Genomic DNA, 57,671 nt, shown 5'->3' with positions numbered 1-57,671 from the left:
CCACTGGCGCAATAGCAGGCTTGCTAAAGCAGAAAACAGCAACGTACCGATAATCGTTCCCAACGGAATCAACAGCATTTTAGGATGCAAATGTGAAACAATCGCTTTCAGGTTCTTATTAGAACCGATACTGATTCCCACTTGCAGCATTAACGCATAAAGTATATACATTGAAACTGTGTGCGTATCAAACTGGAACTTGTTGAAAGCTCCCATGACACAACCTACACAAAAGAATAATATAACGATCAAACTTCCTTTCATTGTTCACCTCCTTCTTGAATAAACGCGTCTTTTTTCCTCTTAAAAGAAATCAGACTCCTTTTTTTATTATTCGCCTCCTTTTCTAAAAAACAATTGCAGTACCAAACGGGCAGCGATCAGGCTTCCCAATACACCGGACACGGCAAGAACAATTGCCTGCCATCCGAATTTACCGAGATTGTTTACAATCAGGCTATTAGAACCGATAGACACACCGAGAATGAAGAGCAACAAGAATATTGTAAGAGAAATTGTCTTTTCTGTCTTTTGCAAGATACTCCAGTTACGCAATACATAACCGATGCCGATTCCTAAAAACATAGTAGATATAATAGAGAACATAATGTATATATTTTTGGTTAGGTTAAACTGATTATTGACAACGCACAAGAGAATTTTCAAAGAAGATGATACATCTGCTTGAAAATCGGAAAGGAATACTGCTGTGAATAGTGAAACAAGTCAGCAGATAGTTCCTGTTAAGAAATAATAGGGTAATTTAGATGAATCCACTGAACCAATGTACATGCACGCAGCAAGACTTACAGAAAGTCGGTATTCCTGCAAGAAAAAGATTAGCGTTATGTAGTTGTAATGTTTGATTCATCATTGGTCTTTTTTGATTTTGGTGCAAAGATAATAACTTATTGCATATTTTCAAAATAAATATGCAATAAATGAAGCGAAAGAATTATTCGGAATGAAATAGATTGTTGTAAAAAGTAGTATTGTTTCCAATTCTACCACTGTCTTCAATTTGGGCACTATCCCGTATTTTGTGTAAATAGCCACTGTTCATCATTTGGGGACTCTCTTATTATATAAATAGAAACCACAGAATTCCTCTTGTAGTTTTCTGCTTACGTAAAATGATGGATAATCCTTGAATAATTGATAATCTGTCCTCTTCCTTATAAATGTTCCCAGTTCGCAAGAGCTTCTTTAAGCTTCTGTGGCTCGTATCCAAGCATTGTTCGTGCTTTATCGATACTCATTCCACTAAAACGGGGACGGGGAGTGGTTTCATTCATTTCCTCTGTCGTGACAGGATGGATAAGAGAGTGATCCAGTCCCATATAATCTGCTACCTGATAAGCAATCTCCGCAATGCTCATGCACTCAACGCCACAAATGTGAAAGATACCGTTCGTTGGATGTGCTATCAAACGCTGTACACCATCCGATACGTCTCCAACATAAGTCGGTGTCCGCCATTGATCGGATACGACACGGATTTCTTGTCCGGCTTTCAAACGGTTCATTACCAACTGGACGATATTACCGTGTTGTCCCGGCAGCGCTCTGCCATAAACGATTGCTACACGGACAATAGCATAACTGCTGCAAGTTTCTGCCACTTTCTCTTCTCCTTTCCACTTGGTATATCCGTAATAGTTGACGGGAGCGGGGATGTCTTCTTCTGTGTACAACGGTCCGGCATCTTCATTTATCTTTTCATCGAAAACAAACATCTTTCCATCGAAAACAAAGTCCGTCGATAGATGAATGAACCGGCTTTTATATTCTTCGCAAAAAACAGCCAGTTGGCTCACTGCGGTCACATTGGTAAGATAAGCCTCTTCATGATGCGTCTCGCAATAATCCGGCACGGACAGGGCGGAACAATTAATGACCACATCAGGCTGAACCTCCTCAAAAAGACACTTAATGTCCGCTTCATTCCGTATATCTGTTTCAATGAAACGATATTTCCCTACATCATTCGGAGAAATATCCGGATGCAGAGAGCACCCCGTTACCTTATATTGTGCATGAACAGACAAATCATTCAATATTTGGCGTCCGGTGAATCCATTGGCGCCGATAATCAATATCTTCTTCATTAGGTTCTATTTATATATAGTGTTATAGATATCAAGGCGCCATATCCGGACTTTTTGATGATACAATCATTGCGGAGACACGACTTTTTTGCACATATTTCTACAAAAATAGAAAATAATATCCATTGCGCAAATAGATTTCGTACTTCCCATCTTACTTTGCTCCCGATAACGAGATTTATATGAATGGATAAAAGAAAAGAAGTATGGAAAAAGTAATTATGGGAACACGTTTGCCCGCTAAGCTTTGGTTGAATGAAGTAGAAGACTCTTGTATGTCGCAGATTATGGATTTAACTTCACTTCCTTTTGCGTTTAAACATATCGCCATCATGCCTGATGCCCATGCGGGAAAAGGAATGCCAATTGGCGGTGTGTTGGCTACGAAGGGTGTGATTGTTCCCAATGCTGTGGGAGTGGATATCGGTTGTGGAATGTGTGCGATTAAGACCAATCGAAAAGCGGATGATTTTAGTTATACGGATTTGACTTCCATCATGTCGAAGATTCGTGCGGCCATTCCCTTGGGATTCGATCATCATACTAAAAAGCAAGATCAGGAGTTACTTCCACAAGGATTCGACCTTGAGGAGATGCCTATATTGAAGAATCAGTACGAGGCTTGTTTGAAGCAGATAGGAACCTTGGGAGGAGGAAACCACTTTATTGAGATTCAGAAAGATACCGAAACGTCTGATGTGTGGGTGATGATTCACTCCGGAAGCCGTAACATTGGTTTGAAGGTTGCCAATCACTATAATAAGATTGCGCAATATTGGAATGAGAAATGGTATTCTGAAATGGTATCGGGACTGGCTTACCTGCCAATGGAGACGCAGATGGCAAAGGATTATTTCCGTGAAATGAACTACTGTGTGGCCTTTGCCTTTGCTAACCGTCAGTTGATGATGACCCGTATTTGTGAAGCCATCCAGGCTGTGAAACCTGAAACGGACTTTGAGCCTATGATTAATATTGCCCACAACTATGCAGCCTGGGAGAACCATTTCGATCAGGATGTGATTGTGCACCGAAAAGGAGCTACGCGTGCCTATGAAGGTGAGATTGGTATTATCCCCGGATCTATGGGTACTAAATCCTATATCGTTGAAGGACTGGGTAATCCGGAGAGCTTCAAAAGCTGTTCGCATGGTGCCGGCCGATTGATGGGACGAAAGGATGCCTGTCGCCGTTTGTCACTGGATGAAGAGAAAGAGCGAATGAACCAGCAAGGAATCATTCACGGACTCCGTTCGCAGGATGAACTGGATGAAGCGCCGGGAGCTTATAAAGATATTGCGCAAGTGATAGCGAATGAGCGGGATTTGGTGAAGCCGTTGGTGGAACTTGCTCCAATGGCAGTTATTAAAGGGTGATTGACAGATGTACCAAGAAGAGGAAAGCAAAGGCAATTTGGAGTATAGGTATAAAAAAAGGAGCAACGCCTTGCTCCAACCTTTGTTAACCTTAAATCTAATACTATGAAAAACACATTGCAAAGATACGGACTATTGCGAAACTAGCAAATAATCCAAGAAAAAAAGTATGTTTTATAACATTGATTAAGAATTTGTATTCTCGAATCTATTTTTATTAAGAGATTTGACTGATCACAGACAAGAGTAAAGCCTCCATTATCGTACTATTTCTTTTAGTAGCCTTAATGAGTGGCAACATACCACGCTGTTTCGTTCTTTTTCAAAGCAGCTGCACTAGTGCTTGGATCAGAAATAGTGATACCGGAGAAAGTATTGATTTTTTTTCGTTCTCCATAATAGGAGGATATTGCTGTAAAATAATACTCCGTATTCCTTTTATATGGAACTGTGCGTTTCAGTTGTTCGTTGAATTGCTCCAATAAATCAGGATCGGAGCATAGCTTTGCAACATAATCACCACAATCAAAGAATATGGAAGGTTTATATCCGTCTAAACTCTGCAAAGAAGAAATTAATTCTTCGTTAAACGTATAACGTTGATTTATTTCTTTCATAATGGCCGCCAGATTATCTATTTCCGAGCAATCTGTGACACTGATTGTTCCGCAGGGAGTGACATAATTTGAATAAAAAGAATAGAAACCATCACAAATCTTTTCATAATCTATGTTTCCGATTAAGTACTGGCCAATCTTGTCGTATGGCATGCCATAAGCCATAATTTCACTAGTGGATGCTATCAGGTGACTTGTTACGTTTTTAAGGTCATAAGCAACCTCTACTGTCGACATATAGCAGTCGTCGAAAAGGATATACTCCATCTTCAATCCTGCGCTCGATATTCCTTCGGCAAGTGTAGTAATATCCGTCTGATACTTGGATTCTCTGCCTCCGAAGAGACGTGTCATAGGTGTATTCCCATATTCCCAATGTTTTTTGACTGTTTGCAGGCTACTGCGTGATTGCGTTCTTGATACGGGGATCCATCCCATCCCGTGGCATCCGATAATCATTGCATATCGTTTGGCGGGAGAGTAGGTCTGTACATCATTCAGGATAGAAGTGATACCCTCGGCCGTTGTATAGCTGGGAGTCGGATAATTATAGCTTTTTAAAGCCTTCTGCACAGCTGCGCCTTTTTCGTAAGAAAGCTCATAGAGAGTGGCTTTTGTAGCCGTTGTGCACATAAATACGAGAACCCGTTCGTTTTTCAATATGTTCTGTCCGATAATACTTTTCAGATCAGCAATATTTTGATAGAAAAAGGAAGTCAGGTCAGTCGACCAGGGCAGATACATAAATACAGTTTGTTCGTTATCCGAACGAACCACCGGGTCGGTAGGATCAGGATCTGTCGGATCAGTGTTATCCGTCTGCCTTGTGTTGGGAGATGTAGAAACCGGATCTTCTTTCTCACACGAAATCATGCCGAAAGAAAGAAATAATACGAAGAGGATTGATTTCATCAGACGATAATATTGTTGCATTGTTTCCATTATTCTACTAAGGATTAAATTTTCTTTTTATATATAACGTAAAAAGAGAACTTTTTGATTTGCTTTACCGGGACATAATTGATACATCTCTCTTTGCAAAGTTACTGAAAAATAGCGTAATTCCAATACCGTCATTCATAAGAAAGAACAGCTGTTCGGGAAATGGTAACTTAGGAAGTTAAAGAGGAGAGTTGACGTATGGACATAAAAAAAGGAGCAACGCCTTGCTCCAACCTTTGTTAACCTTAAATCTAATACTATGAAAAACACATTGCAAAGATACGGACTCTTGGGAAATTAGCAAATAATCCAAGCAAAAAAGTATGTTTCATAACATAGATTAAGAATTGGATATTTCAATTCAAATTTTATTAAGACTTTTTTGTCGCTTTGTCGTCCTCCAATCCTTTTAGATTTCATTTCTAGTTAGGTACTCTGAAGTCATTCGGAGAGCAACCGGTAACTTTCTTGAATAGCCGGCTGAAATACTGCGGATTCTGGAAACCCAGTTCTTGTGTTATCTGATTAACTGTTTTATCAGTATTCAGCAACCAGTCTTTGGCAATCTCGAAACGTTTGAACTCGATGTATTCTTTAAAAGATTTCCCCGTTTCGTGCTTCAGCAAGTCGTTGAAATATTCAGGAGATAAATGAAGCACGTTAGCGCAATACTCATTTGAAAGCACATCGACAGCTGGTGCCGGCTTCGTTTCGAAATGGTTATTTATGATTTTATCAAATTGCTTGATAATCTTTTTATTCACTTCGTTACGTGTAATGAATTGGCGTTCGTAGAAACGTACACAGTAATCCAGCAATAGCTCTATATATTTGGAAACTATTTTTTTGCTGTGGCGATCAATACAACGTTCGAGTTCTTGGTTGATTCTGTCCATAAATTCCAGAATGATCTGTTTCTCGCGCAATGATATATGCAGTGCCTCTTCAGGCTGATAAGAGAAGAAAGTATAGTTATCTATATTAAGTCCGAGCGGAGTGCCACAAATCAGATCGGGATGAAAAGCCAATATCCATCCTTTGGAGGGAAATCTTTTATTCTTTTCTTTCATACTGATAGACTCTCCGGGAGCCAGGCAGATCAAAGTACCGTCCGAGAAATCATAATACTGGTGACCATACACATAGGCCTCACATTTACACTCACTCAATAGAATCGTATAAAAGTCGAACTTGATGTCCGTATGAGGCGACAAATCAGCCTTTGAGAGATCAATGACACTCACCAGCGGATGTAGTGTTTTGCTTCCCAGACAACAATTGCATTGATGCACGGTTCCTATTTTGAGTACTTTATCTCCCATGATGTTGAGACTCCTGTAGCTAAAAAATGCTTAGTTTCTTTGTTTATATTCGTTCGGGGTGCAACCGACATGCTTTTTAAACAATCGGCTGAAGTGCTGTGGATATTGAAATCCCAGTTCATAAGCCACTTGGCTGACAGTTTGAACACTTTCCAGTATTCTTTCTTTTGCCAGTTCGATAATCCGGCACTGGATATATTCCTGTGCAGTTTTTCCTGTTTCCTTCTTTATCAGGTCTCCGAAATAATTAGGAGAGAGACATGCCTTGTCTGCAAAATATTTCACGGATGGCAGTCCTTCGGTTATTGCCACCTGATTCTGGAAGTATTCGTCCAGCAATTGCTCGAATTTTACGATAATATCTTTGTTCGCCTGATTACGTGTAATAAACTGCCGTTCGTAGAAACGCATACAGTAATCCAGCAGCAGTTCGATGTTTCGCACGATGAGTTGCTTGCTGTGTTTGTCAATAGGATGTTCCAGCTCGATCCTGATTTTATGTATGCAATCAGTTACGATTTCTCTTTCCTGGTCTGAAAGATGCAATGCTTCATTTACCTCGTAAGAGAAAAAAGTATAGTTTTTGATATGCTGTCCTAATGAAGTTCCGCGGATTAAATCGGGATGAAACAAAACGCCGATTGACTTGGTGCGGGGAGCAGGCCTGTTGCGGTTGTCTATTCCGCTCACTTGTCCCGGTGCCATACAAACAACCGTTCCTTCCTGATAATCGTAATTCTTACGTCCATAAGTGAGGTCGCCACATTTTGCATCCTTCAGGAACAAGCAGTAGAATCCGATATTCATACGGATATATTCAACTGACCTGGTGGCTTTTGAGAAGTCGATTACATTCACCAAAGGGTGCAATGTTTCCAGTCCAAACAATTGGTCATACTGATCGACGGTTTCAATTTTTGTTATTTCATCCATATGCTTCTGTTATTAATCTGATACAAAGATAAAACATTTGAAGGTATCTTTTTAATTTCATTCAGCAAATCAGTAATATGGGTATAAGAATCAGTAATCTGTATACTACATAAACTTTCGGGCAGAAAAATAAATGGCAATGATTGCTGGAAGTAAATGATGGAATTGATATATTTGTTCCGGAGAATATAAAAAACAGGTTTTATGAAAGCATTATTTATTGGAGGTACAGGTACGATCAGTACAGATGTAGTGGCATTGGCGCAACAAAAAGGGTGGGAGATTACTCTCCTAAATCGTGGTTCGAAAAAGATGCCGGAGGGAATTCACAGTATCATTGCGGATATTAATGATGAAGAAGCTGTGGCAAAAGCCATCGTGTCCGAACATTACGATGTGGTTGCACAGTTCATCGGCTATACGGCAGAAGACGTGAAGCGTGATATCCGCCTGTTCCAGAATAAAACGCGGCAATATATCTTTATCAGCAGTGCCTCTGCCTACCAAAAGCCATTGGCCGATTACCGCATAACCGAAAGCACCCCTTTGGTCAATCCCTATTGGCAGTATTCCCGTAACAAGATAGAAGCGGAAGAAGTGCTGATGGCAGCCTATCGCACAAACGGTTTCCCCGTTACAATCGTCCGTCCCAGCCATACCTACAACGGAACAAAACCTCCCGTATCTGTACATGGAGATAAGGGAAACTGGCAGATCCTAAAACGAATCCTTGAAGGTAAACCTGTTATTATCCCCGGCGACGGTTCTTCTTTGTGGACATTGACTCACTCTAAAGATTTTGCCAAAGGTTATGTAGGACTGATGGCGAACCCTCATGCCATTGGGAACGCTTTTCATATCACTACCGATGAAAGCATGACCTGGAATCAGATTTATCAAACCATTGCCGACGCGTTGGGTAAACCTCTGAATGCATTACACGTAGCCTCCGATTTCCTTGCCAAGCATAGCGATCATTATGATTTCAGAGGTGAACTGTTAGGAGATAAAGCAGCTACGGTAGTCTTTGATAACTCGAAGATAAAGCGGTTGGTTCCTGATTTTATATGCAATACTTCCATGGCAGACGGATTACGACAAGCCGTACACTATATGCTTTCCCATCCGGAATCACAAATACCCGATCCGGAATTTGATTCATGGTGTGATCGTATTGCCAACGCAATAAGTGCGGCAGATAAGGCCTTCGAGCTTTCCTAATTCTGTGCCGAACTTACTTGATTTAATTCCGGACTGTCTGATCTAATCTATAGGACTACTTGGTTTTATTTCAGACTTCCGGGGTTTTATATTGAAGTACCTTATTTAATAAGGCGCGTTTCGTCCTTGTTGCACTTCGATTCGTATTCCGAAATTACCATTTGCTGATTTCAGTTCGAATGCTCCCCGGAAATTATTTCTTTCCCAAGGCATAGCGCTGCGGTTAGGCACTCGCCAGCCATCCTTATCATAATCTCCGTAGGTATTGATTCTCATTCCGTTTTTCAGTTTGAAAGACCCCATCTGCATAAACTGTGGAGAAGAAGACAGTCCCCAACCATATCCGTAGCCAAAGCCAGAAAAGCCGGAGAAAGAAGACGAAGAAAAAGAATCAGTGAATCCTTGCGAATAAGTAACATCTGTATTTAAACGAAAGAGCTGATTATAATCTTTCGTCATATTAGGCATCTCTAAATTAAACTTGGGAAGTTCGGGAGTTGCTACATTCATTAGCCCCATATCCAGCAGAAAGCCACCAAACTCTTTAATATTGGTGGATGGAGCATGACGAATACTATCGGAAGGAATTTCCGACTGTGCGGATGCAAAACCGACCGATAATATCAGCGAAAGAAATAGAATCAGTTTTTTCATCTTCGTAAAGGTTGATTTACCACAAAGATAGAGATTTTCAACCTGACTATTTGCTTCCGTTATGTTTTCTTAGAAAAAAACTATCTTTTCAGTTATTTACGATTAGGCGATTTACAATGTACGATTGAGGTTACTATCCTCAATCATACGATCGTAAATCGTCTAATCAGTTCATTCTTTTGATGCTTTCCATGTTTGGGCATATTCTTCCAACACACACTTGATACTTTGTCCGATTTTCACATAATCGGCCTCATTCAAATTAGCCAGTGACACACGCACACTCCATTTCGGTCCGGCAAAGCCACCGCCATTCAACAGCACGAGTGAAGTTTCGTTTGCCAGACGGAAAACCACATCCAGCGGATTGTATGTCTTTTGCAGATAAGCAACGAAGTCATCTCCGTAGAATTTCTTCGCCCATACCAGCATATCAATCTCCGAATAATATCCGGCACGCAGCGGATCCTCTACCAGTGTGAACCCCGTGTTATCCCACAACGCATGCAGGCGTCGATGAATAATTTCCTGCATCTTGGTTTTATAACTGTCTTCTTTATCCAGAAGCGAGAAGATGGCAAACAAACTCATCTGCATTTGTTGAGGCAGAGAAAGCCCTGCGGTATGATTCAGCGCAATCTGCCGGCTGTCAGCCACCATGCGGTCGATAAATTTCATTTTTTCCGGTTGCAGGCTAAGACTGGAATAACGTTTGTTCAATATTGATTTCTGCTCCTCCGACAGGCGGGCAATCATTTTGTCGTAGATGTTGTCTTCGTGTAAAGCAATCACTGCGGTTCTCCATCCCGTAGCTCCGAAATATTTGGAGAACGAATAAACGCAAAGCGTATTGTGTGGCAATTCTGCCATCAATGAACGGAAATGAGGGATAAACGTTCCATACACATCATCCGTAATAATCATCAGGTTCGGATTGTCATTCTTCACAATGTTGATGATACGTTCGGTAGTCTCCCTGCTAAGTGCGTAACTGGGCGGATTACTTGGATTGGTGATAAATAATGCTTTGATCCGCGGATCTTTCAACTTGTCTATATCTTCATCCTTATACTGCCAGGTGTGCAATCCGTCAGGAGTCATCTGGTCGGCGGAAATTTCGGTAACGTCAAACTGATAGCGTCGCAATTCCGGGATTTCTATATAAGGAGTGAACACGGGAATCATCAAAGCAATGGCATCTCCCTGATTCAACAGGAAATTCTCTTGCAAAGAATCGAACAGATAACACATGGCTGCCGTACCTCCTTCGGTGGCGAAAAGGTCAAAAGTCCCTTTCGGCGGACGGCGGTCACACATCTCTTGTGCCAAGTAATCCTGCACGATTAACTCTGTAAAATGTAAAATACGGTCGGGCACAGGATACTGGTCGCCGATGACCGATTCCGCCCATTCGTGAATCAGCGTATCCGGATCGGCAGCATGCTCCATCAACATATAATTGTAGCCCTCTTTCAGCAGATTAGCCCCCGGAGCTTTTTCATTCTCTTTCAGGAAAGCCTCGAAACGGGCAGCTATTCCAGCCTTTTGCGGAATACCTGCTATTCCTTCTTCCAGTGAAAACGCATGGCGACATTCGCAAAGTCCGAATTGTCCCAACAGAAAAAATGCTTCGCGTGGTTCGGTAGCAATCCAGTTCGGATTACCTCTTCCCGCATTCAGCATGGTATGTGCTATTTTCTTAATGCTTTCGTCTGCCATATCGATCAGTTTGTTTTTCAGCTCGAACGGGCTGATCGTTTCCATTTTCTTGGCATAACTTTTCGTAATGGCAGGGCTATTTGTTTTCTTTTCCATAATGATATTTATTTATATAGTTTTACATAAGCAACACGATGACGACTCCCCAGATAATCAGTAGCGTATTGCCGACTGCATACGTCACTGTATACCCTAATGCGGGTGTATCACTTTCCACTGCATCCTGAATAGCTCCCAGTGCCGCTGTTGTGGTACGTGCTCCTGCCGTGCATCCCAATGAAAGGGCAGGGTGGAATTTGAACAGGTATCTCGCCATCAGCAATCCTGCGAGAAGAGGGATGGCAGTTGCCAGTGCACCGACAATAAACAGACTGACTCCGACTTCCTTGAATCCGGCTATAAAACTGGGGCCTGCAGCAATGCCGACCACTGCGATAAACATATTCAGCCCTACATTATTCAATACCCATAAAGAGGGTTCGGGGATACCTCCGAAAGTAGGATGCTTGCTGCGTAACCAACCGAACAGAAGTCCGGCAATCAATGCGCCGCCACTGGTAGAAAGACTGATAGGAACACCTCCCAGATGGATAGCCAGTGCGCCGAAAAGACCACCGAGCAAAATGCCCAGCCCGACGAAAATCATATCCGTCTGATTGGTCGGACGGTCAATGTAACCCATTTGTTTGGCAGCGTCTTCCACTTCATGTTTAAGACCGGTGAGCTCGAGAATATCTCCCGAATCCACAACTGTTTTGGATAATACCGGAACATTGATTCCGGCACGCTTGATGTTACGGATACTGACTCCGTGCATAAATTTCTGTGCCCGGATTTTGGCTACCGTTTCGCCGGCAAACGTCCGGTGAGTCACCATTACGGGAAGAGTTTCCGCCGGAAAATCCAATAATTGTGCGTCGATCACTTCCGGACCGATCCAGTCTTCTTCTCCGATTACAAACTCACGGCGTCCGCTTAGTACCACTTCGTCATTTTTGCGAAGAATCAGGTTCGGATCAACATCTTTCACCACTCCTCTTTGACGAATCCGTTCTACAAACAGCCGTTTATCATTCTTACATAAATATGTTTCGAGTTCACTGACTTTCTTTCCTTTGCCGAACCATTCATTGGTGATTTTATAGGCACGGAATACCACCGGACGAAGAGCCGGGGAAAATCCGGGTTCATCAGCTTCCGATGTTCCCATTTGAGCCTCCAGTTCTTTGCAGTCGGCTTTCACCTTATCCAGTCCGCCCAGCATTTTAGGGCCGAGAGAAGCCAGAATCCATGCAGAACCGGCTGTACCGAAGATATAAGTTACAGCGTAAGCTACCGGAATCGCATTGATGAATGTTGCTTTTTGTGCATCGCTGATTCCCAATTGGTTGATTGTATCGCTTGCCACGCCGATCACGGCGGATATGGTCTGTGAGCCTGCCAAAAGTCCGGCAGCTTCCCCTACATGGTATCCCATGATTTTGGCGAGTATCCACGGTGCCACCAGGCTGACAATACACATCAGTACAGCGAATCCCACCTGTGGCAGCCCATCCTTTTTCAATCCGCGGAAAAACTGTGGACCTACCTTATAGCCGACGGCAAACAGGAAAAGCAGAAAGAACACAGCTTTCATCGGGCCATCCACAGTGATATTCAGTTGCCCGACCAACACGCCGACCAGCAGAACACTGGTGACTGTCCCTAATGAGAATTTCCCTATTTTGAGTCTGCCCAGCCAGAATCCGGCAAAGAGCGTCAGGAAAATAGCAAGTTCAGGGTGTACCCTTAGTTGATTAATAATCCATTCCATAATTAAGTTGTTGTTTTAGGTTATGTCATTTACAACAGTTATTGCGTGAAAAGAGTTTATAGTGTTTATGATAAATAGATATATAAATATCCGATGAACTTTAAATTTCTCTATTTCGCTTTTTTGTTATACTTTTGTTCTTTCAAAAATAAAACTAATCATATTCTGTATGAAATCAGACATAGAAATTGCTCGCAGCATTGAGCTGAAGAAGATTAAGCAAGTTGCCGAAGGTGTCGGAATTCCTCGTGAGGAAGTGGAGAATTATGGCCGCTACATCGCAAAGATCCCTGAACAACTGATTGATGAAGAGAAAGTGAAGAAAAGCAATCTCATCCTGGTCACTGCTATCACGGCAACCAAAGCGGGCATTGGCAAAACTACCGTATCTATCGGTCTTGCTTTGGGACTGAATAAAATTGGAAAGAATGCGATTGTCGCTCTTCGTGAACCGTCTCTCGGTCCTTGTTTCGGAATGAAGGGAGGAGCGGCCGGTGGAGGATATGCACAAGTGCTTCCGATGGATAAGATTAACCTTCATTTCACAGGGGATTTTCACGCCATCACCTCTGCTCATAACATGATTTCGGCTTTGCTCGACAATTATCTCTATCAGAACCAGGCAAAAGGTTTCGGATTGAAAGAAATCCTTTGGCGGAGAGTGCTTGATGTGAACGACCGTTCGTTGCGCAGCATCGTTGTCGGTCTTGGACCTAAATCTAACGGGATTACCCAAGAGTCCGGTTTCGATATTACTCCTGCTTCGGAAATTATGGCGATTCTTTGTCTTTCCAAAGATGTGAGTGATTTGCGTCGTCGTATCGAAAACATCCTGTTGGGCTTCACTTATGATGACCAGCCTTTTACCGTAAAAGATCTGGGAGTGGCAGGAGCTATCACTGTGTTGCTGAAAGATGCCATCCATCCTAATCTGGTGCAGACTACGGAAGGAACCGCTGCTTTTGTACACGGCGGTCCGTTCGCTAATATTGCGCATGGTTGTAACTCTATTCTGGCCACTAAATTGGCAATGTCTTTCGGCGATTATGTAATCACAGAAGCCGGATTCGGTGCTGATCTTGGTGCAGAGAAGTTCTACAATATCAAGTGCCGCAAGAGTGGACTCCAACCGCGTCTCACGGTGATTGTCGCTACGGCACAAGGATTGAAGATGCACGGAGGTGTCAGTCTCGACCGTATCAAAGAACCGAATATGGAAGGACTGAAAGAAGGATTGCGTAATCTGGACAAACATGTTCGTAATCTTCGTTCATTCGGTCAGACGGTTATTGTAGCTTTCAATAAGTTTGCGTCCGACACCGATGAAGAAATGGAATTGCTGCGTGAGCATTGCGAACAGTTGGGAGTCGGTTTTGCTATCAACAATGCGTTCAGTGAAGGAGGAGAGGGGGCAGTAGACATGGCCCGCCTGGTGGTAGATACAATCGAAAATAATCCGTCCGAACCTTTGCGTTATACATATAAGGAAGAAGATAATATACAGCAGAAGATTGAAAAGGTGGCTACTAATATTTACGGAGCCAGCGTTATTACTTACAGCAGTATTGCACGCAACCGTATCAAACTGATCGAGAAAATGGGCATCACTCATTACCCGGTTTGTATTGCTAAAACACAGTATTCATTCTCTGCCGATCCTAAGATTTATGGCGCGGTGAACAATTTCGAGTTCCATATTAAAGATATTGTAATCAATAACGGAGCTGAAATGATTGTAGCCATTGCCGGAGAAATTCTTCGTATGCCGGGATTGCCTAAAGAACCGCAAGCATTGCATATCGATATTGTGGATGGAGAAATAGAAGGATTGAGCTGATATACACTTAAAGAACACTTGTTCTGGCGCTATGCCGATAAAAATAAATCCCCGTCTTTCCCTATAAAATGAATGTGGAAAGACGGGGATGACTGTATATAGAGTCCAGTGCGCTTCTCTTTTCTCTTCATGTACACTGTACGGTTGAATTCGTACTTGTTGTGGGTGATATATGACATCATATATTTCTTTTATAGTAACAAAAACGAAATTCCGGAAAGATGGTTCGAACGGGACCGTTAATAAATAAAAAAAGGCCTGCTCCTTTCGTAAAGAGCAGACCTTAAATGGGAATTAAGCTAATAACAGTTTACAATTACTAGCTTTAAAATTGTGTTTTAGTAAGCGAAAAGAGGATATTTTTTCATTGTCTCATTGACGCGTGCACGTACTTGTGCAATAACTTCCTCATTTTCTACGTTAGACAATACAGTCTCGATCATTTCTGCAATTTCGAGCATCAAGTCTTCTTTTGCACCACGAGTTGTGATAGCAGGAGTACCCAAACGGATACCGGAAGTCTGGAAAGCCGAACGGCTGTCGAACGGAACCATGTTCTTGTTAACGGTAATATCAGCAGAAACCAATGCTTTTTCTGCCACTTTACCTGTCAGATCAGGATATTTGCTACGCAGGTCGACCAACATAGAGTGATTGTCTGTACCACCGGAAACGATGGTAAAGCCACGGTCGATCAAAGCCTGTGCAAGTACGGCAGCATTTTTCTGTACTTGTTTAGCATATTCCTTAAATTCAGGTTGCAGGATTTCGCCGAAAGCAACTGCTTTAGCAGCAATTACATGTTCCAACGGTCCGCCTTGGATACCCGGGAAAACGGCAGAATCCAGTAATTGAGACATCATTTTGATCTCACCTTTCGGAGTTTTCTTACCCCATGGATTGGGGAAATCCTTACCCATCATGATGACACCACCACGAGGTCCGCGAAGTGTTTTATGTGTAGTAGAAGTGACGATATGTGCATATTTAACCGGATTTTCGAGCACTCCGGCAGCGATCAGACCGGCAGGATGAGCCATGTCGATCATCAGGATAGCGCCTACTTTGTCAGCGATTTCACGCATACGTTTGTAATCCCATTCACGAGAGTATGCAGAACCACCACCGATAATCATTTTTGGTTTTTCACGAAGAGCGACTTCTTCCATCTGGTCGTAATCAACGCGTCCTGTTTCCTGATTCAGGTTATATTCGCAAGGAGTATAGATGATACCGGAAGTGTTCACTAATGAACCGTGAGACAGGTGTCCGCCGTGTGCCAGATTTAATCCCATGAATTTGTCGCCCGGATTCAGAACAGCAAGGAAAACAGCAGCATTAGCTTGTGCTCCCGAGTGTGGCTGTACGTTTGCCCATTCAGCGCCGAAAATTTCTTTCAGGCGGTCGATAGCGATTTGTTCGCTTTGGTCTACTACTTCGCAACCTCCGTAGTAACGTTTGCCGGGATAACCTTCTGCGTACTTGTTAGTCAGGCAAGAACCCATTGCCTGCATTACTTGGTCACTCACAAAGTTTTCTGATGCAATCAGCTCGATTCCTTTCAACTGACGTTGATGCTCTTTTTCGATGATGTCGAAAATGATGTCGTCTCTTTTCATTCTTTTATAAGTAAGATTAAATTTCTAATTCGAGATACCTATTTTAAGCGCACAAAGTTAATGAAAATAAATAAAGAATGAAGGAACAGTAAGAAAAATGTTAGTAAAAAGCGGGATTTAATGATATTTTATTCTTAAAGAATGAATCCCAGTGAAAAACTTAACGCGCTGTCACGGCGACGGAAAATAATGTTGCTCACACCCGTACTGCCGTCGGAGTTGATATTGTCATAAATGATAGACTTGGAGATGTTTCCTATACCTTGTTCGTAGCGGAAATCGAAGAAGATACGTGAGATGTTGACACCTACGCCAATCACTGCGCTGACATTGAACGGATACAACTTTTCGTGAATACCCTTTTGGTCGAAATTCTTAAAAGTGATTTCATTGTGCTTTCCCCATAGGTAGCGAAGCTTGGGACCTGCGAAGATAGACATTCCGTAAGGTCCTTTTTTCACCACATTATAGCCATATAGAACGGGAAAATCGACACTGTGCAACACCGATTGTACCGATGCGTAATCAGGCTCGATGGCAGGATGCTGGGAACCGAGTTTGTCGAACGTAATCTCACCTTTGCTTACATTGTACGACACTTCAGGCTGGATAAAATGTTTTTTCATATTGATGCGCATGAAGAGAGCACCGAAATAACCTATCTTATAGTTATTCTGTACCTCATTGATAGTCACATCCTTAATTTTTAGTTCAGACACCATGAACATGGAAGAGTTGAAGCCCGCTTTGATACCGATATTTATTTTTTTTGTATTGGGACGGTCTACTCTGTCTGCGTTATAATTCTGTCCGACAACCGGGCTGCCGGCTGCAACTAATAAACCTAAAAAAATGAATTTACGCAGCATATCCATGACAGTATCGTTCCTTTTATGATTTTTTCTTTTCTACACTCCAACCGAACTTTCCGATTTTCTCTCCCAAATTGTAATATCCTCCGTGCACATATACCAGCGGATTAGCTTCCGCCAGTTCCAGCTTTCCGGTTTCGGGGTTCAGGTTCCGTTCATCGGCACGCACATTTACCACGTCGGCAATAAACATATCATGTGAACCAAGAGAGATGATTTCTTTTACACGACATTCAATGCAAAGGGGTGATTCTTCAATCAGCGGGGCACTGACTACCGTACACTGTCCGGGTGTCAGTTTCATCTCTTCGAATTTATGATAATCACGTCCCGAACGAACTCCGCACCAGTCGGTGGCAAAAGCCATGTCTTTGGTTGTCAGGTTGATGACAAACTCCATATTTTTTTTGATAATATCGTATGAATGGCGTTCCGGACGTACGGATATGTAACACATGGGCGGGTTCGTGCAAATCGTACCCGTCCATGCTACTGTGAACATATTATATTCGCTTTCCTCTTTTCCGCAACTGACTAGTACAGCCGGCAGCGGATAAATCATCGTTCCTGGTTTCCAGTCCTGTTTCATAGTTGTCATTTTTTACCACAGATTACACAGATTAACACAGATATAGATATTATTATTCCATAAAATAAAAATCTGTGTGAATCCGTGTAATCTGTGGTGAGCTGAAGTTAGAGGATTGTTATCTCTTCTCGTTTCTGTTCTTTTTCGCAATAATGGCATTTCACGATGCAATTATCCTTATCTATCACATGAAAGATGGTGCTCATCGGTTCATTGTTGGTAATACATTTCGGATTGGCACATTTCACGATGCCACGAAGCTCATCCGGCATTTTTACCTCTTTCTTTTCCACTACCTCGTAATCGCGGATAATGTTCAGTTTGACGTGCGGTGCTACTACCGAAATACGGTTGATCTCTTCGTCACAAAAGAATTTATCTGCAATTTTGATGATCCCTTTTTTGCCTAGTTTCTTACTGTCGAGGTTGAATCCGATCGTGATATTGCTTGTCATTTGTTCCACACCGAGCAGTTGCACTACGGTGAAGAGCTTTTCAGATGGGATATGGTCAATCACTGTTCCGTTTTTCAGGGCAGCTACTTGCAATGCTTGTTTATTTTCGCTCATAATAAAATATCGTTTTTAACGTCCTCTAATGTGATACCTAATACATCGCAAAGGATTGCTTCGCGGGCATACAGACCGTTTTGTGCCTGTTGGAAATAATATGCTTTCGGGTTGTCATCCACATCGTAAGCAATTTCGTTGACACGGGGAAGCGGGTGCAGGATACGCAGGTTCGGACGTGTGTTTTCCAACATTTTGTTACGGAGAATATATACATTCTTCACCCGTTCATATTCCATCAAGTCGGTGAAACGTTCGCGTTGCACACGGGTCATATACAGAATATCGGCGTCGGCGATAATCTCTTCGGAAAAGTCTGTATGTTCAACGTATTTTATTTGGTGCGTTTTGCAGTAAAGTTTGTATTCTTCCGGCATTTTCAATTCTTCGGGAGCGATAAAATGGAAAGTCGGATTAAAGTGTCGCATCGCCATCAGCAAAGAATGTACGGTGCGGCCGTATTTCAAGTCACCCACTAGGAAAATATTCAGATTTTCCAGCGTTCCTTGCGTCTTGTAGATAGAGTAAAGATCGAGCATCGTCTGCGACGGGTGCTGGTTAGCTCCGTCACCTGCATTGACAATGGGCACCGGGGCTACTTCGCTGGCATATCGTGCAGCTCCTTCGAGATAGTGTCGCATGACGATAATATCTGCGTAGTTACTCACCATCATGATCGTGTCTTTAAGTGTTTCCCCTTTGGAAGAGCTGGTGGCCTTGGGGTCAGAGAATCCGATTACTCGTGCACCGAGACGGTTGGCAGCTGTTTCAAAACTCAAGCGGGTACGGGTGGAAGGTTCGAAGAACAGGGTTGCTACTACCTTTCCTTGTAATAACCGGCGATTGGGGTTCATTTCAAACTGCTTCGCCATTTCGAGCATGTAGAGGATTTTTTCTTTAGAATGTTCGGCAATGGTTACTAAACTTCTGTTTTCCATTTTGTTATCTTTTATGTGGATAGAACTTGTTTTACCGGAGCGTAAAGGTACGAAGAATTTGTGAAAAGCACAGATTTTTCGTACCTTTTTTATCAGCTTTTAATCAGTCGGTTTATTTCCGTCCGCTGGCTAGTGCTGCAATGATATATTTCCCCGGTGCTCCGATTTTGCTCCAGGCCGTATTGGAGAGTAGTTTCCATACTTGGGTGCCTTTCCTGCCATAGTCTGATAACCGGAGAATTGTCTGCCTCTCCTTCAAATTAGTTACTTTGTGGCGTTCCAGACTGTCTATCAGTCCGTTCATGTTGTGTGTGGCCTGATTGTATGCATACCCCGGAATTTCAAACGAAGCATCGCTTATTTCTTCTTCTTCAGTATTTAGTTTAGTTTCCTTTAGTTTAGTTTGTCGAGAAATGTCTGCATTTTCTGAACTCACCTCCTCTTGAGTTGGAAAAATGTTAGCATTTTCCTTGTTCAACTCATCCTTGTGTATCCTTTTTCTCTGTTTGGTCTCTAATAAATAAGGTAGTTGTGAGAAATCTATTTTTCTTCGTGTCGTAGCTTCGAACCACACTCTTTGAATCTGTTCCGAAGTGAGTATACCGTGTTTCTCGTAGGTTTCTTTATGGAAAAATCCTTTTTCCAATAACAGGTCGACAATCTTTTCCATCATGTCCTCTTTGATCCCGCCACCTACTTTGCGGACGAAAATTAGATTTTGTTCTTTCCCCCAAGAGATGTAATATCCCTCTTTATAGATTTTGCAAAGCAATCTCATGACCATGTAAGAAGCTAATACTCCGAATTTGGCTTCTAATAATTCCATCACTTCTTCGTCAAAAAAGTTTGCCGGTGTCGGGAAGTAAGGTATCCCTTTATTAATCATATTCATTATTCAGTATTTTTTATTATAAACTATACAATAGCTTTCCATTCCATCAGGTTTCCGATCATGAATCTTCTCCATCCTTTTTGTTCTTCACTCCAATAGATAATAGACTCTTGTTGTGCTGTGATATTAAATTCTCTATGAAAGAATTTTTCATATCCTACCAGTGTTCCTCTTTCCAGGCAGAACGTACCATCCTGCTTATGAAAAGCTATCATTGCATTTCCATACAACATGTGTTCTATTAGTTTAATGCACTCCTGTACAATTCTCTCCGCACATTTATCCGAAATCCCCTTTTCGGCAGTAATACGTTTTTTCCATACTAATTTGCAAGCTTCCAACTTGCCTTTCTTGATCTTTTGTCTCATTTTCTTCTGTTTTTTGATTGAAAAATTAAGTTTTTATTTAAACATAAATATCCCCTGTCGGATAGTGACGGTATGCTGTTGTCATAGCGTTACTATCCTTTCATTATAGTGACGCTATGACAACAGCATACCGTCACTATTTTTTGAGAGAAATTCTTGTTGTTTTCCGACCGGTTGAAAACGGCGGCGAAGGTAGGCCTTATATTTCACTTGTCCCATTATTTTTTCTTAGTACTTGCTTTTAAGCTTTTCAGCCTGTTCTCTTTTTTCCTTTTTCTCTTTCATATATTCTTCTTCGACAGACTTTTTCAATGCCGCCAATTCAGCATGTATACTGCTAAGTTCCATTAACTTATAGCCGCCATGCTTGTGAATGTATAATACTTTTTGGTCATAGATATATTGGGCCAGATTTATCAGCTTTTTTTTCTTAGGATGGTGGAAATATCCATCGATAAAGATTCTCAAATGCATGGTGAGATAAAGGCGGATATCTCCACTGATTGCTATTCTGTTTTCCAGCTCTTCTTCACTGATGATTTCTTCCTTTGACTGTCTTCTGGGGGCTTTTTCCACTGTTTGAACATTTCTTTTTGCTTTGTTGTTTTTACTTCCTTTTTTAGATTTTTCGCTTCTCATAATTAGTTAATTTTTGCAATATTAATGAATGTTAATTCGAAAATAATATCTGGAAAGTGAAATTGAACCTGCAAAAAGATTTGTTCTTTTGTCGCTTGCCAAATAGTATATATATAAAATAACTAGTGATGCAAATGATGAATAAAAATGGATTTAGTCGATGTGGTGAGAACTACATCAATCGTTTACGAAAGGAAGGGCGTTATTCTACGGCGCACGTTTATAAGAACGCCCTTTATTCTTTCGGGAGGTATTGTGGTACATTGAATGTGTCGTTCAAGCAAGTTACCAAGGAACGTTTACGACGTTATGGTCAGTATCTTTATGAGTGTGGTTTGAAGCCCAATACGATTTCTACGTATATGCGTATGCTTCGTAGTATTTACAATCGGGGAGTGGAAGCGGGGAGTGCCCCTTATGTTCCTCGATTGTTTCATGATGTCTATACAGGTGTGGATGTCCGGCAAAAGAAAGCTTTGTCTGCCGGTGAGTTACATAAGCTTTTGTATGAAGATCCCAAATCGGAACGTTTACGTCGTACACAAATTATTGCCGCCCTGATGTTTCAGTTTTGTGGAATGTCATTTGCTGATTTGGCACATTTGGAAAAATCAGCTTTAGATCAGAGCGTGTTGCGCTATAATCGAATCAAGACGAAAACTCCTATGAGCGTAGAAGTATTGGATACCGCCAGGGGAATGATAAATCAACTCCGGAGTAATCAGGAACCCATTCCCGATTGTCCGGACTATCTGTTTGATATACTTTGTAGTAACAAAAAACGGAAGGATGAAAGGGCATATCGTGAATATCAGTCTGCTCTTCGGAATTTTAATAATCGTTTGAAAGATTTGGCGAGAGTTTTACGGTTGAAATCTCCGGTTTCTTCTTATACACTGCGCCATTCTTGGGCAACGACAGCGAAGTATCGTGGAGTGCCAATTGAAATGATCAGTGAATCATTGGGGCATAAATCTATAAAAACGACACAAATCTATTTAAAAGGTTTTGAACTCAAAGAACGTACAGAGGTAAATAAAGGGAATTTATCTTACATTAGAAACTATCGTTTAGGTTGATAGTTAACGATAAAGTGTTAGAAATCAAGGGCGAAATGTTTCCGTTACTTCTTAGGTAACGGATAAGGTACTCATTCACAGAAAAACAGATGAAAGCAGAAAAACATGGACAGGAACTGCCTACAAAGATGTTTTTCTAACCTACGTGAAGGGAAAACATCTTTGGAAACAGAGTACAGGAATTTCAGGCATGATCAAACAGAATCATCATGTCCTGATATATTTTTGTTGCATATTTCAACAATTCAGAAAAAAAAGAAGATTTTACTTGTTTACTATTTGTATTTTTGCATATCTTTGCACCGAATAATTATCCGTTACCTAAGAAGTAACGGAAAAATAAGGGGTAAAAAAGTATGATTCTAACGAAAGAAACTTTAAGTGCTGGGCCTAATATTGGGACAGGGGAAGGCGTAGCACACTCTAAACGCTGGTATGTTGCTCTGGTTCGTATGCATCATGAGAAGAAAGTAGCCGAACGTTTAGACAAAATGGGGATTGAAAATTTTGTACCAGTCCAGCAAGAGGTACATCAATGGAGCGACCGCCGTAAAGTGGTTGAATCCGTGTTGCTTCCGATGATGGTTTTTGTACATGCTGATCCTAAAGAGCGTAAAGAGGTTCTTTCCTTTTCTACCGTTAGTCGGTATATGGTAATGCGTGGTGAGAGCAGTCCGACTATCATTCCTGATGAACAAATGGCTCGTTTCCGTTTTATGCTTGACTATTCCGAAGAGGCAATCTGTATGAATAGTGCTCCTTTGGCACGTGGTGAAAAAGTGTGTGTCATTAAAGGTCCCTTGACTGGTCTTGTAGGAGAACTTGTTACGGTAGATGGTAGAAGTAAGATTGCTGTCCGGTTGAATATGCTGGGGTGTGCTTGTGCGGATATGCCGGTTGGGTATGTGGAACCATTTAAATAGACACAGAATAAAAGCTACTTTGTGTCCATCTCAAAACAGTTTACTTATTTTCTAAAATTGAAATAAGCTTTTATGAAAGGAATCGTTTTAGCTGGTGGTTCAGGCACTCGTCTGTATCCTATCACCAAAGGAGTGAGTAAGCAGTTGCTTCCTGTCTTTGACAAGCCTATGATTTATTATCCGATTTCAGTCCTTATGTTGGCTGGAATCCGTGAGATCCTGATTATTTCCACTCCTTATGATCTTCCGGGCTTCAAGCGTCTTTTGGGTGATGGCTCCGACTACGGAGTACGGTTTGAATATGCCGAACAACCTTCTCCGGACGGTCTGGCACAAGCCTTTATTATCGGTGAAGACTTCATCGGGAATGATTCCGTCTGCCTGGTATTAGGTGATAATATTTTCTATGGTCAAAGCTTTACCCGTATGTTACAGGAAGCTGTTCGTACAGTAGAGGAGGAGCAGAAAGCAACCGTATTCGGTTATTGGGTTGCTGATCCCGAACGTTATGGAGTTGCTGATTTTGATAAGGATGGAAATGTTTTGAGTATTGATGAAAAACCAGAAAATCCAAAATCCAATTATGCTGTAGTGGGACTCTATTTCTACCCCAATAAAGTGGTGGATGTAGCCAAACATATACAACCTTCTCCCCGTGGAGAGTTAGAAATCACTACTGTTAATCAGGAATTTCTCAATGACCACCAATTAAAGGTTCAACTGTTAGGCCGTGGTTTTGCCTGGCTTGACACCGGCACGCACGATTCTCTTTCCGAAGCCAGTACTTTTATTGAAGTGATTGAAAAGCGTCAGGGATTGAAAGTAGCGTGTCTTGAAGGTATTGCCCTGCGTCATGGCTGGATAACAGCGGATAAAATGCGTGAGCTGGCCAAGCCCATGCTAAAGAACCAATATGGCCAGTACCTTTTAAAAGTGATAAATGAACTGGGACTGGAATAATGCCATATTCCTTTCCGGTAATTTAAATAACTAATAAACACTAATCACAGTGGAAATAATCAAAACTGCTATAGAGGGTGTTGTCATCATTGAACCTCGCCTTTTTAAAGATGACCGTGGTTACTTTTTCGAATCCTTCTCTCAACGTGAATTTACAGAAAAGGTCCGTAAGGTAGATTTTGTCCAGGATAATGAAAGCAAATCCAGTTATGGTGTTTTACGTGGTCTTCATTTTCAGAAACCACCTTATGCCCAGAGTAAACTGGTACGTGTCATTAAAGGCTCTGTCCTTGATGTGGCTGTCGATATCCGTAAAGGCTCACCAACATTTGGAGAGCATGTAGCAGTGGAGTTGACTGAAGAAAACCACCGTCAGTTCTTTATTCCGCGTGGATTTGCCCATGGCTTTGTTGTTTTGACAGAAGAGGTTATTTTTCAGTATAAATGTGACAACTTCTATGCTCCCCAATGTGAAGGTGCCTTGGCTTGGGATGATCCCGCGTTGAAAATTGACTGGAAGGTTCCTGCTGATAAAATAATCCTTTCCGAGAAGGACAAACATCACGAACGTCTGGAAGAAGCCAGCTGGTTATTTGATTATAACGAAAATCTGTATTAAGCTCAATGAATATTCTAGTGACAGGAGCTAACGGTCAGCTTGGTAATGAGATGCGCCGTGTGTCATCAACCAGCTCCAACCATTATATTTTTACCGATGTGGCAGAGTTGGATATAACCAGTCGTGATTCTATCCGTAAAATGGTCAATGACAACCAAATTCATGTCATCGTTAATTGTGCTGCCTATACAAATGTAGACAAGGCGGAAGACGATTTCGCGACTGCTGATTTATTGAATAATAAGGCAGTGGAGAATCTGGCTATTGTAGCAAAAGAAGCTGATGCTACCTTAATACATGTCTCTACGGACTATGTTTTTCAGGGAGACAGAAATGTCCCTTGTCGGGAAGATTGGGAAACTAATCCTTTGGGCGTGTATGGTAAAACGAAGCTGGCCGGTGAGCATAGCATACAGGGAACCGGCTGTCGTTATCTTATCTTTCGTACTGCCTGGCTTTATTCCCCTTATGGGAAGAACTTCGTAAAAACAATGCGACAACTCACCTCTGATAAAGACACCCTGAAAGTAGTCTTTGATCAGGTTGGTACTCCCACTTATGCCGGAGATTTGGCATCTGTTATCTATCAGGTGATTGAGGAAAATCAACTCTATAAAGAAGGCATCTACCATTTCAGTAATGAAGGTGTATGTTCATGGTATGACTTTGCGAAGGAAATCTGTGACTTGAGTGGCAATGTGTGTGATATTCAACCTTGTCACAGTGATGAATTTCCCAGTAAGGTAAAACGTCCTCATTTTTCTGTACTGGATAAAACAAAGGTGAAATCTACTTTTGGAATCACTGTTCCTTATTGGAAAGATTCTCTGCAGAAATGTATAAATGAATTGAAACAACAATTAGATTATTAAAATAGACATGAATTTTGCACGAAATATACTGATTACAGGTGGAGCAGGCTTCATTGGATCGCACGTTGTACGTTTGTTCGTCAATAAATATCCTGAATATCATATAGTCAATCTGGATAAACTGACTTATGCCGGTAATCTAGCCAACCTGAAAGATGTCGAAGATCAGCCTAATTATACCTTTGTAAAGGCCGACATCTGTGACTTTGAGAAAATGCTAGAAATCTTCAAGCAGTATCATATTGATGGAGTTATTCATCTGGCTGCTGAAAGTCATGTAGATCGTAGTATAAAAGATCCGTTAACATTTGCTCAAACGAATGTGATGGGGACTCTCTCTCTGCTCCAAGCTGCAAAACTGACTTGGGAGATACTTCCTGAATGTTATGAAGATAAGCGTTTTTATCATATTTCTACAGATGAGGTTTATGGTGCTTTGGAATTCGATGGTACATTCTTTACGGAGGAGACTAAATACCAGCCCCATAGTCCTTATTCAGCTAGCAAGGCAGGTAGTGATCATTTTGTGAGGGCTTTTCATGATACTTATGGTATGCCTACCATTGTAACAAACTGCTCCAATAATTATGGTCCTTATCAATTTCCGGAGAAATTGATCCCATTATTTATAAATAATATCCGTCAGGGCAAACCCTTGCCGGTGTATGGTAAGGGGGAAAATGTAAGAGACTGGTTATATGTTGTTGACCATGCTAGGGCGATAGATTTGATTTTTCATAACGGAAACACGGCTGATACCTATAATATTGGTGGTTTTAATGAATGGACGAATATTGATCTTATAAAAGTTATCATAAAGACTGTTGATCGTTTGTTAGGTAATTCCGAGGGTACTTCAGATCATTTGATTACTTATGTAACAGATCGTAAAGGACATGATTTACGTTATGCAATCGATTCGAATAAATTGAAGAATGAATTAGGTTGGGAGCCAAGTCTGCAGTTTGAAGAAGGGATAGAGAAAACTGTTAGATGGTATTTGGATAATCAGAACTGGATGGATAATGTGACAACTGGTGATTATCAAAAAGATAATGACAGAGATGATAAATCTCTTTAATAAGAGCATTTTTATATTGGTAAAATGAATTATTAAAGTTTTCTATAAACATTAATAATTAACGGGTAAATTTCTATTTTGACTGAAAATATTACACAAAATAATTCTAAACGTATAGCGAAGAATACATTACTTCTTTATATTCGGACATTTATTACAATGGCCATAAGTTTGTATACTTCACGTGTGATTTTAGAAGTTTTAGGTATAAATGATTTTGGAATTTATAATGTTGTAGGTGGATTTGTTGGAATGTTCGCTTTAATTAGTGCTACATTAACATCGTCTACACAACGCTTCATTACATATGAATTAGGAAAAAAAGATGAAAATCATAGTCAGGAGATTTTCTCGACAGCTGTATTAATACATATAATTATAGCACTCGTAATAATCGTACTTGCAGAGAGCGTAGGTGTATATTTTTTGAATAATCAAATGAATATCCCTATATCAAGATTAACGGCTGCTAACTGGGTGTTTCAGTTTTCATTAATAACATTTGTTGTTAATATTATTAGCATCCCATATAATTCAACTATAATTGCACATGAACGGATGGCTGCTTTTGCTTATATCACTTTAATAGAGTCTATTCTGAAATTACTCATCGTTTATCTATTGATATTATCCACTTTTGATAAGTTGATAATATATGGAGCTTTAATGTTGCTGGTTTCTTTAGCTATTCGTATGATTTATGGGGTGTATTGTTCGAGAAATTTTATTGAATGTAAATTCAAATTGGTAAAAGAACGTTTTTATTATAAACAAATTTTAGGATTCTCTGGCTGGAATATAATTGGGTCCTCATCGGTCGTTTTGACTAACTATGGAATTAATATTCTTTTAAATATATTCTTTGGTGTAGCAGTTAATGCGGCTAGAGGAATTACGACACAAGTTGATAATGCTTTAAATCAGTTTGTAAGCAATTTTGTCATGGCACTTAATCCGCAAATAACAAAATCTTATGCATCTGGAAATAGAGAATATATGATGAAACTTGTAATGACTGGTTCGCGTTATTCTTTTTATCTTTTGTTGATTATGGTAATACCCATTCTTTTCGAAACAGAATATATCCTTGCATGTTGGCTGAAAAATACACCAAAATATACAGTTATTTTTGTACAGTTATCTTTGATATATATGTTATGTCAATCTCTCTCAAATACTTTATTTACTGCAATGTTAGCCACTGGCAACATACGGAATTACCAAATAATTGTGGGAGGATTAGCTTTGATGGCATTTCCGCTTTCATATGGTCTTTTTAAAATGGGATTTGAGCCAGCATATTGCTATTATGCAACTATTTTTATTTCTATTCTTTGCCTTGTTGTTCGTTTAATAATGCTACATAGGATTATAGGGTTGTCTATACGAATATTTTTTAAGGATGTTATAGTAAGGGTTATATTGGTTTCTATATTTTCATTGATATCTCCATATATTATAATTAGTTTCATGACGCAAGGATTAGAACGTTTTATAATACTTTCCTTAGTGTCATTGGTAGCTACATGTATCTTTATATTTTTCAGTGGAATTTCTAAGGATGAACGCACGTTTTTTATAACATATATCAAGAATAAATTTAATAAGAGATATGAGAGAAAATTCTAATATAAATAAAGCATTAGCTTATTATATCGGATATTCAACAGATGACCTGATTCGTTATAAAGCATCTTCGGGCGGTATAGGAACATCTATCATTAAATATCTCCTTTCAACGTCTGAATATGATACCTCTATGACTTTTGTTTATGATAAAGAAAAGTGCGGCTATATTCCAAAATTGATATATGACTTTAATGAAATAAATATCTGTGGTAGTGTTTATCAAGATATCGATATATTCTCTTTTTTAAAGGAGAATATATCGAGTATTAAAAATGGTATTATAGTGACTTGTATGCCTTGTCAAGTTCAAGGAATACGGTCCGTGTTGGATAGGAATAATATTAATAATTTTATTATATCATTCTGTTGTTCAGGACAAACTACTCTTGAGGGAACATGGCTTTGTTATCGGTATATGGGTATTGATAAAAGTCAGGTGATTAATATGCAATATAGGGGAAATGGGTGGCCAAGTGGGATACAAATAGAATTGTTTGATGGTAAAAAAATATATAAAAATAATTATACTAATCCTTGGAGATTAATGCATCAGTCAAAATTATTCCGTCCCAAACGTTGCCTCATGTGCAAAGAAGATATTAGCTATAAGGCGGATGTATCATTAGCAGATCCTTGGTTGGGAAAATATAAAATTAGTGATAAAATAGGTCATACAATGTTTTTAATCAATACAGAGAAGGGATTAGCTTTTATTGAAGAAATGAAAAATAAGTCGTTATTGCGGCTAATAGATTCTTCTGTGGAAGACTATATAGAAGCTCAAGGACATACTATAATGGCCAAAGATAAAGCATCGCTAGAAAAAAAGTTTAATAATATATTATCAAAAATGGGGAATAATATATTATATAAGAAAATCATGACATTATCTCCATTCATGCTTAGATTTCATATGCTTATAATTCGAATTGTTTATAAAATTGTTAAATAAAAATACAATGAAACCATATATTATCATTTCAGGACTTAATTTTAGAGATAATAATAGAGGAACAGCAGCTTTAAGCTATGGCTCACTTTCTTTTCTGAATGAGAGAGAATTGTTATCAAAGGAGACGAAAATTCTAAATTTTCGTTTTGTGAAAAATCTTTTTAAATCAAAAAATAGGGGAACTAATATTCAAAAGATTGATATAGCAGGTGTGAAATGGGAATGTTTAACGGTTAATGTTTTTTTTGTAGAAGCTTTGTTGTTTAAATATTTGCATGTTTGTTTACCCTTTACTAATTTAGGACGAATGATAAAGCAAGTCGAGTACGTTGCTGCAATTAATGGAGGAGATGGCTTTTCAGATATTTATAATACTACCTCTTTTCTCAATCGGTTGCCTGATATCAATTTAGCAATGAAATTTAATATTCCTGTTATTATTCTTCCTCAAACATTAGGACCATTTAGAGAGAGCAAGAATAAAGCTATAGCTGACCGTATACTTTGTTACGCTAGTCAAATTTTTGTTCGTGATAATAAATATGCTTCTGATTTGGAGGCAATGGGATTGAAGTATGAACAAACGAGGGATTTGTCATACTATATGAAACCGGAACCTTTTAACATTGAAATTAAGGCTAATGCAATAGGTATTAATATAAGTGGATTGGCTTATAGCAATAAATTTAGAACTCTTTCAGGGCAATTTTCTACGTATCCATATCTCATAAATAAACTTATTGTTTATTTCCAACAGAAGAATATTGCGATTTATTTAATACCTCATTCATATAATTATCAGAAAGTAGAAGTTGCAAATGACGATTTGGAAGCTGCACGTGATGTCTATTCTAAATTGCATGATAAGAGCAATATTATACTTATTGATCAAGATTTGATTTCGCCCCAAATAAAGTTTATTATATCTCAAATGAAGTTTTTTATTGGCACACGTATGCATGCTAATTTTGCAGCTATGTATACAGGAGTACCATTGTTTGGGTTAGCATATAGTTATAAATTTCAAGGAGCATTTGAAGCAAATGGCATTTATGATAGTACAGCCATGATAAATGATATCAGTGAAAAGGAAGCAGATGCTATAGTAGAGAGAATAGTTACAAAATATAAAAGCTTGGACTAATTTTAGCCTATATTACAATATCCGCTCTATGGCATTTATTCAATCTTGGTTAACCATTATCATTCTTGTGGCTTTTTTCGTAAAGTTGCGAATAGGTCTGGTTTTGTATCTCGCTTACTTTTTTTTGGTTCCATATTTTAATATAAATTTTTTAGGGATTTCTCTGAGCTGGAATTTTGCGAATATTTTACTTCTTATTGCTTTTGTCATAGATTATTATAAACATCACGGTAAAGTTAGGTTGGATTTGCGTCCATTCTATCCATTTATTTTTTTCTATGTTATGATGCTTATTATGATGCCTTTTCAGGAGTTTGTTCCAACAGATATTGCATTGAATTCATGGCGTGCAAATATGATGACTAATTTAGTATTACCAATAGTTATGTGGAATGTGTCTAGATATGATCCTAAAATCATTAGATATAGTAGAAACTGTATGGTTATTGTAATTATTGTCATCGTTATATATGGAATTTTCTTGTTGACCTTGAATGGATTAAATCCTTATGTCTATTTTATGGCACAGATTAATAATGCAGAATTGCGTGAGGCTCAATTTGGTGAGCAAATGGCTCGGCTTATTATCAAAATATCATCGGTGTTCACTCACCCTATGATTTTCGGTCTATTTTTAGGCTTAGCAATGGTATACCTTTATTCTTTGAAAGATAAAATAAAACCATTATTTGTATATTTATTGATGTTTTTTATTGTTGTTTGTATTTTTCTTTGTGGCATCCGTACTCCGATAGGTGCCATGTTTCTGACTGTTTTCTTTTATCTATTAATGTTACGTCGAATTAAACCGATGATATATGTCGCTGTTATAGGATTTATTGGTTATATTATTATTGAAAATATACCAGAATTATCAGCAACGATAGATTCAATTTTTATTAAAGATAGTCGCCAAACGAATGTGGAAGGTTCTTCTATTGATATGCGTATGGAGCAACTGAATGGTTGCTTCAGGGAAATACAGGATTGTTTAATTTTTGGAAAGGGATATGAATGGTGTGGTTATTACATGTCTATTCATGATCTTCACCCTGTTTTATTAGCTTTCGAGTCTCTTATTTTCGTTGTACTTTGTAATAGTGGTATAGTAGGCTTGTGTGTGTGGGTCATTACATTTGTTTGGTTATTTAGGGGGGTATATAGAATGAACAAGAATGTTAATGTAACATTGTTTGTGATTACATTAGCTGTTTATTACATTGCTTATTCGGCTATTACAGGAGAATATGGTTATATGAAATATTTTATTATTTTCTATACGCTATTATTAATGGAGTCGAAAATATTTATAGGTAGAAAACATTGATTTGAGTAAGCTATTTAGTTTATCAGAAATATGTATATATTATTATTTTACTGAAATTTATTAAGTGTTAATATATAAGATATGATTACAAAAGCAAGAGTTATTGCATTTTACCTCCCTCAATTTCATCCAATTAAGGAAAATGACGAATGGTGGGGAAAGGGTTTTACGGAGTGGACAAATGTAGGAAAAGCTAAACCCTTGTTTAAAGGACATTATCAGCCACGAGTTCCTGCGGATTTAGGCTACTATGATTTAAGGATGCCTGAGGTTAGAGAAGCGCAAGCGGATATGGCACGTGAGGCAGGGATAGAGGGATTTATGTATTGGCATTATTGGTTTGGTAATGGTAAGCAGATACTTGAACGTCCTTTTAATGAAGTTTTATCGTCAGGAAAACCTGATTTCCCATTTTGTTTGGGATGGGCTAATCATAGTTGGACGCGTAGGACATGGAATAGTGATGCCCAAAAACATAAGAATTTAGATTTGATGATACAAGAATATCCTGGTGATGAGGATATTGTAAAGCATTTTAATAATGTATTACCTGCGTTTAAGGATAAAAGATATATTGCTGTGGATGGAAAACCTATATTTTTGATATATGATCCTGAGGCTTTACCTGATGCAAAACACTTTATTGATGTGTGGAAAAAGCTGGCTAAACAGAATGGACTGGCAGGAATACATTTTGTCGGGCTTCAGAATGCTGCTGTTAGTCGGTATCAGAGAATCTTTGATTTAGGTTTTGATGCGTTAGCTCCCTCTAATTTGTGGCATGCAGAAGAATTATGTAAAGGGCGTTGGTGTAAGTTGCTTCAGCATAAAATACGTCAGCTCTTTCCTAATTATACCCCTCTTGATAAGTATAAATATAAGGATATTATTTCTAATTTTTATACATCTTATGATTATAGAGAGGATGTATATCCATCGATTATTCCTAATTGGGACAGATCACCACGTGCTGGTCGCCGTGCAGTAATTTATACAGGTTCTACTCCAGCTCTTTTTGAAGAACATATAAAAAAGGCATTAGAGGTAATTTTGCAGAAACAGGATCAACACAAGATTCTATTTTTGAGATCTTGGAATGAATGGGCAGAGGGAAATTATGTGGAACCTGATTTGAAGTTTGGACATGGTTATTTGGACGTCTTAAAATCTTCTATTTTGATGAAATAAAATATATGAAAATTTTAGAATTGCATTATTCTACTGCAGCAGCTGGTGCTGAGAGATTTTTAGTGGATATATCAAATGAATTATCTTTAAATCATGAAGTGGTTTTGTGCACGACAGATGATGATTCAGTTTTAGAAAATTCATTTTATAAAAATGAAATAAGCCATAAAATAAAATACATAAATCTGAAATGTAAGAGTGGTTTGGAGTTAAGAGCAATATGGCGTATATTGAAAGTTGTAAAAGAAGAAAAGCCGGATGTTGTACATTCGCATGCAGATTTAATAACTCTATTCTTACCTGCAATTTTATATCCTCACTCGAAATATTTCCATACTTTACATAGTCTTGCCGAAAGGTGTTTGTCTTCAAAAAAACTCAGGTCTGTATATAAATGGTTTTATCGAAAAAAAATACAACCAATAACCATATCTCAAATATGCCTTGATTCATATAAGAAATTGTATAAGTTAGACAATGCTATAAATATAAATAATGGACGATCTAAGTTGATGAGAACCGTAGATTATGATAAGGTTTCTGTAGAATTAGAAAAATTAAAAATACATGATGATGATAAAATATTTATCCATGTGGCTCGATGCGCTAAAGTGAAAAATCAAGAATTATTGGTGAAAACTTTTAATCGATTCTTGAATGAAGGTAATCATGGCATCTTGATATTAATAGGTGCATCGTATGATTCAAAAGAAAACATACATATTATTAATAGTGCACAGAAAGGTATATACTGGTTAGGTACAAAAAATAATGTTGTGGACTATTTGTTGAAGGCTGATTTCTTTGTGTTGTCTTCATTAGCTGAAGGACTTCCTATTTCATTATTAGAAGCAATGTCTTGCGGGGTTATACCAATATGTACACCTGTAGGAGGGATACCGAATGTAATAGATGGCGAAGATAAAGGTTATATTTCTAAAAGTTCTAATGCAGACGATTTTTACTATACTTTAAAGAAGGCTTTTGATAATGAAGAAAAAATAAACAGAATGAAATTAAAAGAATATTTTGATAATAATTTTTCTATATCTCATTGTGCAGAAAGTTATTTAAGGGTATTTGGTTATGATGAAATAAAATAGGTCAAGGTTTATAATTCTATCTAGGGGTAAATTATATATATTATGGTAGTTATTACTGTAAAAAACACAGTTGCTCATGATATTTCTGATAGTTACATATTAACAAGATTTTAGTTGAAATTTGAGCATAAATAGATAATACTAAGTGAAAAATCGTATTTATTTTTTTGCAAATTTTGGGGATTGGAGTAAAATTCCATTCGGAGGCGGGGAAGTAGGTAATAGAAGAACTCTTGCTCTATTGAAAAAACTCAATTATGATATTGTTCTAATCCCTAAATATATAAGGGTTAATGATCATTCATTAATTAATTCTATTGAGTTGTTATTTAAAATAATCTCAAATATTTTTTTGTTTGCAAAGACTTTAATAAATGGACAAAGAAAGGGGGCTATAGTTCATATTGCTGGCTTTTATGGTATAATGATATATTTTGAATATTTATTAATCGCCATAGCTAAAGTACTTCATTATAAAGTCATTTATGAAATGAGAGGTGGAGGTGCTAATCAATATTATGAAGAAGGACATTTTCTATATAAATTTTTTTTTAAAAGAGCTATAAGGAGAAGTGACGAAATATTTTCTCAAGGGAAAGAAAATTTTTCTCTAATAAAGAAAATAGATACCAATAAGAGAATCTTCTATTACCCTAATTATGTTCAAGGTGATTTTTACCCTCAGCAGTATCCTCAAAAGCCGAAAGATAAAATTAATTTGATATATTTTGGACGATTATCTAAAATGAAGAATACCGATATCGTTATTAATACTTTTATTCTGTTGGCGAAAGAGTATAATAATGTTTATTTAGAAATTATTGGAAATAGCGAAAGTCAATTCTATACAGATTATATTAAAAGTAAAATTAAAGAAAGTAACTTAGAATCTCGTATAAATATTTTACCTGCTTGTAATCATAAAGAATTGAAAAAACATTTAGTAGATAAAAGCTTTTATATTTTTCCGTCAAAAGAACCACGAGAAGGCCATTCTAATGCTTTAACTGAAGCTATGGCGTGGGGATTGATTCCTATAACGACTTCACAAGGATTTAATAGAAGTGTTATAGAAAATGATTCACTTATTGTTGAGAAATTAGATGTGAAATGCTTCGTAAATAAAATAAAGTACATTATAGATAATGATTTGATAGAACAGTTTTCATATAATTCTTATAATCGAGTTTTATCAAACTATACGGATAAAATTGTATTGGAGAAACTAAAAGAAGAGTATGATTTCCTATTTAATGTAAAGTTTACAAGTTAATTGAAATAATTGTCAGGTATTATAAATCCTACATACTTATTGGTGAAATATTTAGTAGAGAGATTATTCTCCTGTACTGAATACTGACATACTTGCTGTCATTACAGACGAGCGACAGCCTTTTATATGTAAATATAGATTTGCGTGTTACTCTGAAATGAAAGCAAGAATGATAGAATTGATAGATTAAACAATTTGTGATTTATGAAAATTTTAGTAACAGGTGCTGCAGGCTTTATTGGGTCTAAATTAATGGGTGTATTGGCATCTAGAGGTGATGAGGTAGTGGGGATTGATAGTATAAACAACTATTATGACGTCCGATTGAAATATGGCCGATTATCGGAAATGGGTATCATGTTGAATGATGAATTTGTATGGAATCAACCGATACAAAGCTCTAGGTATGAGACTTGTAGATTTATACGGATGTCTATTGATGACCGGCATGCCATGGAAGAACTTTTTGAAAGGGAACATTTTGAAAAGGTTGTAAACTTAGCTGCGCAAGCTGGAGTGAGATATTCTATTACAAATCCATATGCTTATTTACAAAGTAATTTGGCTGGTTTCTTGAATGTATTGGAATGTTGTCGTCATTATGAGGTGAAACATTTGGTATTTGCATCTTCTAGTTCCGTATATGGTCTAAATTCGAAAGTACCGTATTCTGAGGAAGACAAAGTGGATACTCCAGTTAGTTTGTATGCTGCAACTAAAAAAAGTAATGAATTGATGGCACATAGTTATAGTAAACTGTATGGTCTTGCTGTGACTGGACTTCGTTTCTTTACTGTTTATGGTCCATGGGGACGTCCTGATATGGCTCCTATGTTATTTGCTAGAGCTATTTCAAATGGAGAACAGATAAAGGTTTTCAATAATGGAGATATGATTCGTGATTTTACATATATTGATGATATTGTTGAAGGTACAATACGGACACTGGATCATGTTCCGGTAACACAGAAAAGCTCGAATGGAGTAGCATATAAAATATACAATATAGGATGTTCACATCCAGTAAAATTGATGGATTTTATCCATGAAATAGAATCTGCCATGGGCCATGAAGCTGAAAAAATATTCTTACCCATGCAGCCTGGAGATGTGTATCAGACTAATGCTGATACCTCCATGTTGAAAAAGGAAATTGGCTATGAACCAATGGTTACATTACACGATGGGGTTGCAAAATTCATACAATGGTATAAGTCAGAGAAAAATCCTTTAAAATAATCATTGTTATCTAAAATTTTTAATTATGAATATAGCAGTTGTAGGAACTGGATATGTTGGCTTAGTAAGTGGAACTTGCTTCGCTGAAATGGGGGTAAATGTAACGTGTGTCGATGTTAACGAAGAGAAAATCAAAAGCCTGTTAGATGGTCAAATTCCAATCTATGAACCTGGGTTAGATGAAATGGTATTACGTAATCACAGGGAAGGTAGACTAAACTTTACAACAGATTTAAAAACTTGTTTGGATAATGTAGACATCGTTTTTAGTGCTGTGGGAACACCTCCGGATGAAGATGGAAGTGCAGACTTAACTTATGTTCTGGAAGTAGCACGTACTGTAGGGCGTAATATAAACAAATATGTATTGCTTGTCACCAAATCCACCGTACCTGTAGGTACAGCTCAAAAGGTAAAAAAGGCTATTCACGAAGAGTTAGAGAAAAGAGGAGTTGATATTGAGTTTGATGTGGCTTCAAATCCGGAATTTCTGAAGGAAGGTGCTGCTATTCAGGATTTCATGAGACCAGATCGTGTGGTAGTGGGAATAGAGTCCGAAAAGGCGAAGGAGCTTATGAGTCGTTTGTATCGTCCTGTTATGCTGAATAATTTCCGAGTAATCTTTACGGATATACCTTCTGCAGAAATGATAAAGTATGCAGCAAATAGTATGTTAGCTACACGTATTTCATTTATGAATGATATAGCGAACTTGTGTGAATTAGTAGGGGCAGATGTGAACATGGTGCGAAAAGGTATTGGAGCGGATACACGTATTGGTAGTAAATTTTTATATCCTGGGTGTGGATATGGAGGTAGTTGTTTCCCTAAAGATGTGAAAGCTCTAGTTAAGACTGCTGAAAATAGAGGCTATGAAATGAGAGTGTTGAAAGCTGTAGAAGAAGTAAATGAAAATCAAAAACATATTGTGTTTAATAAACTTTGTAAGCATTACAATGGTGAACTTCATGGGAAAGTTATTGCAATTTGGGGATTAGCATTTAAACCAGAAACTGATGATATGCGTGAAGCAACAGCGTTAATCACTATTAATCAGCTAATTAAAGCTGGTTGTAAAGTTCAGGTATTTGACCCTGTAGCAATGGATGAATGTAAACGCCGTGTCGGTGAAGGAGTTACTTATGCGAAAGATATGTATGATGCAGTATTAAATGCAGATGCTTTATTGTTGTTAACGGAATGGAAACAATTTCGTTTGCCAAGTTGGGGTGTTTTGAAGCGCACAATGAATAGTCCTGTAATCATTGATGGACGTAATATATATGACCCGGTAGAAATGATGGAAAAAGGGGTTACTTATTATTGTATAGGAAGATAATACTTTTCATTTTAATTCCACTTTAAACTGAGGCGAACATCATCTTTTATACTTAATAGCACATTTCGAAAGTCCTCAGACTCAGATAATTTCTTATTTAATATATATGAAACTTTGTCTTAAAACAATTATTCTTCTGAAGAATCAGAAGGATTTATCGTCATTACCCGAAGGCAAGTTGCTGATTAATACGATTAATGCTCATTCGTATAACACTGCCTTGAAAGATCCGCTTTTTCAGGAAGCATTATTAAAAGGAGGAGCATTGATTCCGGATGGTATCAGTATGGTGCTTGCTTTTAAATTTCTACGGGGTGAAAAAATAGAACGTACAGCCGGATGGGATTTGTTTCAATATGAAATGAATAAATTAAATCAGAAAGGGGGAGTATGCTTCTTTTTGGGAAGTAGTAAGAAAACATTGTCTTTGGTGTGTGAAAAAGTGAAGACTGTCTATCCCAATATTCAAGTTAAGACTTACTCTCCTCCTTACAAATCGAGTTTTACAGAGGAAGAAAATCGAGAAATGATTAATGCAGTAAATATGGCTAATCCTGATCTGCTTTGGATTGGTATGACTGCACCCAAGCAAGAAAAATGGGCTTATGAGCATTTGAATGAACTTAATGTTCATTGTCACATAGGTACAATTGGAGCTGTATTCGATTTTTTTGCAGGAACTGTGCAGCGGGCTCCTCAATGGTGGCAGAAAAACGGATTAGAATGGGCATATCGTTTATTGAAAGAACCGAAAAGAATGTGGCGTAGGTATATTATAGGAAATGTTTTATTCTTGTGGAATATTTTAAAAGAGAAAAATGGAATGATTATGGATCATAATTAATAGAGAATATTTTATGAAAAAAATAGCATTAATTTCAGGTATTACAGGACAAGATGGTTCATTTCTGGCAGAATTTTTAATAGAAAAAGGTTATGAGGTCCACGGTATTCTTCGCCGTTCTTCATCATTCAATACAAGTCGTATCGAACATCTTTATTTAGACGAATGGGTACGTGATATGAAAAAAGACCGTTTGGTAAATCTCCATTATGGTGATATGACAGATAGTAGTTCTTTAATTCGTATTATTCAGCAAGTCCAACCAGATGAGATCTATAACTTGGCAGCTCAAAGTCATGTAAAAGTATCTTTTGATGTTCCCGAATATACAGCTGATGCTGATGCTATTGGTACACTTCGTATGTTGGAAGCGGTTCGTATTTTGGGTATGGAAAAGAAGACTAAAATTTACCAGGCTTCGACTTCTGAATTATTTGGTATGGTTCAGGAAGTTCCTCAAAAGGAAACAACACCTTTTTATCCCCGTTCTCCATACGGAGTGGCTAAGCAGTATGGTTTTTGGATTACCAAGAATTATCGTGAAAGTTATGGAATGTTTGCGGTAAATGGAATCCTGTTCAATCACGAAAGTGAGCGGAGAGGTGAAACTTTTGTAACTCGTAAAATTACGTTGGCGGCTGCACGTATTGCTCAAGGTTTACAAGACAAACTTTATTTGGGTAACCTTGATTCTCTTCGTGACTGGGGATATGCTAAAGATTATGTAGAATGTATGTGGTTGATTCTCCAACATGATGCACCTGAAGATTTTGTAATTGCTACAGGAGAGTATCATACAGTACGTGAATTTACTACGTTAGCATTTAAAGAAACAGGTGTTAATCTTTGTTGGGAAGGCAAGGGGGTAAATGAGAAGGGGATTGATGGGGCCACTGGGAAAGTTTTGGTGGAAGTAGATCCTAAATATTTTCGCCCTGCAGAAGTTGAACAATTATTGGGTGACCCTACAAAAGCAAGAACTTTACTTGGTTGGAATCCTCGGAAGACATCTTTTGAAGAACTTATAAAAATAATGGTTTCTCATGATTTGAAATTTGTAAAGAGACTCTACATGCAAGAGTCGATGAATAGAGAATAATATTGCTGTCATATTAGATAAGAATTTTGAATAGTATATGGTAGAGTATTCTGGTACGGTATTTTTTCACTGTCGTGCACATAGGTGGTATTATGACTAATTTATATCAATCATAACTAATACATATGCAGGAAGTCCAACGTTTTAACAAAGTCCTAAAATCTTGTGTCCTTTTGGGGGATCTTATTTTGCTGAACCTGCTTTTATGGGGATTCGAACAGTTTTTGGGTAACCGCTTTTGGTGCGAGAATTGTGGTTCCATCCTTCAAGGTATGGCTTTGATAACTTTATGTTATCTACTTTGTAATATGCACTCCGGAGTCATTCTTCATCGTTCGGTAGTCCGTCCTGAACAAATCATGGTCCGTGTTTTACGTAACATGGTTCCTTTTGTATTGCTTTCAGTCTGTATTTTATTACTTTTTCATTTTGAGTTTTCTCATTCCCGGCTTTTTGGTTTGTTTTATATTGTTTTGATATTAGTAATAGTAAGCTATCGTTTGGCTTTTCGTTACTTCTTGGAACTTTATCGTAAGCAAGGAGGGAATGTTCGTAAAGTGATATTGATTGGTAGTCATGAAAACATGCAGGAGCTTTATCACGCAATGACAGATGATCCCACTTCGGGGTATCGTGTTCTTGGATATTTTGAGGATTTTCCTTCAGACCGTTACCCAAGTGATGTTTCATATTTAGGGCATCCTCAAGAGGTAAACAATTTTCTGAAGCAGAATGTCGGCCGAGTAGACCAGCTCTATTGTAGCCTTCCTTCTGCTCGTAGTGCTGAAATTGTTCCCATTATTAATTATTGTGAGAACCATTTAGTTCGTTTTTTTAGTGTTCCGAATGTACGCAATTATTTGAAACGTCGGATGCATTTTGAAATGTTGGGAAATGTTCCTGTTTTATCTATTCGTCGTGAACCTTTAGAGTTACTTGAGAACCGTATAGTAAAACGTACTTTTGATATAGTGTGTTCTACATTATTTTTATGTACGATTTTCCCATTTATTTATATTATTGTTGGAGTTGCTATAAAGATGAGTTCTCCGGGACCTATCTTTTTTAAACAGAAGCGTAGCGGTGAAGATGGAAAGGAATTCTGGTGTTATAAATTCCGTTCAATGAGAGTGAATGCTCAATGTGATACTCTTCAGGCTACAGAGCATGATCCACGTAAAACAAGGATAGGGGAGATTATAAGAAAGACTAGCATTGATGAACTACCACAATTTATTAATGTGTTTAAAGGTGATATGTCTATTGTTGGTCCACGTCCCCATATGCTAAAACATACTCAAGAGTACTCTTTACTAATAAATAAGTTTATGGTTCGTCATTTTGTTAAACCAGGTATAACGGGGTGGGCACAGGTGACTGGTTATCGTGGTGAGACAAAAGAGCTTTGGCAGATGGAAGGTCGTGTGATGCGTGATATCTGGTATATTGAGCATTGGACATTTTTATTAGATCTCTATATTATGTACAAGACAGTGTATAATGCAATTCATGGAGAAAAGGAGGCGTATTAATAAAGGTTTGGTGATTAGTTGTAATAAAATAAATAAAATAGATTATGAGAAGACTTAATAAGAAATTTGGGTTGCTGTTGTTACCTTTTTTGTTGGTAGCTTGCCAGTCGTATAAAAAAGTTCCATATTTACAGGATGTGGAAGTTGTGGAACAAGTAACTCAACAGGAGAATTTGTATGACGCTAAAATTATGCCAAAGGATTTGTTGACAATTGTAGTGTCTTGCACCAGTCCGGAATTGGCTTTACCCTTCAATTTGACAATTGCTAGTCCCAGCGGTATAGCCTCTAGTAATTCAACCTTTACCACAGCACAACCAATGCTGCAACCTTATTTGGTAGATAATGAAGGAAAAATTAATTTTCCTGTATTGGGAGAATTGAAGTTGGGAGGATTGACAAAAAAACAGGCGGAGCAGATGATTGTCGATAAATTGAAGCTATATATTACAGAAACTCCAATTGTAACAGTGCGTATGGTAAATTATAAAATATCAGTGATTGGTGAGGTGACTCGTCCGGGTACATTTACTATTTCTAATGAAAAGGTTAATTTATTAGAGGCGCTTGCTATGGCAGGTGATATGACTGTTTATGGGCTTCGTGACAATGTAAGACTCATTCGTGAAGATTCAAGCGGGAAGCAACAGATTATTACTCTAGATTTGAATAAGGCTGAAACTATTCTTTCTCCTTATTACTGGTTACAACAGAATGATATTATTTATGTGACTCCGAATAAGGCGAAAGCTCGTAATTCTGATATCGGTAATAGTACTAGTTTGTGGTTTTCTGCGACTTCTATTTTGGTATCACTTGCCAGTTTATTGTTTAATATCTTAAAGTAACGTCTTAAGAGATGAAAGAAAAAAAAGTATATAATGTGGAACAGGAAGCGAATGAAGAGAAGATTGATTTTCAGGAAATCCTGTTTAAATATTTGATTCATTGGCCTTGGTTTGTTGGAACAGTTGTTGTCTTTTTGCTAGGGGCATGGTTGTATTTGCGTATGGCTACTCCGGTATATAATATATCAGCTACAGTTCTGATAAAAGATGATAAAAAGGGGGGAGGAGCAGGTATGGCATCAGAATTGGAAAACTTAGGGTTGGACGGTTTGATCTCTTCTTCTCAAAATATCGATAATGAGATTGAAGTGCTTCGTTCTAAGACTATTGCGAAAGAAGTTGTTATAGATTTGAATTTATATATATCTTATAAAGATGAAGATGAATTTCCGGCAAAGGATATGTATAAAACTTCTCCTGTGCAAGTTAATTTGATTCCACAAGAGGCTGAATTATTGGATGATCCTATGATTGTGGAGATGGCTTTACAGCCACAAGGAAGTTTGGATATAAATGTAAAGGTGGGAGATGATGAATTCCAAAAACATTTTGATAAATTACCTGCAGTTTTCCCTACCGCAAGGGGAACATTAGCTTTTTTCATGAGTCCCGATTCTTTAATTTCTAAGGGAACTGACGATGTTGATTTGGCGAAAAAAGTTCGTAATATAACAGCGACTATAAATAATCCTTTGCGTGTAGCAAGATGGTATTGCAAAAGTATGACTATCGAGCCTACTTCGAAAACAACTTCTGTTGCAGTTATATCATTGAAGAATTCCAGCTTACGACGTGGGCAGGATTTTATTAATAAGCTTTTGGAAATGTATAATATTAATACGAATAATGATAAGAATGAAATTGCTCAAAAGACAGCAGAGTTTATTGATGAGCGTATTGGTATTATATCAAAAGAGTTAGGTAGTACTGAAGAAAGTTTGGAGACTTTTAAACGAAATGCTGGTATTACGGATTTAACGAGTGAAGCTCAAATAGCTTTGACAGGAAATGCGGAATATGAAAAGAAACGTGTAGAGAACCAAACGCAAATCAATTTGGTAGAGGATTTGCGTAGATATATGAGAGGAAATGAATATGAAGTACTTCCTGGTAATATTGGTCTGCAAGATGCTGGACTCGTAGCTCAAATTGATCGTTATAACGAAATGCTAGTAGAACGTAAACGTTTGTTGCGCACTTCTACAGAAAACAATCCTACAATTATAAATCTGGATACAAGTATTCGTGCGATGAAGATGAATGTGGATGTTACTCTTGATCGTACTTTACAGGGACTACTGATAACAAAAGCAGATTTGGATCGTGAAGCTAGTCGTTTTTCTCGCCGTATCAATGAGGCTCCGGGACAGGAGCGTCAGTTTGTGAGTATTGCTCGTCAGCAAGAGATCAAGTCTGGATTGTATCTGTTGCTTCTCCAGAAACGTGAAGAGAATGCTATTACTTTAGCTGCTACAGCTAACAATGCTAAAATAATTGATGATGCTATTGCTGATGAAATTCCTGTATCACCTAAAGGTAAGATCATTTATTTAGTTGCTTTAGTTCTAGGTGTCGGAATTCCTGTAGGTGTCATCTATTTAATCAATTTGACTAAGTTTAGGATTGAAGGTCGTTCTGATGTAGAAAAGCTCACTAGTATACCTATTGTCGGTGATATCCCATTAACTGATGAAAAGCAGGGAGCTATTGCCGTATTTGAGAATCAAAACAACCTGATGAGCGAAACCTTCCGTAATATTCGAACGAATCTTCAATTTATGCTTGAAAATGATAAGAAAGTGATTTTAGTTACTTCTACAGTTAGTGGTGAAGGTAAATCTTTCATTTCAGCTAATCTTGCTATCAGCCTTTCTTTATTAGGCAAAAAGGTTATTATTGTCGGTTTGGATATTCGTAAACCGGGTTTGAATAAGGTATTTAATATTCCAAGAAAAGAAGTGGGTATAACTCAATACTTGGCCAATCCGGAAAAGAATTTGATGGATTTGGTGCAGCTCTCTGATGTTAGCAAGAATTTGTATATTCTTCCTGGTGGAACAGTTCCTCCTAACCCGACTGAATTGTTGGCACGTGATGGATTAGATAAAGCAATTGAAACATTCAAGAAAAGTTTTGATTATGTAATTCTGGATACAGCTCCTGTTGGTATGGTAACTGATACATTGCTGATAGGGCGTGTGGCTGATTTATCTGTTTATGTTTGTCGTGCAGATTATACTCACAAGAATGAGTATACTTTGATCAATGAACTTGCTGAAAATAATAAATTACCTAAGCTGTGTACTGTAATTAATGGTTTGGATTTGAAGAGAAGAAAGTACGGTTATTATTACGGTTATGGCAAATATGGCAAGTATTACGGTTATGGTAAACGATACGGTTACGGTTATGGATATGGAGAACAAACTCACGACAAGGAATAATAAATCCAACTAATATAAAGGTAAATAAACTTCGATGCTGGATGCATAGATGAGATCCATTGATGACCTCTATTTTAAGTTAATAATGTCATAGAGTACTTTTAATACTTTACACAAAAGTGAGATGAAACATGTAGGTCCCTAACTTTATGCTACACACATGAAGAACCCTACATTTTGTGGTCAGGAAATATACAGCGGTGTATTCCTGATCAACGCCCTCATGTCGGTGCAAATCCGATGTGATTTCTATAATATCAACTGTCTGTGAAGATCGTTGATATTTTTTTTGTAAAACAGTGAATGGTGCGATGAATATTTTTTGTAGCTTTGTGAAAAATCGAATTGAAATGGAAAATTTACGAAGATACCCCATCGGAATACAGACTTTTTCGGAAATACGGAAAAGTAATTACCTTTATATTGATAAAACGGAATATGTGTATTGGATGGTACATTTCACTAAATACGTATTCTTGAGTCGTCCTCGTCGTTTTGGTAAGTCATTGTTGACTTCTACATTACATAGTTATTTCTCTGGTCAGAAAGAATTATTTCAAGGGTTGGCTATAGAAAAGCTGGAAAAGGAGTGGACGGAATATCCAGTGCTTCACTTTGATATGAGTACAGCCAAGCATGCAGACTGTGAACAGCTGTTGCAAGAGTTGAATATGAAGCTAATTCGTTATGAGGAGGTTTACGGAAAGATGGAGGGAGAGGTTAATCCAAATCAGCGTCTGGAAGGACTCATCAAGCGCGCTTACGAGCAGACAGGGAAACAAGTGGTTGTGCTGATAGATGAATACGATGCTCCTCTGCTGGATGTAGTACACGAGGAAGAGAGGCTTGGCGTATTGCGTAACATTATGCGCAATTTCTACAGCCCTCTTAAAGCGTGTGATCCTTATTTGCGGTATGTGTTTTTGACCGGTATCACCAAATTCTCCCAACTTAGTATATTTAGTGAATTGAACAATATCAAGAATATTAGCATGAATGAGTCTTATGCTGCCATTTGCGGTATTACAGAAAACGAGATACTTGTCCAAATGAAAGATGATGTAGACGCATTAGCCCAAAAACTGGAGGTTACTTCTGAAGAGGTATTGGCAAAACTGAAAGAAAACTACGACGGCTATCATTTCACTTATCCGTCTCCTGATATATATAATCCATTCAGTTTGCTTAACGCTTTTGCAGATGGTAAATTTAATTCTTATTGGTTTGGTAGTGGTACACCTACTTATTTGATAAAGATGCTGGATAAATTTGGTGTAGCGCCTTCCGAGATAGGGAGAAAAACTGCGGTTGCGGAGGATTTTGATGCACCTACAGAAAGAATGGTGAGCATTACTCCATTGTTATATCAAAGTGGCTATATCACGATAAAAGATTATGATAAGGAGTTAGATTTATATACATTGGATATTCCTAATAAGGAGGTCAGAATAGGTTTGATGAAAAGTCTTCTTCCTAATTATGTTGCTAGTAAAACACCGGAAGCCAATACTATGGTAGCTTATCTTTCCCGTGATATTCGTAATGGTGATATGGATGCTGCTTTACGTCGTTTGCAAACGTTTCTGTCTACCATTCCTCAATGTGATAATACGAAATATGAGGGGCACTACCAACAGATGTTTTATATTATATTCAGTTTGTTGGGCTATTATGTAGATGTGGAGGTTCGTACTGCCAGTGGACGGGTGGATATGGTGCTTCGTACAAAGACTACGTTGTATGTGATGGAATTGAAATTGGACAAGAGTGCGGATAGGGCGATGGAGCAAATTGATCTGAAGAATTACCCCAAACGTTTTGCTTTGTGCGGATTGCCTATAGTAAAGGTGGCTGTCAGTTTTGATAGCGAACAGTGTACAATAGGGGAATGGAAAATTCTAAAAGTTTAATTATATTGCTGATTAATAAATTGTTATATACTAGTATGAATATAAAGAGCTCCGCAAGGGGCTTTTTTCTTTTCTATCCGGAATAAAAGCTTCACCTTTGCAGTGTTGATCAACAAAACGTGAATAAATAATTTGAATTTAAATCTTTAAAAAAACGTAGTATGAGTGTAATTTACAAAGTCATTACGCGCCCAACAGATCCGCGTGTTCCCAATTCTCCCAAGAGATATTATCCGCATCTGATCACTTTAGGTCAGTCTGTCAACCTGAAATATATTGCACAGAAAATGCAGGATCGTTCTTCGCTGTCTGTTGGTGATATCAAGAGTGTGATCCAGAATTTTGTGGAAAAGATGAAGGAACAGTTGCTGGAAGGTAAGTCTGTGAATATTGAAGGTCTGGGCGTCTTTATGTTGACTGCCCGTTCGAAAGGTGCCGAACTGGCGAAGGATATTAATGCAAAAAGTGTAGAGAGCGTTCGTATCTTTTTTCAGGCGAATAAAGAGCTGCGCGTTACAAAGACTGCTACTCGTGCAGATGAGAAGTTGGATTTGATTAGCTTGGATGAATATCTGAAGAAGCTTAATATGACAATTTCTCCTAATGATCCTGAAAAACCGGATGATGGCGGAGAAGAAGGCGGAGGAAATGAAAGTGGCGGTAGCGGAGAAGCACCGGATCCTGCCGCATAATGAATTGTCAATTAACGATTGATGGTTAGGGTGTTTATTTAGTGTTTAATAAAAAAAGAAAAATGTCTATGAAAAAAACGTGGAGTATTATTTTGAAAGTGATTATTGCTGTTGCTGGTGCAATTGCCGGAGTGGTCGGTGTGCAGGCAGCAAACTTGTAATTGATTATCTTATAAATAGGTATATTTATGAATGAATAACAGGCGGGAAAAATCCCGCCTGTTTGTGTTTTAGATATAATAGAGGATTACTTTCTTGAAAAATGCTCTTTTTTGTTTTGTTTCGTGCTATTTGTTATGAGTGCCGCTCCATATTTTAACAAAATAGAAATTATAATCAAACTCGTTGGCTGAATAGCGGATTTTATCTACCTTTGTACCTTAATTAAATGCGTCATTTTAAGCAAGAAAAAACATGATTCGAAAAATAATAAAGGCTCTTTGGATATTTCTGGCAGTCATTGTGTTGGCTATTGTTGTCATCTTTGTCTCTATCTCAAAGGGTTGGATTGGTTATATGCCTCCTGTAGAGGAACTTGAAAATCCGAGTTATAAATTTGCAACGGAGATTTTCTCTGAAGATGAAAAAGTGCTTGGCACGTGGTCTTACAGTAAGGAAAACCGGGTGTACACAGCTTACAAGGATTTGTCGCCTAGTATTATCAATGCTCTTATTGCAACGGAAGATGTTCGTTTTGTCGAACATTCAGGAATTGATGCCAAGGCATTGTTTCGTGCGTTTGTAAAACGTGGTTTGATGTTTCAGAAAAATGCAGGTGGAGGTAGCACCTTGTCGCAACAGCTTGCCAAACAGTTGTTTACAGAGAATGTGGCGAGAAATACACTGCAACGTCTTTTCCAGAAACCGATTGAATGGGTGATTGCGGTGAAGCTTGAACGTTACTACACCAAAGAGGAAATATTGAGTATGTATCTCAATAAATTTGATTTCCTGAATAATGCGGTTGGTATTAAAACTGCTGCGCATACCTATTTCGGCTGTGAACCGAAGGATTTGAAGATTGAAGAAGCGGCTACGCTGGTTGGTATGTGTAAGAATCCGTCGCTTTATAATCCGGTTCGTTTCAACGAACGTTCCCGTGGCCGTCGTAATGTAGTGCTTGAGCAGATGCGTAAAGCTGGTTATATCACAGATGCAGAATGTGATTCTTTGCAGGCTCTTCCGCTGAAACTAAAATATAACCGCGTTGACCACAAAGAGGGATTGGCTACCTATTTCCGCGAATATCTCCGTGGTGTGATGACAGCACCGAAACCGGTAAAAAGTGATTATCGTGGTTGGCAAATGCAAAAATTCTACGAAGATTCTATCGCGTGGGAAACTAACCCGTTGTATGGTTGGTGTGCAAAAAATAAAAAGAAAGACGGTACGAATTATAACATCTATACAGATGGATTGAAGATTTATACGACGATCAATTCACGTATGCAGCAATATGCAGAGGATGCAGTAAAAGAGCATTTAGGTGATTATTTGCAACCTGTGTTTTTCAAAGAAAAAGAGGGAAGCAAAAATGCTCCATACGCAAGATCACTGCCGGAAAAACGAGTGGAGGAGTTGCTGACAAAAGCTATGAAGCAGACGGATCGTTATCGTCTTATGAAAGAGGCGGGAGCTTCGGAACAGCAGATTCGTAAAGCGTTCGATACCCCGGAAGAAATGACTGTCTTTTCCTGGAAGGGAGATAAAGATACAATTATGACACCGATGGATTCCATCCGTTACTACAAATCTTTCCTGCGAACAGGATTCATGTCGATGGATCCGGTAAGCGGGCATGTGAAGGCTTATGTAGGCGGACCGAATTATGTATATTTCCAGTATGATATGGCAATGGTGGGACGTCGTCAGGTGGGATCTACTATCAAACCGTATTTGTATACATTAGCAATGGAAAATGGATTTTCTCCTTGCGACCAGACACGCCACGTAGAGCAAACGTTGATTGATGAGAACGGAACTCCTTGGACGCCTCGTAATGCAAATAATAAACGTTATGGGGAAATGGTGACTCTGAAGTGGGGATTGGCTAATTCTGACAACTGGATTTCTGCTTATTTGATGGGCAAACTGAATCCGTATAATCTTGTACGTTTGATCCATAGTTTTGGGGTTCGTAATAAAGCAATCGACCCGGTGGTTTCGCTTTGTCTGGGACCTTGTGAAATTTCTGTGGGTGAGATGGTAAGTGCATATACAGCTTTTGCCAATAAAGGAATTCGTGTGGCTCCATTGTTTGTTACACGCATTGAAGATAGTGATGGTAATGTGCTTTCTACCTTTGCACCGCAAATGGAGGAGGTGATAAGTATTTCAAGTGCATATAAAATGCTGGTTATGTTGCGCGCCGTTATTAATGAAGGAACAGGTGGGCGTGTTCGTCGTTATGGAATTACCGCCGATATGGGTGGAAAAACAGGTACGACCAATGATAACTCTGATGCCTGGTTTATGGGATTCACTCCTTCATTGGTATCCGGTTGTTGGGTAGGAGGTGATGAACGTGACATTCACTTTGGTAGAATGACTTATGGTCAGGGAGCTGCCGCTGCTTTGCCTATTTGGGCATTGTATATGAAGAAAGTGTATGATGACCCGACTTTGGGATATGACCAGCAGGAGAAATTTAAACTCCCTGAAGGATTTGATCCATGTGCCGGTTCGGAAACTCCGGACGGAGAGGTGATAGAAGAGGGGGGATTGGACGATCTTTTTAACTAAGTCTGAAATAAGTATTAACCCGTAGCGTTTGGGGCACTGAACTGTAGGTGTAATATCTTTAATATCTAATGTTTAATACCTAATACTTAATACTTATCTTTTAATGCATAGGTATATTGTTTGCATAGGGAGTAATTACAACAGGAAAGAGAATTTGACTTTTGCCAGACAGGAACTGACTGAATCGTTCTCTTCTATATGTTTTGCGCCCGAATTGGAAACTGAACCTTTGTTTTTTAAGAATCCGGCCTTGTTTTCCAACCAAGTGGTTATGTTCTTTTCCGATAAGGATGAAGAGGTAGTGAGGAAAATGCTGAAAGATATAGAACAAAGGTCCGGACGTCGTCCGGAAGATAAAAAAGAGGAGAAAGTTTGTCTGGACATTGACATGCTTTTATATGATAACAAAATAGTAAAACCGGAAGATTGGCAAAGGGGATATATACAACAGTCATTATCTGCCTTCCATTCTTCATTATTTATTAAGTAGATGAAATTTCTTGGAATTATACCTGCCCGCTATGCATCCACTCGTTTTCCTGCAAAACCGTTGGCTATGTTGGGTGGAAAAACTGTTATACAACGTGTGTATGAGCAAGTGGCTGGCGTTTTGGATGACGCTTATGTAGCCACGGACGATGAGCGTATTGAAGCTGCTGTCAAGGCGTTCGGAGGTAAGGTTGTGATGACTTCTATTCATCACAAAAGCGGTACGGATCGCTGTTATGAAGCTTGTACAAAGATTGGAGGTGACTTTGATGTCGTGGTTAATATACAAGGAGATGAACCTTTTATTCAGCCTTCACAATTGGATGCGGTAAAGGCTTGTTTCGAAGATGTAACCACGCAGATTGCCACGCTGGTGAAACCTTTTACTGCAGATGAACCGTTTGCTGTACTGGAAAACGTAAATTCACCGAAAGTGGTAGTCAATAAGAACTGGAACGCGCTTTATTTTAGCCGCTCCATTATTCCTTATCAGCGTAATGCCGAGAAACAGGACTGGCTGAAGGGACATACCTACTACAAGCATATCGGACTGTATGCCTATCGTACAGATGTGCTGAAAGAGATAACCATGCTTCCGCAGTCTTCTCTGGAACTGGCTGAATCTTTGGAGCAGCTCCGTTGGCTGGAGAACGGATATAAGATAAAGGTAGGCATTAGTGAAGTAGAAACCATCGGAATCGATACCCCGCAAGATTTGGAACGGGCAGAAGAGTTTTTGAAGAATAGAATCTAATCGTATGGATCGTAAAATACAACCTGAAATACAAACCCTGAAAAATTTTCGTATACTTCCTCCCGTCCGAATGACATTGCCAAATGGTATTCCATTGACTGTTATTAATGCGGGTGAACAGGAAGTAGTACGCATGGATGTGCTTTTCGCTGGAGCCCGTTGGCAGCAGTCGCAGAAACTGCAAGCCTTGTTTACAAACCGGATGTTGCGCGAAGGTACGACAAAATATACGGCTGCCACCATTGCCGAGAAACTGGATTACTATGGTTCGTGGCTCGAACTGTCCAGCTCGTCGGAGTATGCATACATCACTGTTTATTCGTTGAATAAGTATTTGGCGAAAACATTGGAGGTGGTAGAACCCATGATTAAAGAACCGCTTTTCCCGGAGAAAGAATTGCATACTATCCTCGATACCAATATCCAACAATATCTGGTCAATACTTCCAAAGTTGATTTCCTGGCACATCGCAGCCTGTTGAAGTCGCTTTATGGCGAACAGCATCCATGTGGTAAAATAGTGGTGGAGGAAGATTATCATGCTATCACTCCGGAAGTGCTTCGTGAATTTTATGAACGGTATTACCATTCGGGCAATTGCTCTATATTCTTGTCCGGCAAGGTGACGGAGGATATTATCAGCCGGGTGACGGATACATTCGGCACTTCTTTTGGTCAACATCAACAGCCGGCATTGAAATTAAGTTTTCCTTTTACTGCCGTTTCCGAAAAGAGAATTTTTATAGAACGTGAGGATGCTATGCAGAGTGCTGTAAAGATGGGATATACAACCATCACTCGTAACCATCCTGATTATCTGAAACTCCGGGTATTGATGACTTTATTCGGAGGCTATTTCGGCAGTCGGCTGATGTCTAATATCCGTGAAGAAAAGGGGTATACTTATGGCATTTCAGCGGGGATCATGTTTTATCCGGATAGCGGATTGCTGGCTATCTCGACAGAAACGGATAATGAATATGTGGAACCGTTGATACAGGAAGTATATCATGAAATTGACCGTCTGCATCAGGAACCTGTGTCGATGGAAGAACTGACTATCGTACGCAACTATATGTTGGGCGAAATGTGCCGTAGTTATGAGTCTCCTTTCTCACTTTCGGATGCATGGATCTTTATTGCTACTTCCGGTCTGGATGATGACTACTTTTCACGTTCTCTGCTGGCTGTAAACGAGGTTACTCCTGCAGAAATACAAGATTTGGCACAACGCTATTTGTGCAAAGAGACATTAAAAGAGGTCATTGCAGGTAAAAAGTTGTCATAAATTGCTTTCCGAAAGTGGGCTGTTTGGGATAGAAATTGTATCTTTGTCCAAATTGTAATTCTAAAATGAGTAACGACTAAAACCAATGAGGAAATATCTATATACTACACTTTTATTGGCTCTCCTTGCACAAGAGGGAGTAATGGCACAAGAAAATGAAGGAAAGAAAGGCGGATTTTTCGGAAAAATTAAAGATACATTCTCCACTGAAATAAAGATTGGCAACTATACTTTTAAGGATGGCAGTGTCTATACGGGAGAAATGAAAGGCCGAAAACCGAACGGAAAAGGAAAAACGGTTTTTAAAAACGGTGATGTCTTTGAAGGTGAATATGTGAAAGGGAAACGTGAAGGATATGGAATTTATATGTTCCCTGACGGAGAAAAGTACGAAGGACAGTGGTTCCAGGACCAGCAGCACGGAAAAGGTATCTATTATTTTATGAATAACAACCGTTACGACGGTATGTGGTATCAGGATTATCAGCATGGTGAAGGAACTATGTATTATCATAACGGTGATTTGTATGTAGGTCATTGGGTGAATGATAAACGTGAAGGCGAAGGTACATATACTTGGGCAAACGGTGCCAAATATACCGGTCACTGGAAAAATGATAAGAAGAACGGCAAAGGTACCATGAACTGGGATGACGGCTCTAAATACGATGGAGACTGGAAGGATGATGTTCGTCACGGAAAAGGGGTCTTTGAATATACCAATGGAGATAAATATGATGGTGACTGGGCGGATGATATTCAACATGGAAAAGGTACTTATTACTTTCACACGGGCGACCGTTATGAGGGCTCGTATCTCTTAGGTGAGCGAACCGGTCCAGGAGTTTATTACCATGCTAACGGTGATAAATATGTAGGTAATTTCAAGAACGGCATGCAAGACGGAAAAGGTACTTTTACCTGGGCGAATGGTGCTGTGTATGAAGGAAGCTGGAAAAATAATAAACGTGATGGTAAAGGAGTTTATAAATGGAGCAATGGCGATGTTTATGACGGTGACTGGAAAGATAACCGTCCCAATGGACAAGGCACTCTGAAAACTGTTGCTGGTATGCAATATAAAGGTGGGTTCGTTGATGGATTGGAAGAGGGTCAAGGCGTACAAATCGACAAAGATGGTAATCGCTTCGATGGCTTTTTCAAACAAGGAAAGAAGGATGGTCCTTTTGTCGAAACAGATAAAGATGGAAAAGTGATTAAAAAAGGAACCTATAAATTCGGAAGACTCCAATAAAATGATGAATGAGGGATATTCCTAAAATAATAAAATTTAAGGCAACTAATTCATTGCGAGTTAGTTGCCTTTTTTGTATCTTTAAGCATTCCCCCCAAAAAACGGTTTGACGGCCAAAACGGGGGTAATTAAAAATAAAAACACATGGTAAAGATACAAAAAATCTCAGAAATCGAACCTTGTTTAGGTTTTACCGAGTTCGATATGCTTAAAAAATATCGTCAAAGTTTTGCAACGAGTGAATTAGGTCGCCTCCATTCTCTGTTCCCTTTCTCGGAACTGGCCCGACAAATGCATTTGAAGTCCTCTCCTTTTGGGCGTAAAAGTTATTTTTCTCCCGAAGGTAAAATAGCCTTGATGGTCTTGAAGTCCTATACCAACTTTTCCGATGCACAACTGATTGAGCATTTAAACGGTAATATTCATTACCAGTTATTTTGTGGTATTCAGATTGATCCGCTTCATCCACTAACCAATCCTAAAATCGTTAGTGCAATTCGTCAGGAACTAGCGGATCGCCTTGACGTTGAGTCCCTCCAGCTCATTCTTGCCGAGCATTGGACACCTTATCTTGAGAACCTTCATGTCTGTATGACCGATGCCACCTGTTATGAAAGTCATCTGCGTTTCCCTACTGATACCAAACTCTTATGGGAAGGTATTGTATGGCTTCATCGTCATCTGTGCAAACATTGCCAGACCTTGCACATACAACGTCCCCGTAACAAGTATCTTGATGTACGCCGTGCCTATCTTGCTTATAGCAAACTGCGTAAACGCAGGAAATCACAGACTCGTATGCTTACACGAAGGTTACTTCAGTTATTGGAAAAGTTACTTGACCAGCTGGAGCTGCTTCATTCATCCTACAGGAACAGGCTTACACTATCCTCTGATTACCAAAGACGTTTCTCGGTCATACAGACAGTCCTTGAGCAAGGGAAGAATTTATTTGCAGGCAAAAAAGTGTCCAACCGTATCGTGAGTATCGACCGGCATTACCTTCGCCCCATTATCAGAGGCAAGGAAACCAAATCCGTTGAATTCGGAGCCAAAGTCAACAATATACAGATAGACGGAATCTCCTTTATAGAACATATCTCCTTTAAGGCTTTTAACGAAGGAGTACGTTTGAAAGACTGTATTCATCTGCAACAACAACTGACCGGGGTTAGGGTTAAGGCGCTTGCGGCGGATTCAATCTATGCCAATAATGCCAACCGGAAATTTTGTACAAAATATCATATAAGTACTTCCTTTAAGCGTAAGGGCAGAGCTGCCAAAGATGAGCCGCTTCGGAAAATCTTACGGTCGGAACTCAGCCGTGAAAGAGCTACCCGCCTGGAAGGAAGTTTTGGAACGCAGAAACAACATTACTCACTGGCCAGGATAAAAGCTAGAAACAGGAAAACGGAAGTACTTTGGATTTTCTTTGGGATACATACAGCCAATGCGGTATGTATGATAGAAAAGGTCGAAAAGAAAAAAAGAAAGGCAGCATAATCTAACTAAAATAACAGGAAAAACAGGAGAGGTTTTAACTTCCCCTAAAAAAGACATGTACATAATGCATGGGTGGGAAGGAAAAAATAAGAATATGTAAACAATATTCTACAAAAAAGATAGAAGACTGGGAGAGTTGAACGAAAAAATCAAGAGAAAAGCTCACGTAAAGCAAAGCTTTTCTCTTGATTTTTTAGAAAGAGGAACATTTACTGAATATCCCGAATGATGAATGAAAAATTGGTTGCTTACTATCACCAATTCAAATTCTTAGTATGTTGAGACAAATAAGAAAGCCGGCTAAACTTGAAATTAGCCGGCTTTCTTATTCTTCATTCTTCATTTATCATTCTTCATTTAAATGATATATTGTGAACTGATAGATTCGTTATTCATTACTCGTTTGATTGTTTCAGCAAACATGTCGGCAATGCTTAACTGTTTCACTTTCGGGCATTTCTTAGCATAAGGGATGCTGTCAGTAAATACCATTTCTGTCAGGGCAGACTCTTGCACACGGAAAGAAGCCGGATCAGACATTACGCAATGACTGGCGATAGCGCGTACAGATTGGGCACCGGCTTCCAACATGATGTTGGCTGCTTTGGTGATTGTTCCTGCTGTGTCTACGATATCATCAATCAAGACAACGTTTTTACCTTCCACGTCACCGATGATTTGCATAGATGCTACTTCATTGGCTTTTTCACGTGATTTGTTGCAGAGTACCAATGGTACGCCGAGGTATTTGGAGAAAGTGCTGGCACGTTTTGAACCTCCTACGTCCGGTGTAGCAATAACCAGATTTTCCAATTGCAATGACTGGATGTAAGGGAGGAATACAGCTGATGCGTATAAGTGATCTACCGGGATATTGAAGAATCCCTGGATCTGGTCAGCATGCAAATCCATCGTAATCAGTCGGTCGATACCTGCAACAGACAGCAGATCAGCTACCAACTTAGCCCCGATAGATACACGAGGTTTGTCTTTTCTATCCTGACGAGCCCATCCAAAATAGGGGATTACAGCCACAACGCTCTTTGCTGATGCACGTTTAGCAGCATCAATCATCAGGAGAAGTTCCATTAAGTTGTCTGAGTTAGGGAAAGTGGATTGAACCAGGAATACATGTGCGCCACGAATTGACTCCTCGTATGAAACCGCAAATTCGCCATCGGCAAAATGGGTAATGTTCATATTTCCCAGAGGACAATCCAGGCTCGCGCAGATTTTTTCTGCAAGATATCTCGAGTTCGTTCCCGAGAATACCATAAAGGGTGCTTTTTCGCTCATTTTGTAATAGATGTTACCTATTTGTTAATTTGCCTGCAAAGGTAGGAATTTCTCTTATTATTTAGAAGGACTTATTGTATAAAAAATATTTTTCTCTCCAACTTATCGGAAATATTTGTAGATTTGCTTTCTGAAAACAGTTAATAGTCAAAAATGAGTTCACGTTTTCCTTTATATATAATAGGTATAGTGTTGTTTACCTCTTTTTTTTCGTGCACTGATATGGTGCCGACCAAAGAGGTGCGCCTGATTGATTCTTTAAACGGGAAAGCGTATACTTATCGTTATCGAAGCCTGGATTCTTCTTATAAGTATGCCAATGAAGCTTATCAACAGGTAAATTTTTATAAGTCGGGGAAAGCGGAGGCATCTAATAATCTCGGATTCTGTGCTTTTATGGCGATGGATTTTGACCGGGCGGAAGCGTTACATAAGGAAGTATATAAACTGACTAAAAATGAGCTTGAACTGTTGATTGCTGATATCGGACTGATGAAGATTTGTCAGCGGACAGCTATGAACAAAGAATTTTATGATTATCGTAATAGTGCGCTTCGGCGTATGAAACGTATTCGGGAAGAGAGTGATTTGTTTGCCGACCGCCACGAGGCACTTCGACTGGATTATGCTTTCACCGAATTTTTCATTGTTTCTTCTATTTATTACTATTATCTTCAGCAAAGGCAGGAAGCCATCGCATCTCTCAATCAGATCCCGGAAGATGAAGTATTGGCAGATACGAATCAGTTGCTTTATTATCATTATATCAAAGGATCGGCTTCATTGGTGGAAGCCACCAAGCCGGAGGACAGGAAAATGCGTGAGTTTGACCAACTATATATAACCTGGAGGACTGCGGTTCAGACTAATCATCCTTATTTCGAAGGAAATGGTCTGCAAGGGCTGGCTAATCTGATGGTTTCTTCCAACAACTTCGAACTCTTTCGAACAAGGAGGGGATACGCGCTGGATCAGTTTGGTTTTCCTGTAGATTCGCTTTTGCCTTTGCGAATGGCACAGCTTGCGCTTGAAAAATTCCGGGAGTATAATGATTTGTATCAGATTGCCGGTGCGTATGTGTCTATCGGTAAGTATATGAATGAGCACGGACGTTATTCGGAAGCATTGGATACGCTTACAAAAGCGTTAGATTGTGTGAACCAACACCATATGCTTTATTATCATCATGCAGTGGATACGTTGGACAAGCTGCGTATTT

51 protein-coding genes (2 of these 51 running past the window's edge) are annotated in these 57,671 nt (G+C 38.8%); 33 read left to right on the top strand and 18 right to left on the bottom strand.

Going from position 1 to position 57,671, the window contains the following annotated elements; all coding sequences use genetic code 11:
* The 3 genes from INE92_RS07575 to INE92_RS07565 all read right to left on the bottom strand — a co-directional run.
* Positions 1 to 264, bottom strand: partial view of a LysO family transporter gene (locus INE92_RS07575; protein WP_004315295.1) — the start only. The gene continues 357 nt to the left of window position 1, outside the view; only the first 264 of its 621 coding nucleotides appear in the window; it begins with the start codon at positions 262 to 264; its stop codon lies off the left edge, out of view.
* A 66-nt stretch (positions 265 to 330) separates the two neighbouring features.
* A complete protein-coding gene (locus INE92_RS07570; RefSeq protein ID WP_004315294.1) occupies positions 331 to 606 on the bottom strand; it encodes a LysO family transporter in 276 nt (91 codons plus the stop codon).
* A gap of 569 nt (positions 607 to 1,175) precedes the next feature.
* Positions 1,176 to 2,108 (bottom strand): SDR family oxidoreductase, encoded by a 933-nt coding sequence (locus INE92_RS07565; protein WP_015531029.1) that lies wholly within the window; start codon positions 2,106 to 2,108, stop codon positions 1,176 to 1,178.
* 206 nt (positions 2,109 to 2,314) lie between these two features.
* On the opposite strand from INE92_RS07565, the gene INE92_RS07560 reads away from it, so the two are divergent.
* Positions 2,315 to 3,484, top strand: a complete 1,170-nt coding sequence (locus tag INE92_RS07560) for an RtcB family protein (RefSeq protein WP_015531030.1) — start codon at positions 2,315 to 2,317, stop codon at positions 3,482 to 3,484.
* A gap of 284 nt (positions 3,485 to 3,768) precedes the next feature.
* Here INE92_RS07560 and INE92_RS07555 read toward each other — a convergent pair whose 3' ends face one another.
* From INE92_RS07555 to INE92_RS07545, 3 genes are all read right to left on the bottom strand, one after another.
* A complete protein-coding gene (locus INE92_RS07555) occupies positions 3,769 to 5,043 on the bottom strand; it encodes a clostripain-related cysteine peptidase (RefSeq protein ID WP_151920919.1) in 1,275 nt (424 codons plus the stop codon).
* Between the two features lie 422 nt (positions 5,044 to 5,465).
* Positions 5,466 to 6,365: a helix-turn-helix domain-containing protein gene (locus INE92_RS07550; protein ID WP_015531032.1), complete on the bottom strand. Its 900-nt coding sequence runs from the start codon at positions 6,363 to 6,365 to the stop codon at positions 5,466 to 5,468.
* Between the two features lie 30 nt (positions 6,366 to 6,395).
* Positions 6,396 to 7,298, bottom strand: a complete 903-nt coding sequence (locus INE92_RS07545) for a helix-turn-helix domain-containing protein (RefSeq protein WP_015531033.1) — start codon at positions 7,296 to 7,298, stop codon at positions 6,396 to 6,398.
* A gap of 204 nt (positions 7,299 to 7,502) precedes the next feature.
* Between INE92_RS07545 and INE92_RS07540 the strand changes: the two genes are divergently transcribed.
* Entirely contained in the window at positions 7,503 to 8,519 is a 1,017-nt protein-coding gene (locus INE92_RS07540; RefSeq protein ID WP_008022584.1) for an SDR family oxidoreductase, read from the top strand.
* A gap of 105 nt (positions 8,520 to 8,624) precedes the next feature.
* Here the strand turns inward: INE92_RS07540 and INE92_RS07535 are convergent, their stop codons facing one another.
* The 3 genes from INE92_RS07535 to aspT all read right to left on the bottom strand — a co-directional run bounded on the left by INE92_RS07535 (position 8,625) and on the right by aspT (position 12,705).
* Positions 8,625 to 9,173, bottom strand: a complete 549-nt coding sequence (locus tag INE92_RS07535) for a hypothetical protein (protein ID WP_009039533.1) — start codon at positions 9,171 to 9,173, stop codon at positions 8,625 to 8,627.
* Between the two features lie 171 nt (positions 9,174 to 9,344).
* Positions 9,345 to 10,988: an aspartate 4-decarboxylase gene (gene aspD, locus INE92_RS07530; protein ID WP_195436395.1), complete on the bottom strand. Its 1,644-nt coding sequence runs from the start codon at positions 10,986 to 10,988 to the stop codon at positions 9,345 to 9,347.
* Between the two features lie 22 nt (positions 10,989 to 11,010).
* Complete coding sequence (gene aspT, locus INE92_RS07525; RefSeq protein WP_009039535.1) at positions 11,011 to 12,705, bottom strand: aspartate-alanine antiporter; 1,695 nt, start codon at positions 12,703 to 12,705, stop codon at positions 11,011 to 11,013.
* Positions 12,706 to 12,874: 169 nt separating this feature from the next.
* Here aspT and INE92_RS07520 point away from each other — a divergent pair, with 169 nt between their 5' ends.
* Entirely contained in the window at positions 12,875 to 14,542 is a 1,668-nt protein-coding gene (locus INE92_RS07520; protein ID WP_008640016.1) for a formate--tetrahydrofolate ligase, read from the top strand.
* A gap of 338 nt (positions 14,543 to 14,880) precedes the next feature.
* Here INE92_RS07520 and glyA read toward each other — a convergent pair whose 3' ends face one another.
* The 8 genes from glyA to INE92_RS07480 form a co-directional block, all read right to left on the bottom strand.
* Complete coding sequence (glyA, locus tag INE92_RS07515) at positions 14,881 to 16,161, bottom strand: serine hydroxymethyltransferase (protein ID WP_004303451.1); 1,281 nt, start codon at positions 16,159 to 16,161, stop codon at positions 14,881 to 14,883.
* A gap of 134 nt (positions 16,162 to 16,295) precedes the next feature.
* Positions 16,296 to 17,036, bottom strand: a complete 741-nt coding sequence (locus INE92_RS07510) for a porin family protein (protein WP_151920918.1) — start codon at positions 17,034 to 17,036, stop codon at positions 16,296 to 16,298.
* A gap of 16 nt (positions 17,037 to 17,052) precedes the next feature.
* Positions 17,053 to 17,622, bottom strand: a complete 570-nt coding sequence (locus tag INE92_RS07505; RefSeq protein ID WP_004303449.1) for a flavin reductase family protein — start codon at positions 17,620 to 17,622, stop codon at positions 17,053 to 17,055.
* A 107-nt stretch (positions 17,623 to 17,729) separates the two neighbouring features.
* Complete coding sequence (gene pyrI, locus INE92_RS07500) at positions 17,730 to 18,191, bottom strand: aspartate carbamoyltransferase regulatory subunit (protein WP_004303448.1); 462 nt, start codon at positions 18,189 to 18,191, stop codon at positions 17,730 to 17,732.
* Entirely contained in the window at positions 18,188 to 19,129 is a 942-nt protein-coding gene (pyrB, locus tag INE92_RS07495) for an aspartate carbamoyltransferase (RefSeq protein WP_009039538.1), read from the bottom strand. The genes pyrI and pyrB overlap by 4 nt, the downstream gene beginning before the upstream one ends.
* A gap of 112 nt (positions 19,130 to 19,241) precedes the next feature.
* Positions 19,242 to 20,021, bottom strand: a complete 780-nt coding sequence (locus INE92_RS07490) for a DUF4373 domain-containing protein (protein ID WP_015531039.1) — start codon at positions 20,019 to 20,021, stop codon at positions 19,242 to 19,244.
* A gap of 23 nt (positions 20,022 to 20,044) precedes the next feature.
* Positions 20,045 to 20,389 (bottom strand): SH3 beta-barrel fold-containing protein, encoded by a 345-nt coding sequence (locus tag INE92_RS07485; protein WP_009039539.1) that lies wholly within the window; start codon positions 20,387 to 20,389, stop codon positions 20,045 to 20,047.
* Between the two features lie 228 nt (positions 20,390 to 20,617).
* Complete coding sequence (locus INE92_RS07480) at positions 20,618 to 21,028, bottom strand: DUF4119 family protein (protein ID WP_049702700.1); 411 nt, start codon at positions 21,026 to 21,028, stop codon at positions 20,618 to 20,620.
* A gap of 128 nt (positions 21,029 to 21,156) precedes the next feature.
* Here INE92_RS07480 and INE92_RS07475 point away from each other — a divergent pair, with 128 nt between their 5' ends.
* The 29 genes from INE92_RS07475 (at position 21,157) to INE92_RS07335 (ending at position 55,156) form a co-directional block, all read left to right on the top strand.
* Positions 21,157 to 22,107, top strand: a complete 951-nt coding sequence (locus INE92_RS07475; RefSeq protein WP_008022559.1) for a tyrosine-type DNA invertase cluster 3b — start codon at positions 21,157 to 21,159, stop codon at positions 22,105 to 22,107.
* Between the two features lie 356 nt (positions 22,108 to 22,463).
* A complete protein-coding gene (locus INE92_RS07470; protein WP_004316632.1) occupies positions 22,464 to 23,030 on the top strand; it encodes a UpxY family transcription antiterminator in 567 nt (188 codons plus the stop codon).
* Between the two features lie 72 nt (positions 23,031 to 23,102).
* Positions 23,103 to 23,990 carry a glucose-1-phosphate thymidylyltransferase RfbA gene (gene rfbA / locus INE92_RS07465; protein ID WP_004316631.1) on the top strand — a complete coding sequence of 296 codons (888 nt, stop codon included), beginning with the start codon at positions 23,103 to 23,105 and terminating at the stop codon, positions 23,988 to 23,990.
* Positions 23,991 to 24,039: 49 nt separating this feature from the next.
* Entirely contained in the window at positions 24,040 to 24,609 is a 570-nt protein-coding gene (gene rfbC, locus INE92_RS07460) for a dTDP-4-dehydrorhamnose 3,5-epimerase (RefSeq protein WP_008016688.1), read from the top strand.
* A gap of 5 nt (positions 24,610 to 24,614) precedes the next feature.
* Positions 24,615 to 25,481 (top strand): dTDP-4-dehydrorhamnose reductase, encoded by an 867-nt coding sequence (gene rfbD / locus INE92_RS07455; RefSeq protein ID WP_004314904.1) that lies wholly within the window; start codon positions 24,615 to 24,617, stop codon positions 25,479 to 25,481.
* A 7-nt stretch (positions 25,482 to 25,488) separates the two neighbouring features.
* Entirely contained in the window at positions 25,489 to 26,562 is a 1,074-nt protein-coding gene (gene rfbB, locus INE92_RS07450; protein WP_004314905.1) for a dTDP-glucose 4,6-dehydratase, read from the top strand.
* A gap of 78 nt (positions 26,563 to 26,640) precedes the next feature.
* Positions 26,641 to 28,191, top strand: a complete 1,551-nt coding sequence (locus tag INE92_RS07445; RefSeq protein WP_004314906.1) for an oligosaccharide flippase family protein — start codon at positions 26,641 to 26,643, stop codon at positions 28,189 to 28,191.
* The gene (locus INE92_RS07440) at positions 28,175 to 29,143 is read left to right on the top strand and encodes a Coenzyme F420 hydrogenase/dehydrogenase, beta subunit C-terminal domain (protein WP_004303675.1); all 969 of its coding nucleotides are present in this window, start codon (positions 28,175 to 28,177) and stop codon (positions 29,141 to 29,143) included. The genes INE92_RS07445 and INE92_RS07440 overlap by 17 nt, the downstream gene beginning before the upstream one ends.
* Positions 29,144 to 29,150: 7 nt before the next feature.
* Positions 29,151 to 30,287: a polysaccharide pyruvyl transferase family protein gene (locus INE92_RS07435; protein ID WP_004314907.1), complete on the top strand. Its 1,137-nt coding sequence runs from the start codon at positions 29,151 to 29,153 to the stop codon at positions 30,285 to 30,287.
* Between the two features lie 28 nt (positions 30,288 to 30,315).
* The gene (locus tag INE92_RS07430) at positions 30,316 to 31,614 is read left to right on the top strand and encodes a hypothetical protein (RefSeq protein ID WP_004303673.1); all 1,299 of its coding nucleotides are present in this window, start codon (positions 30,316 to 30,318) and stop codon (positions 31,612 to 31,614) included.
* Between the two features lie 81 nt (positions 31,615 to 31,695).
* Positions 31,696 to 32,802: a glycosyltransferase WbsX family protein gene (locus INE92_RS07425; protein ID WP_004314908.1), complete on the top strand. Its 1,107-nt coding sequence runs from the start codon at positions 31,696 to 31,698 to the stop codon at positions 32,800 to 32,802.
* Positions 32,803 to 32,807: 5 nt separating this feature from the next.
* Positions 32,808 to 33,905 carry a glycosyltransferase family 4 protein gene (locus tag INE92_RS07420; protein WP_004314909.1) on the top strand — a complete coding sequence of 366 codons (1,098 nt, stop codon included), beginning with the start codon at positions 32,808 to 32,810 and terminating at the stop codon, positions 33,903 to 33,905.
* Positions 33,906 to 34,050: 145 nt separating this feature from the next.
* On the top strand, positions 34,051 to 35,178 hold the full coding sequence (locus tag INE92_RS07415) for a glycosyltransferase family 4 protein (protein ID WP_212702006.1): 1,128 nt from the start codon (positions 34,051 to 34,053) through the stop codon (positions 35,176 to 35,178).
* Positions 35,179 to 35,382: 204 nt separating this feature from the next.
* The gene (locus INE92_RS07410; RefSeq protein ID WP_004314911.1) at positions 35,383 to 36,417 is read left to right on the top strand and encodes an NAD-dependent epimerase; all 1,035 of its coding nucleotides are present in this window, start codon (positions 35,383 to 35,385) and stop codon (positions 36,415 to 36,417) included.
* A 25-nt stretch (positions 36,418 to 36,442) separates the two neighbouring features.
* Complete coding sequence (locus INE92_RS07405) at positions 36,443 to 37,756, top strand: UDP-glucose dehydrogenase family protein (RefSeq protein ID WP_004314912.1); 1,314 nt, start codon at positions 36,443 to 36,445, stop codon at positions 37,754 to 37,756.
* 106 nt (positions 37,757 to 37,862) lie between these two features.
* Positions 37,863 to 38,600: a WecB/TagA/CpsF family glycosyltransferase gene (locus tag INE92_RS07400; protein ID WP_004314913.1), complete on the top strand. Its 738-nt coding sequence runs from the start codon at positions 37,863 to 37,865 to the stop codon at positions 38,598 to 38,600.
* Between the two features lie 13 nt (positions 38,601 to 38,613).
* Positions 38,614 to 39,699: a GDP-mannose 4,6-dehydratase gene (gmd, locus tag INE92_RS07395; protein WP_004314914.1), complete on the top strand. Its 1,086-nt coding sequence runs from the start codon at positions 38,614 to 38,616 to the stop codon at positions 39,697 to 39,699.
* 125 nt (positions 39,700 to 39,824) lie between these two features.
* Entirely contained in the window at positions 39,825 to 41,231 is a 1,407-nt protein-coding gene (locus tag INE92_RS07390; protein ID WP_004314915.1) for an undecaprenyl-phosphate glucose phosphotransferase, read from the top strand.
* A gap of 44 nt (positions 41,232 to 41,275) precedes the next feature.
* Complete coding sequence (locus INE92_RS07385; RefSeq protein ID WP_008016699.1) at positions 41,276 to 42,079, top strand: polysaccharide biosynthesis/export family protein; 804 nt, start codon at positions 41,276 to 41,278, stop codon at positions 42,077 to 42,079.
* Between the two features lie 11 nt (positions 42,080 to 42,090).
* Positions 42,091 to 44,523: a GumC family protein gene (locus tag INE92_RS07380; protein WP_004314922.1), complete on the top strand. Its 2,433-nt coding sequence runs from the start codon at positions 42,091 to 42,093 to the stop codon at positions 44,521 to 44,523.
* Between the two features lie 350 nt (positions 44,524 to 44,873).
* On the top strand, positions 44,874 to 46,433 hold the full coding sequence (locus tag INE92_RS07375) for an ATP-binding protein (RefSeq protein WP_004314924.1): 1,560 nt from the start codon (positions 44,874 to 44,876) through the stop codon (positions 46,431 to 46,433).
* A gap of 161 nt (positions 46,434 to 46,594) precedes the next feature.
* Positions 46,595 to 47,125, top strand: coding sequence for an HU family DNA-binding protein (locus INE92_RS07370; RefSeq protein WP_004314926.1), 531 nt, complete (start codon positions 46,595 to 46,597; stop codon positions 47,123 to 47,125).
* Positions 47,126 to 47,193: 68 nt separating this feature from the next.
* The gene (locus tag INE92_RS07365; protein WP_151433315.1) at positions 47,194 to 47,286 is read left to right on the top strand and encodes a smalltalk protein; all 93 of its coding nucleotides are present in this window, start codon (positions 47,194 to 47,196) and stop codon (positions 47,284 to 47,286) included.
* A gap of 253 nt (positions 47,287 to 47,539) precedes the next feature.
* Positions 47,540 to 49,867 (top strand): transglycosylase domain-containing protein, encoded by a 2,328-nt coding sequence (locus INE92_RS07360; protein ID WP_004314928.1) that lies wholly within the window; start codon positions 47,540 to 47,542, stop codon positions 49,865 to 49,867.
* A 103-nt stretch (positions 49,868 to 49,970) separates the two neighbouring features.
* Positions 49,971 to 50,357: a 2-amino-4-hydroxy-6-hydroxymethyldihydropteridine diphosphokinase gene (locus INE92_RS07355; RefSeq protein ID WP_008022508.1), complete on the top strand. Its 387-nt coding sequence runs from the start codon at positions 49,971 to 49,973 to the stop codon at positions 50,355 to 50,357.
* Positions 50,358 to 51,110, top strand: coding sequence for a 3-deoxy-manno-octulosonate cytidylyltransferase (gene kdsB / locus INE92_RS07350; RefSeq protein WP_004314934.1), 753 nt, complete (start codon positions 50,358 to 50,360; stop codon positions 51,108 to 51,110).
* A 4-nt stretch (positions 51,111 to 51,114) separates the two neighbouring features.
* The gene (locus INE92_RS07345; RefSeq protein WP_212702005.1) at positions 51,115 to 52,398 is read left to right on the top strand and encodes a M16 family metallopeptidase; all 1,284 of its coding nucleotides are present in this window, start codon (positions 51,115 to 51,117) and stop codon (positions 52,396 to 52,398) included.
* An 85-nt stretch (positions 52,399 to 52,483) separates the two neighbouring features.
* Complete coding sequence (locus INE92_RS07340) at positions 52,484 to 53,653, top strand: MORN repeat-containing protein (protein ID WP_008640042.1); 1,170 nt, start codon at positions 52,484 to 52,486, stop codon at positions 53,651 to 53,653.
* A gap of 144 nt (positions 53,654 to 53,797) precedes the next feature.
* Positions 53,798 to 55,156, top strand: coding sequence for a transposase (locus INE92_RS07335; protein WP_212702003.1), 1,359 nt, complete (start codon positions 53,798 to 53,800; stop codon positions 55,154 to 55,156).
* Between the two features lie 357 nt (positions 55,157 to 55,513).
* On the opposite strand, the gene INE92_RS07330 is transcribed toward INE92_RS07335, so the two are convergent.
* Positions 55,514 to 56,452 (bottom strand): ribose-phosphate pyrophosphokinase, encoded by a 939-nt coding sequence (locus tag INE92_RS07330; protein WP_008022499.1) that lies wholly within the window; start codon positions 56,450 to 56,452, stop codon positions 55,514 to 55,516.
* 153 nt (positions 56,453 to 56,605) lie between these two features.
* On the opposite strand from INE92_RS07330, the gene INE92_RS07325 reads away from it, so the two are divergent.
* Positions 56,606 to 57,671, top strand: partial view of a DUF5113 domain-containing protein gene (locus INE92_RS07325; protein ID WP_151929284.1) — the 5' end (the start) only. Its footprint extends 3,251 nt past the window's final position; the window shows 1,066 of its 4,317 coding nt (coding positions 1–1,066); it begins with the start codon at positions 56,606 to 56,608; the stop codon falls past the right edge of the window.

It is taken from the genome of Bacteroides xylanisolvens, from assembly GCF_018289135.1.
Taxonomy (GTDB): domain Bacteria; phylum Bacteroidota; class Bacteroidia; order Bacteroidales; family Bacteroidaceae; genus Bacteroides; species Bacteroides xylanisolvens.
Note: the sequence above shows the minus strand (reverse complement) of the source record. Positions and strands in the feature narration are given on the sequence as shown.

Excerpts from the sequence above, each read along its gene's own strand:
- INE92_RS07470 (WP_004316632.1), top strand. The coding sequence starts at position 22,464 with ATGATTCTAACGAAAGAAACTTTAAGTGCTGGGCCTAATATTGGGACA.
- INE92_RS07505 (WP_004303449.1), bottom strand. The coding sequence starts at position 17,622 with ATGAAACAGGACTGGAAACCAGGAACGATGATTTATCCGCTGCCGGCT.
- INE92_RS07385 (WP_008016699.1), top strand. The coding sequence starts at position 41,276 with ATGAGAAGACTTAATAAGAAATTTGGGTTGCTGTTGTTACCTTTTTTG.
- INE92_RS07570 (WP_004315294.1), bottom strand. The coding sequence starts at position 606 with ATGTTCTCTATTATATCTACTATGTTTTTAGGAATCGGCATCGGTTAT.
- INE92_RS07555 (WP_151920919.1), bottom strand. The coding sequence starts at position 5,043 with ATGGAAACAATGCAACAATATTATCGTCTGATGAAATCAATCCTCTTC.
- INE92_RS07380 (WP_004314922.1), top strand. The coding sequence starts at position 42,091 with ATGAAAGAAAAAAAAGTATATAATGTGGAACAGGAAGCGAATGAAGAG.
- INE92_RS07355 (WP_008022508.1), top strand. The coding sequence starts at position 49,971 with ATGCATAGGTATATTGTTTGCATAGGGAGTAATTACAACAGGAAAGAG.
- gmd (WP_004314914.1), top strand. The coding sequence starts at position 38,614 with ATGAAAAAAATAGCATTAATTTCAGGTATTACAGGACAAGATGGTTCA.
- INE92_RS07345 (WP_212702005.1), top strand. The coding sequence starts at position 51,115 with ATGGATCGTAAAATACAACCTGAAATACAAACCCTGAAAAATTTTCGT.
- rfbA (WP_004316631.1), top strand. The coding sequence starts at position 23,103 with ATGAAAGGAATCGTTTTAGCTGGTGGTTCAGGCACTCGTCTGTATCCT.
- INE92_RS07540 (WP_008022584.1), top strand. The coding sequence starts at position 7,503 with ATGAAAGCATTATTTATTGGAGGTACAGGTACGATCAGTACAGATGTA.
- INE92_RS07535 (WP_009039533.1), bottom strand. The coding sequence starts at position 9,173 with ATGAAAAAACTGATTCTATTTCTTTCGCTGATATTATCGGTCGGTTTT.
- rfbB (WP_004314905.1), top strand. The coding sequence starts at position 25,489 with ATGAATTTTGCACGAAATATACTGATTACAGGTGGAGCAGGCTTCATT.
- INE92_RS07490 (WP_015531039.1), bottom strand. The coding sequence starts at position 20,021 with ATGAATATGATTAATAAAGGGATACCTTACTTCCCGACACCGGCAAAC.
- INE92_RS07360 (WP_004314928.1), top strand. The coding sequence starts at position 47,540 with ATGATTCGAAAAATAATAAAGGCTCTTTGGATATTTCTGGCAGTCATT.
- INE92_RS07375 (WP_004314924.1), top strand. The coding sequence starts at position 44,874 with ATGGAAAATTTACGAAGATACCCCATCGGAATACAGACTTTTTCGGAA.
- INE92_RS07400 (WP_004314913.1), top strand. The coding sequence starts at position 37,863 with ATGAAACTTTGTCTTAAAACAATTATTCTTCTGAAGAATCAGAAGGAT.
- rfbD (WP_004314904.1), top strand. The coding sequence starts at position 24,615 with ATGAATATTCTAGTGACAGGAGCTAACGGTCAGCTTGGTAATGAGATG.
- aspD (WP_195436395.1), bottom strand. The coding sequence starts at position 10,988 with ATGGAAAAGAAAACAAATAGCCCTGCCATTACGAAAAGTTATGCCAAG.
- INE92_RS07405 (WP_004314912.1), top strand. The coding sequence starts at position 36,443 with ATGAATATAGCAGTTGTAGGAACTGGATATGTTGGCTTAGTAAGTGGA.
- INE92_RS07410 (WP_004314911.1), top strand. The coding sequence starts at position 35,383 with ATGAAAATTTTAGTAACAGGTGCTGCAGGCTTTATTGGGTCTAAATTA.
- INE92_RS07475 (WP_008022559.1), top strand. The coding sequence starts at position 21,157 with ATGCAAATGATGAATAAAAATGGATTTAGTCGATGTGGTGAGAACTAC.
- INE92_RS07560 (WP_015531030.1), top strand. The coding sequence starts at position 2,315 with ATGGAAAAAGTAATTATGGGAACACGTTTGCCCGCTAAGCTTTGGTTG.
- INE92_RS07435 (WP_004314907.1), top strand. The coding sequence starts at position 29,151 with ATGAAACCATATATTATCATTTCAGGACTTAATTTTAGAGATAATAAT.
- INE92_RS07510 (WP_151920918.1), bottom strand. The coding sequence starts at position 17,036 with ATGGATATGCTGCGTAAATTCATTTTTTTAGGTTTATTAGTTGCAGCC.
- INE92_RS07425 (WP_004314908.1), top strand. The coding sequence starts at position 31,696 with ATGATTACAAAAGCAAGAGTTATTGCATTTTACCTCCCTCAATTTCAT.
- INE92_RS07420 (WP_004314909.1), top strand. The coding sequence starts at position 32,808 with ATGAAAATTTTAGAATTGCATTATTCTACTGCAGCAGCTGGTGCTGAG.
- INE92_RS07545 (WP_015531033.1), bottom strand. The coding sequence starts at position 7,298 with ATGGATGAAATAACAAAAATTGAAACCGTCGATCAGTATGACCAATTG.
- INE92_RS07485 (WP_009039539.1), bottom strand. The coding sequence starts at position 20,389 with ATGAGACAAAAGATCAAGAAAGGCAAGTTGGAAGCTTGCAAATTAGTA.
- INE92_RS07335 (WP_212702003.1), top strand. The coding sequence starts at position 53,798 with ATGGTAAAGATACAAAAAATCTCAGAAATCGAACCTTGTTTAGGTTTT.
- INE92_RS07565 (WP_015531029.1), bottom strand. The coding sequence starts at position 2,108 with ATGAAGAAGATATTGATTATCGGCGCCAATGGATTCACCGGACGCCAA.
- INE92_RS07370 (WP_004314926.1), top strand. The coding sequence starts at position 46,595 with ATGAGTGTAATTTACAAAGTCATTACGCGCCCAACAGATCCGCGTGTT.
- INE92_RS07550 (WP_015531032.1), bottom strand. The coding sequence starts at position 6,365 with ATGGGAGATAAAGTACTCAAAATAGGAACCGTGCATCAATGCAATTGT.
- aspT (WP_009039535.1), bottom strand. The coding sequence starts at position 12,705 with ATGGAATGGATTATTAATCAACTAAGGGTACACCCTGAACTTGCTATT.
- INE92_RS07340 (WP_008640042.1), top strand. The coding sequence starts at position 52,484 with ATGAGGAAATATCTATATACTACACTTTTATTGGCTCTCCTTGCACAA.
- INE92_RS07440 (WP_004303675.1), top strand. The coding sequence starts at position 28,175 with ATGAGAGAAAATTCTAATATAAATAAAGCATTAGCTTATTATATCGGA.
- pyrI (WP_004303448.1), bottom strand. The coding sequence starts at position 18,191 with ATGAGCGAAAATAAACAAGCATTGCAAGTAGCTGCCCTGAAAAACGGA.
- INE92_RS07390 (WP_004314915.1), top strand. The coding sequence starts at position 39,825 with ATGCAGGAAGTCCAACGTTTTAACAAAGTCCTAAAATCTTGTGTCCTT.
- kdsB (WP_004314934.1), top strand. The coding sequence starts at position 50,358 with ATGAAATTTCTTGGAATTATACCTGCCCGCTATGCATCCACTCGTTTT.
- INE92_RS07330 (WP_008022499.1), bottom strand. The coding sequence starts at position 56,452 with ATGAGCGAAAAAGCACCCTTTATGGTATTCTCGGGAACGAACTCGAGA.
- pyrB (WP_009039538.1), bottom strand. The coding sequence starts at position 19,129 with ATGGAAAACAGAAGTTTAGTAACCATTGCCGAACATTCTAAAGAAAAA.
- INE92_RS07365 (WP_151433315.1), top strand. The coding sequence starts at position 47,194 with ATGAAAAAAACGTGGAGTATTATTTTGAAAGTGATTATTGCTGTTGCT.
- INE92_RS07520 (WP_008640016.1), top strand. The coding sequence starts at position 12,875 with ATGAAATCAGACATAGAAATTGCTCGCAGCATTGAGCTGAAGAAGATT.
- INE92_RS07480 (WP_049702700.1), bottom strand. The coding sequence starts at position 21,028 with ATGAGAAGCGAAAAATCTAAAAAAGGAAGTAAAAACAACAAAGCAAAA.
- INE92_RS07430 (WP_004303673.1), top strand. The coding sequence starts at position 30,316 with ATGGCATTTATTCAATCTTGGTTAACCATTATCATTCTTGTGGCTTTT.
- glyA (WP_004303451.1), bottom strand. The coding sequence starts at position 16,161 with ATGAAAAGAGACGACATCATTTTCGACATCATCGAAAAAGAGCATCAA.